General features: G+C 69.5%; 55 protein-coding genes, 1 tRNA gene, 1 other RNA gene and 3 pseudogenes (2 of these 60 running past the window's edge). 20 read left to right on the top strand and 40 right to left on the bottom strand.

Going from position 1 to position 55,471, the window contains the following annotated elements; translation table 11 throughout:
* Nucleotides 1–291 carry the 5' portion of an alpha/beta fold hydrolase gene (locus QM708_RS15670; protein WP_415110657.1) on the bottom strand. It extends 390 nt beyond the left edge of the window, so the window shows 291 of its 681 coding nt (coding positions 1–291); its start codon is at nt 289–291; the stop codon falls past the left edge of the window.
* Nucleotides 292–341: 50 nt separating this feature from the next.
* Between QM708_RS15670 and QM708_RS15665 the strand changes: the two genes are divergently transcribed.
* The gene (locus tag QM708_RS15665) at nt 342–1,037 is read left to right on the top strand and encodes a helix-turn-helix transcriptional regulator (protein WP_415110655.1); all 696 of its coding nucleotides are present in this window, start codon (nt 342–344) and stop codon (nt 1,035–1,037) included.
* A gap of 67 nt (nt 1,038–1,104) precedes the next feature.
* Here QM708_RS15665 and QM708_RS15660 read toward each other — a convergent pair.
* The 5 genes and pseudogenes from QM708_RS15660 to QM708_RS15640 all read right to left on the bottom strand — a co-directional run.
* A pseudogene (locus QM708_RS15660) lies at nt 1,105–1,209 on the bottom strand (excalibur calcium-binding domain-containing protein); the annotation flags it as partial.
* Between the two features lie 114 nt (nt 1,210–1,323).
* Nucleotides 1,324–1,635 (bottom strand): annotated as a pseudogene (locus QM708_RS15655) (choline-binding protein A); the annotation flags it as partial.
* 9 nt (nt 1,636–1,644) lie between these two features.
* Nucleotides 1,645–1,824 (bottom strand): annotated as a pseudogene (locus QM708_RS15650) (choline-binding protein D); the annotation flags it as partial.
* 1,163 nt (nt 1,825–2,987) lie between these two features.
* Nucleotides 2,988–3,357, bottom strand: a transfer-messenger RNA (tmRNA) gene (ssrA, locus tag QM708_RS15645).
* Between the two features lie 145 nt (nt 3,358–3,502).
* Nucleotides 3,503–4,087: a DUF1707 and DUF4870 domain-containing protein gene (locus QM708_RS15640; RefSeq protein ID WP_415110651.1), complete on the bottom strand. Its 585-nt coding sequence runs from the start codon at nt 4,085–4,087 to the stop codon at nt 3,503–3,505.
* 82 nt (nt 4,088–4,169) lie between these two features.
* Between QM708_RS15640 and QM708_RS15635 the strand changes: the two genes are divergently transcribed.
* Nucleotides 4,170–4,538, top strand: coding sequence for an FKBP-type peptidyl-prolyl cis-trans isomerase (locus tag QM708_RS15635; RefSeq protein WP_415110648.1), 369 nt, complete (start codon nt 4,170–4,172; stop codon nt 4,536–4,538).
* 56 nt (nt 4,539–4,594) lie between these two features.
* Here QM708_RS15635 and smpB read toward each other — a convergent pair whose 3' ends face one another.
* From smpB to map, 7 genes are all read right to left on the bottom strand, one after another.
* A complete protein-coding gene (gene smpB, locus QM708_RS15630) occupies nt 4,595–5,071 on the bottom strand; it encodes an SsrA-binding protein SmpB (protein WP_415110645.1) in 477 nt (158 codons plus the stop codon).
* Between the two features lie 83 nt (nt 5,072–5,154).
* Nucleotides 5,155–6,546: a peptidoglycan DD-metalloendopeptidase family protein gene (locus QM708_RS15625; RefSeq protein ID WP_415110642.1), complete on the bottom strand. Its 1,392-nt coding sequence runs from the start codon at nt 6,544–6,546 to the stop codon at nt 5,155–5,157.
* Between the two features lie 42 nt (nt 6,547–6,588).
* Nucleotides 6,589–7,491, bottom strand: a complete 903-nt coding sequence (gene ftsX, locus QM708_RS15620) for a permease-like cell division protein FtsX (RefSeq protein WP_415110639.1) — start codon at nt 7,489–7,491, stop codon at nt 6,589–6,591.
* A gap of 27 nt (nt 7,492–7,518) precedes the next feature.
* Nucleotides 7,519–8,205: a cell division ATP-binding protein FtsE gene (ftsE, locus tag QM708_RS15615; protein ID WP_415110636.1), complete on the bottom strand. Its 687-nt coding sequence runs from the start codon at nt 8,203–8,205 to the stop codon at nt 7,519–7,521.
* A 13-nt stretch (nt 8,206–8,218) separates the two neighbouring features.
* The gene (gene prfB / locus QM708_RS15610) at nt 8,219–9,337 is read right to left on the bottom strand and encodes a peptide chain release factor 2 (RefSeq protein ID WP_415110633.1); all 1,119 of its coding nucleotides are present in this window, start codon (nt 9,335–9,337) and stop codon (nt 8,219–8,221) included.
* A 123-nt stretch (nt 9,338–9,460) separates the two neighbouring features.
* Nucleotides 9,461–10,408 (bottom strand): cation diffusion facilitator family transporter, encoded by a 948-nt coding sequence (locus QM708_RS15605; protein ID WP_415110630.1) that lies wholly within the window; start codon nt 10,406–10,408, stop codon nt 9,461–9,463.
* A 189-nt stretch (nt 10,409–10,597) separates the two neighbouring features.
* The gene (gene map, locus QM708_RS15600) at nt 10,598–11,374 is read right to left on the bottom strand and encodes a type I methionyl aminopeptidase (protein WP_415110627.1); all 777 of its coding nucleotides are present in this window, start codon (nt 11,372–11,374) and stop codon (nt 10,598–10,600) included.
* Nucleotides 11,375–11,538: 164 nt separating this feature from the next.
* On the opposite strand from map, the gene QM708_RS15595 reads away from it, so the two are divergent.
* Entirely contained in the window at nt 11,539–12,489 is a 951-nt protein-coding gene (locus QM708_RS15595; RefSeq protein ID WP_415110625.1) for an alpha/beta hydrolase, read from the top strand.
* Between the two features lie 4 nt (nt 12,490–12,493).
* On the top strand, nt 12,494–13,423 hold the full coding sequence (locus tag QM708_RS15590; protein ID WP_415110622.1) for an ankyrin repeat domain-containing protein: 930 nt from the start codon (nt 12,494–12,496) through the stop codon (nt 13,421–13,423).
* Nucleotides 13,424–13,580: 157 nt separating this feature from the next.
* On the opposite strand, the gene QM708_RS15585 is transcribed toward QM708_RS15590, so the two are convergent.
* From QM708_RS15585 to QM708_RS15570, 4 genes are all read right to left on the bottom strand, one after another.
* Nucleotides 13,581–14,264, bottom strand: a complete 684-nt coding sequence (locus tag QM708_RS15585; RefSeq protein WP_415110619.1) for a response regulator — start codon at nt 14,262–14,264, stop codon at nt 13,581–13,583.
* A 40-nt stretch (nt 14,265–14,304) separates the two neighbouring features.
* On the bottom strand, nt 14,305–15,753 hold the full coding sequence (locus tag QM708_RS15580; protein WP_415110616.1) for an ATP-binding protein: 1,449 nt from the start codon (nt 15,751–15,753) through the stop codon (nt 14,305–14,307).
* A 167-nt stretch (nt 15,754–15,920) separates the two neighbouring features.
* Complete coding sequence (locus QM708_RS15575; protein WP_415110613.1) at nt 15,921–16,592, bottom strand: response regulator; 672 nt, start codon at nt 16,590–16,592, stop codon at nt 15,921–15,923.
* On the bottom strand, nt 16,589–17,788 hold the full coding sequence (locus tag QM708_RS15570) for a sensor histidine kinase (protein WP_415110610.1): 1,200 nt from the start codon (nt 17,786–17,788) through the stop codon (nt 16,589–16,591). Before QM708_RS15570 ends, QM708_RS15575 begins: the two co-directional genes overlap by 4 nt.
* A gap of 138 nt (nt 17,789–17,926) precedes the next feature.
* Between QM708_RS15570 and QM708_RS15565 the strand changes: the two genes are divergently transcribed.
* The 3 genes from QM708_RS15565 to QM708_RS15555 are packed head-to-tail and all read left to right on the top strand — an operon-like array spanning nt 17,927 to nt 20,470.
* On the top strand, nt 17,927–18,826 hold the full coding sequence (locus QM708_RS15565) for an ABC transporter ATP-binding protein (protein WP_415110607.1): 900 nt from the start codon (nt 17,927–17,929) through the stop codon (nt 18,824–18,826).
* A complete protein-coding gene (locus tag QM708_RS15560; protein WP_415110604.1) occupies nt 18,823–19,224 on the top strand; it encodes a hypothetical protein in 402 nt (133 codons plus the stop codon). Before QM708_RS15565 ends, QM708_RS15560 begins: the two co-directional genes overlap by 4 nt.
* Nucleotides 19,225–19,273: 49 nt before the next feature.
* On the top strand, nt 19,274–20,470 hold the full coding sequence (locus tag QM708_RS15555) for an aminotransferase class I/II-fold pyridoxal phosphate-dependent enzyme (protein WP_415110602.1): 1,197 nt from the start codon (nt 19,274–19,276) through the stop codon (nt 20,468–20,470).
* A gap of 52 nt (nt 20,471–20,522) precedes the next feature.
* Here QM708_RS15555 and QM708_RS15550 read toward each other — a convergent pair whose 3' ends face one another.
* Nucleotides 20,523–20,852 (bottom strand): nucleotidyltransferase family protein, encoded by a 330-nt coding sequence (locus tag QM708_RS15550; protein WP_415110599.1) that lies wholly within the window; start codon nt 20,850–20,852, stop codon nt 20,523–20,525.
* A gap of 86 nt (nt 20,853–20,938) precedes the next feature.
* Between QM708_RS15550 and QM708_RS15545 the strand changes: the two genes are divergently transcribed.
* From QM708_RS15545 to QM708_RS15535, 3 genes are read left to right on the top strand one after another with little or no spacing between them, the layout of a single operon-like run.
* Nucleotides 20,939–21,775 (top strand): SDR family NAD(P)-dependent oxidoreductase, encoded by an 837-nt coding sequence (locus QM708_RS15545; protein ID WP_415110596.1) that lies wholly within the window; start codon nt 20,939–20,941, stop codon nt 21,773–21,775.
* A gap of 40 nt (nt 21,776–21,815) precedes the next feature.
* Nucleotides 21,816–23,153, top strand: a complete 1,338-nt coding sequence (locus QM708_RS15540) for an amidohydrolase family protein (RefSeq protein ID WP_415110593.1) — start codon at nt 21,816–21,818, stop codon at nt 23,151–23,153.
* A gap of 42 nt (nt 23,154–23,195) precedes the next feature.
* Nucleotides 23,196–23,951, top strand: a complete 756-nt coding sequence (locus tag QM708_RS15535; protein ID WP_415110590.1) for a purine-nucleoside phosphorylase — start codon at nt 23,196–23,198, stop codon at nt 23,949–23,951.
* Between the two features lie 23 nt (nt 23,952–23,974).
* Here QM708_RS15535 and QM708_RS15530 read toward each other — a convergent pair whose 3' ends face one another.
* Nucleotides 23,975–24,898, bottom strand: a complete 924-nt coding sequence (locus QM708_RS15530; protein WP_415110588.1) for a DMT family transporter — start codon at nt 24,896–24,898, stop codon at nt 23,975–23,977.
* A 31-nt stretch (nt 24,899–24,929) separates the two neighbouring features.
* Here QM708_RS15530 and QM708_RS15525 point away from each other — a divergent pair, with 31 nt between their 5' ends.
* A complete protein-coding gene (locus QM708_RS15525) occupies nt 24,930–26,348 on the top strand; it encodes a PLP-dependent aminotransferase family protein (RefSeq protein WP_415110586.1) in 1,419 nt (472 codons plus the stop codon).
* Here the strand turns inward: QM708_RS15525 and QM708_RS15520 are convergent.
* The 6 genes from QM708_RS15520 to mtnA all read right to left on the bottom strand — a co-directional run bounded on the left by QM708_RS15520 (nt 26,338) and on the right by mtnA (nt 32,724).
* Complete coding sequence (locus tag QM708_RS15520) at nt 26,338–26,796, bottom strand: cupin domain-containing protein (protein WP_415110583.1); 459 nt, start codon at nt 26,794–26,796, stop codon at nt 26,338–26,340. The two genes, QM708_RS15525 and QM708_RS15520, sit on opposite strands and share 11 nt — an antisense overlap.
* Entirely contained in the window at nt 26,796–27,710 is a 915-nt protein-coding gene (locus QM708_RS15515; RefSeq protein ID WP_415110580.1) for an ABC transporter permease, read from the bottom strand. The genes QM708_RS15520 and QM708_RS15515 overlap by 1 nt, the downstream gene beginning before the upstream one ends.
* Nucleotides 27,707–28,912: an ABC transporter permease gene (locus tag QM708_RS15510; protein ID WP_415110577.1), complete on the bottom strand. Its 1,206-nt coding sequence runs from the start codon at nt 28,910–28,912 to the stop codon at nt 27,707–27,709. The genes QM708_RS15515 and QM708_RS15510 overlap by 4 nt, the downstream gene beginning before the upstream one ends.
* Nucleotides 28,909–30,465, bottom strand: coding sequence for an ABC transporter ATP-binding protein (locus tag QM708_RS15505; RefSeq protein ID WP_415110574.1), 1,557 nt, complete (start codon nt 30,463–30,465; stop codon nt 28,909–28,911). The genes QM708_RS15510 and QM708_RS15505 overlap by 4 nt, the downstream gene beginning before the upstream one ends.
* Before the next feature lie 127 nt (nt 30,466–30,592).
* Nucleotides 30,593–31,657: a BMP family ABC transporter substrate-binding protein gene (locus tag QM708_RS15500; RefSeq protein WP_415110571.1), complete on the bottom strand. Its 1,065-nt coding sequence runs from the start codon at nt 31,655–31,657 to the stop codon at nt 30,593–30,595.
* Nucleotides 31,658–31,680: 23 nt separating this feature from the next.
* The gene (mtnA, locus tag QM708_RS15495) at nt 31,681–32,724 is read right to left on the bottom strand and encodes an S-methyl-5-thioribose-1-phosphate isomerase (RefSeq protein WP_415110568.1); all 1,044 of its coding nucleotides are present in this window, start codon (nt 32,722–32,724) and stop codon (nt 31,681–31,683) included.
* Between the two features lie 542 nt (nt 32,725–33,266).
* Here mtnA and QM708_RS15490 point away from each other — a divergent pair.
* From QM708_RS15490 to QM708_RS15475, 4 genes are all read left to right on the top strand, one after another.
* On the top strand, nt 33,267–33,659 hold the full coding sequence (locus tag QM708_RS15490; protein WP_415110565.1) for an SDR family oxidoreductase: 393 nt from the start codon (nt 33,267–33,269) through the stop codon (nt 33,657–33,659).
* A gap of 352 nt (nt 33,660–34,011) precedes the next feature.
* Nucleotides 34,012–34,362 carry a VOC family protein gene (locus tag QM708_RS15485; protein ID WP_415110563.1) on the top strand — a complete coding sequence of 117 codons (351 nt, stop codon included), beginning with the start codon at nt 34,012–34,014 and terminating at the stop codon, nt 34,360–34,362.
* 23 nt (nt 34,363–34,385) lie between these two features.
* Entirely contained in the window at nt 34,386–35,213 is an 828-nt protein-coding gene (locus QM708_RS15480) for a hypothetical protein (protein ID WP_415110560.1), read from the top strand.
* 266 nt (nt 35,214–35,479) lie between these two features.
* Entirely contained in the window at nt 35,480–37,156 is a 1,677-nt protein-coding gene (locus QM708_RS15475; protein ID WP_415111479.1) for a tetratricopeptide repeat protein, read from the top strand.
* A 99-nt stretch (nt 37,157–37,255) separates the two neighbouring features.
* Here the strand turns inward: QM708_RS15475 and QM708_RS15470 are convergent.
* The 4 genes from QM708_RS15470 to QM708_RS15455 form a co-directional block, all read right to left on the bottom strand.
* Nucleotides 37,256–37,329, bottom strand: a tRNA-Val gene (locus tag QM708_RS15470).
* Between the two features lie 37 nt (nt 37,330–37,366).
* Nucleotides 37,367–37,744 carry a DUF3052 domain-containing protein gene (locus QM708_RS15465; RefSeq protein WP_415111476.1) on the bottom strand — a complete coding sequence of 126 codons (378 nt, stop codon included), beginning with the start codon at nt 37,742–37,744 and terminating at the stop codon, nt 37,367–37,369.
* A gap of 179 nt (nt 37,745–37,923) precedes the next feature.
* Entirely contained in the window at nt 37,924–40,686 is a 2,763-nt protein-coding gene (gene aceE, locus QM708_RS15460; protein WP_415110557.1) for a pyruvate dehydrogenase (acetyl-transferring), homodimeric type, read from the bottom strand.
* Between the two features lie 99 nt (nt 40,687–40,785).
* Nucleotides 40,786–41,817 (bottom strand): PHP domain-containing protein, encoded by a 1,032-nt coding sequence (locus tag QM708_RS15455; protein WP_415110554.1) that lies wholly within the window; start codon nt 41,815–41,817, stop codon nt 40,786–40,788.
* A gap of 53 nt (nt 41,818–41,870) precedes the next feature.
* Here QM708_RS15455 and QM708_RS15450 point away from each other — a divergent pair, with 53 nt between their 5' ends.
* From QM708_RS15450 to fabF, 5 genes are all read left to right on the top strand, one after another.
* Complete coding sequence (locus QM708_RS15450; RefSeq protein WP_415110551.1) at nt 41,871–43,052, top strand: PucR family transcriptional regulator; 1,182 nt, start codon at nt 41,871–41,873, stop codon at nt 43,050–43,052.
* A 98-nt stretch (nt 43,053–43,150) separates the two neighbouring features.
* Nucleotides 43,151–44,098 carry an ACP S-malonyltransferase gene (locus QM708_RS15445; protein WP_415110548.1) on the top strand — a complete coding sequence of 316 codons (948 nt, stop codon included), beginning with the start codon at nt 43,151–43,153 and terminating at the stop codon, nt 44,096–44,098.
* A 1-nt stretch (nt 44,099) separates the two neighbouring features.
* On the top strand, nt 44,100–45,092 hold the full coding sequence (locus QM708_RS15440; RefSeq protein WP_415110545.1) for a beta-ketoacyl-ACP synthase III: 993 nt from the start codon (nt 44,100–44,102) through the stop codon (nt 45,090–45,092).
* Between the two features lie 71 nt (nt 45,093–45,163).
* Complete coding sequence (locus tag QM708_RS15435) at nt 45,164–45,406, top strand: acyl carrier protein (protein ID WP_415110542.1); 243 nt, start codon at nt 45,164–45,166, stop codon at nt 45,404–45,406.
* Between the two features lie 103 nt (nt 45,407–45,509).
* Nucleotides 45,510–46,769, top strand: coding sequence for a beta-ketoacyl-ACP synthase II (gene fabF / locus QM708_RS15430; RefSeq protein WP_415110539.1), 1,260 nt, complete (start codon nt 45,510–45,512; stop codon nt 46,767–46,769).
* Between the two features lie 100 nt (nt 46,770–46,869).
* Here fabF and QM708_RS15425 read toward each other — a convergent pair whose 3' ends face one another.
* The 11 genes from QM708_RS15425 to QM708_RS15375 form a co-directional block, all read right to left on the bottom strand.
* The gene (locus QM708_RS15425; protein WP_415110536.1) at nt 46,870–47,694 is read right to left on the bottom strand and encodes a PfkB family carbohydrate kinase; all 825 of its coding nucleotides are present in this window, start codon (nt 47,692–47,694) and stop codon (nt 46,870–46,872) included.
* Between the two features lie 96 nt (nt 47,695–47,790).
* Nucleotides 47,791–48,288, bottom strand: coding sequence for a DUF3145 domain-containing protein (locus QM708_RS15420; protein ID WP_415110533.1), 498 nt, complete (start codon nt 48,286–48,288; stop codon nt 47,791–47,793).
* Nucleotides 48,289–48,403: 115 nt separating this feature from the next.
* Nucleotides 48,404–50,089, bottom strand: a complete 1,686-nt coding sequence (recN, locus tag QM708_RS15415) for a DNA repair protein RecN (RefSeq protein WP_415110531.1) — start codon at nt 50,087–50,089, stop codon at nt 48,404–48,406.
* Nucleotides 50,079–51,032, bottom strand: a complete 954-nt coding sequence (locus tag QM708_RS15410; protein ID WP_415110528.1) for an NAD kinase — start codon at nt 51,030–51,032, stop codon at nt 50,079–50,081. Before QM708_RS15410 ends, recN begins: the two co-directional genes overlap by 11 nt.
* Nucleotides 51,029–51,784 carry a TlyA family RNA methyltransferase gene (locus tag QM708_RS15405; protein WP_415110525.1) on the bottom strand — a complete coding sequence of 252 codons (756 nt, stop codon included), beginning with the start codon at nt 51,782–51,784 and terminating at the stop codon, nt 51,029–51,031. The genes QM708_RS15410 and QM708_RS15405 overlap by 4 nt, the downstream gene beginning before the upstream one ends.
* On the bottom strand, nt 51,781–51,993 hold the full coding sequence (locus QM708_RS15400; RefSeq protein ID WP_415110522.1) for a hypothetical protein: 213 nt from the start codon (nt 51,991–51,993) through the stop codon (nt 51,781–51,783). Before QM708_RS15400 ends, QM708_RS15405 begins: the two co-directional genes overlap by 4 nt.
* Nucleotides 51,994–52,020: 27 nt before the next feature.
* The gene (locus QM708_RS15395) at nt 52,021–52,644 is read right to left on the bottom strand and encodes an energy-coupling factor transporter transmembrane protein EcfT (protein ID WP_415110519.1); all 624 of its coding nucleotides are present in this window, start codon (nt 52,642–52,644) and stop codon (nt 52,021–52,023) included.
* Nucleotides 52,641–53,345 (bottom strand): energy-coupling factor ABC transporter ATP-binding protein, encoded by a 705-nt coding sequence (locus tag QM708_RS15390; protein WP_415110516.1) that lies wholly within the window; start codon nt 53,343–53,345, stop codon nt 52,641–52,643. The genes QM708_RS15395 and QM708_RS15390 overlap by 4 nt, the downstream gene beginning before the upstream one ends.
* Nucleotides 53,342–53,959: a biotin transporter BioY gene (locus QM708_RS15385; RefSeq protein ID WP_415110513.1), complete on the bottom strand. Its 618-nt coding sequence runs from the start codon at nt 53,957–53,959 to the stop codon at nt 53,342–53,344. Before QM708_RS15385 ends, QM708_RS15390 begins: the two co-directional genes overlap by 4 nt.
* A gap of 32 nt (nt 53,960–53,991) precedes the next feature.
* Nucleotides 53,992–54,984, bottom strand: coding sequence for an HAD-IIA family hydrolase (locus QM708_RS15380; RefSeq protein WP_415110510.1), 993 nt, complete (start codon nt 54,982–54,984; stop codon nt 53,992–53,994).
* Nucleotides 54,981–55,471, bottom strand: partial view of a hypothetical protein gene (locus QM708_RS15375; RefSeq protein WP_415110507.1) — the 3' end only. Its footprint extends 676 nt past the window's final position; 491 of the gene's 1,167 nt are visible here — the last part of the coding sequence; its start codon lies beyond the right edge, outside the window; its stop codon occupies nt 54,981–54,983. Before QM708_RS15375 ends, QM708_RS15380 begins: the two co-directional genes overlap by 4 nt.

Below are 55,471 nucleotides of genomic sequence, written 5' to 3'. Positions count from 1 at the left end.
CTTCGGGACGACCGCGCTCACAGCCAGGAACCCGGCCACCCTCCCGGCCGCCAGCCGGGCCACCTCGGCCCCGACCACACCGCCGCCGGAGTGGGCCACGATGGTGAAGCGCTCCGCGTCCACCGAGGCCAGCGCGGCGTCCGCATAGTCGCGTAGCCGCTGCCCGCCCGCGGGCCGGGCCGCCACCCGGGTGTCGTAGCCGTCGCCGAGTTCGCGGCGGGCCGCGTCCCAGATCCAGCCGGGCAGCCCGGCGCCGCCGATGAACAGAACAGTGGGTGACGAGGTACTCATGGTGCCGATCCTCACCCCCGCCGATGTCACCTGTATGTCACTATTTCTGGGTGAGTCGCACCGATCGCCTGTATGCCCTGCGCGAGGAACTGCGCCGGGCCGGGCCGGCGGGGCGCTCGGCCGAACGCCTGGCTGAGATCTTCGAGGTCAGCGTCCGCACCGTCAAGCGCGACATCTCGGCGCTGCAGCACGGCGGATTCCCGGTGCGCGCGCGGCCGGGCCCCGGGGGTGGCTATGTGGTGGACGCCGCCGCGACGCTGCCGCCGGTCAACTTCACCGATGCCGAGGCGTCCGGCCTGGCCGCCGCCGTGAACGCGCATCGCGGCCAGCCGTTCGACGGTCATGCCCGCGCCGCGCTCACCAAGGTGTTGGGTGTGATGGACGCCGCCGCGCGCGAGCGGGCCGACGATCTGGGCCGGCGGATCTGGATCGATCACACCGACAGCCCCGACGACGCGCGGATCCGGCGTGCGGTCGAGCAGGCCGTCCATGAGCGTCGCGTGCTGTCGGTGCATCATCGAACCGAGGACGGCGCCGAGGAGGCCACCCGGATCGATCCGGTGTTCCTGGGGCACACCCGGGGTTGCTGGTGGGTGGTCGGTCATTGCCGCAGCCTGGGGGCGATCCGCTGGTTCCGGCTCGACCGGATCACCGTCGCCCGGGCGCTTTCGGAAGCCGCCGACGACATTCCGGTGGATGCCGTCGGCATGCCACCGCCCACGGCGGCGTCCGTGTCCGACGGCTGACGCTCCCGTTCAGCAAGCGCAGGTCACGAGGCGATCCCCTGATGCGACGTTTCGGCGTCCGGTGGGGCTAACGCCGCTCACACGCGACGCCATCCCCGTCACGATCCAGATGCTCGCCGTAGCCCGGCTGCCCGCGGTAGAGGGGCGCCTTTCCAGCTCGACGAACCTCGCTACAGTTCTTGTAGAGGACGCCACCCCCTGAACCCGAGCCTGAACCCGACCCGGACGAGGCATAGCCGAGCCAGACACCGCTGCCGGCGAAATTGCTGAGACGACCATCGATCCGGTACTGACCGGTCACCATGGCACCATTCGGCTTCAGGTAGTACCAGGAGTTACCTTGCTGCAGCCACCCGGTGAGCATGCTGCCGTGGGCATTCAGGTAATACCAGGCTCCGCCGGCCTGCACCCAGCCGGTCACCATCTGTCCACCGGGCTCCAGGTAATACCAGGACCCGCCGACCTGAACCCAGCCCGTCGCCATGGCCCCGTCGGCCTTCAGGTAGTACCAGGACCCAGCGTCCTTGACCCAGCCGGTCTGCATCGAGCCATCGGTGTTCAGGTGGTACCAGGAGCCTCCGGCTTTGACCCATCCGGTCTGCATCATGCCGGTGGCATCAAGGTAATACCAGCTCGTTCCGCTCTTTACCCAGCCTGTTTGCATCGCGCCGTCAGTATTGAGGTAATACCACCCCTCAGCACGGTGAAGCCATCCGGTCTGCATCACGCCGGTGTCGGCGAAGTAATACCACTTACCCTGGTCGTTCAGCCACTCATCGAGTTTCATGAAACCTTGCGCGTTTGCGTGGAACCAGTATCCGAAGACCGAGAACCACCCTTTCTTGATGGATCCTCGGTCATAGAATCCAACACCGGCCTCATCGGCACCGAAGTCGAGCACCGCACCGAAATCGCTGAAGTCATAGCCGGTGAATCCGGTCACCGTAATCACCTCGGAGAGGTATTCGTACTCCACGCCGTCGTCATTCACCGCCAGGTAGACGAAGGCGCGATCACCGGCGGCCGGAACGGTCAGGGCGACCGTCCCGATCCTTCCTGCAGACAACTGGACAGGGTCGCTCCAGTCGGTGAAGAACATCTGGGCGCCGTCCGCGATCCCGGAGCCGACCCGGGCTTGCGTCACCGTCGGATTGACACCACCGTCGATGTTCCAGTTGGCGAAGATCGTCCGGCCCGCGACCACGGTCTCCACATCCACCGAGAGGAGGACATCCAGCGAGTCACTCGCGGCCGCCGTGTCCATCATCGGCGCGGCTGCAGCCTTTGCCGTCACGACGCCGCCGGGATCAAGGTGGGACGCCTCGCCTCCCGTTGCCATGGCAGTCGTCGCCGAGGTCACCATCAGCGCTGCGGTGCCAAGCAGAGCCAGCAACGCGCGGTAACGACTTTTCTTCATCGGCCTCATCTCGAGACCTCCCCCTCCGTTGAGGCTGTCGGCAGTTGACCGCCGAGGGCACCACGTCCATGTGGGCACCCGAACGCAACGATAGGGGCGCAAAGTCACCGCCACCTTCGGTAACGACAAACTCGTGCGCGAGTCGGCCGACAGGTTTGGGGCCCTCGCGCTCTTGCGCACGGGTTGCACGGTCGCGCACGAAATCTCGTCGGCAAGCGTGCAACTCGTGCGCGCGGAACACTGGGATGGGGCGAAGGCGGCGGGCTGCGGGGGCTCGTTCGTCGATCCCGCCCTCGCGGACCTGCGGCGTCGGCACCAAGCTCGCAAAAATCAACCACTCGACGCTGGCTGCAAGGGCCTTCGGCGCCGCCGAGTGGCTGATTCTCGCGAAAGATCCCACCGAACCCGAACCAAGCATCCGGGTGGTACCGAACGAGCCCTAGGCGTCGCTTACGACCGAGCACGGACGAAGGACACCATGAAACGCCAGAACCTCGCACAGCGGGTCGCTGCACGAGGTTCTGAGCACATCACAGTGGAGGTGGCGGGAGTCGAACCCGCGTCCTCAAGAGGCGAACCAGGCATTCTCCGGGCGCAGCCGATGGTGTCGTTCTACTCGGCCCCCACGCTCGTCATCGGCACGTCGTGGACAGGCCCAGCCCTAGTAAAGTCCCGTCCATCCGCCAAGGCGTCAGATAGACAGCAAGCCTCCTAAATGAGGCCAGACACCGGACGGAAGGCTACATCCGGGCTGACCCTTCGATCGCTGATCAGGCAGCGAGAGCGAAGTCTGCGCGATTGTTTTCGGCAGTTATTGTTTTTCCAGGCTCGTTTACGAGATGTCCTGGATCCTCGGCCCGCTTCTCCTGGAACTACCGTCCCAAGTCGAAACCAGTCACCCCCTGTTGAGTTGTTACCCGCGGAGCCGAAGCCCCGCGAGCACTTCAGCGTACACCACGCCGAGACTGAGCGCCCAACGTGCAAGGGTCCACCGCCAGCCGACCCGCCAGGCATGGTCTCAACACCCGCGGACGCCGGCGCATTCCCGTCAGCGCCCGGATTCGTCGATCACCTTCCAGGGGATGACCCTCATCACAGGGTTGGTCCACGGCTGCCCCGACAGGGCCCGCGCTCCCCCGGTGATGCTGAGCACCAGCCAGCCAACAAAGCCGATCGTCATGATCAAGCCGACGAGACCGCCCGGCAGGAACGGGCCCGTCAGAGCGCCGGTCAGGATGCAGGCGATGCCGGCGGTGAACTGGAAGTTGAACGCCTTGGCCGCCTCACGCCGCGCAGGCGTCCCCGGCGTGGCCAGCGCATAGAGAACCAGTGGGCCCAGGATCCAACTCACCAACCCCGAGAGGTGGGCGAACCCGCCGACGCCGGTCGCCTGCGGATTCCGTGCGGGCGCCGGCGCCATGAACGCGGCCGCCGGTGCCGGCGTCCGGGGAAGATCGACCACCACGGCGTTCAGTTCGCGCCGGGTTTGCGCCCTCATCACCAGGCCCAGGCGCCGATCCAGCTCGACTTCGTCGAGGCGGCCGGCGGCGTAGGCGTCCGACAACAGAGCTTCGGCACGGCCGCGCTCGGCATCGCTCACACGCAGGGACAGTGACGGATGTTCGGCAGGCATGCCACCATGGTGCTCCGGTTTCCCGGCACGCCCATCGGGTGATCCCCGGAGTGCGCCCGAGGCGCCCGTTAGGGTGGGGCTCATGGAGAAACCAATCGTCGAGATTCCCGCCGAAGATCCGCCCGCCACCCTCGTCCTGGATGACATCGAGGTCGGCACCGGCCCCGAGGCCGTCCCCGGTAAGCGGGTGGCCGTGCACTATGTGGGCGTGGCCTGGTCGAACGGTGCCGAGTTCGACAGCAGCTTCGACCGCGGCGAACCGCTGGTCTTCCACCTGGGCGCCGGTCAGGTCATCCAGGGCTGGGACACCGGCATCGCCGGCATGAAGGTGGGCGGACGCCGCACCATCACCATCCCGCCGCACCTCGGCTACGGCGCGCGCGGCGCCGGGGGCGTGATCAAGCCCAACGAGACGCTCGTGTTCGTCTGCGACCTCGTCGGCGTCGCCTGAGCGACACCACGACCGGCATCAAAGCGGCGGGGGCCCAAGGCTCCCGCCGCAGTGCGTTACCGGCGCGCCTTCCGGTTGCGCACCGCCATGGCGCGCTGGGCCTCGCGATTGGCATCCCGTTCGGCGATGGTCTGGCGCTTGTCCCAGTCCTTCTTGCCGGTCGCGACGGCGAGTTCGACCTTCGCGTAGCCGTCGGAGAAGTAGATCGACAGCGGCACCAGCGTGCGGCCCGAGTTCGACACCTCGCGCTCCAGCTTGGCGATCTCGCGGCCGTGCAGCAGCAGTTTACGGTTGCGGGTCGGCCCGTGGTGGTGGGTGCCGAACTTGTACTCGGGAATGTTGACCCCGCGCAGCCACACCTCACCGTCGTCGACGGTGGCGAAACCGTCGGTCAGCGACGCGCGCCCGGCGCGCAATGACTTGACCTCGGTGCCGAGCAGGACGATGCCTGCCTCGTAGCGGTCACCGATGTGATAGTCGTGACGGGCTTTCTTGTTCTGGGCGACGAGGACACGCCCCTGCGGTCGTGGCATGACCTTGTGCTCCTTCTCAGCGTGGGAGCGACATCATACTCGCCGTCGGCGCCGAGCGGTCAGCGTCGGCACGTCGCCGCCGGTCAGGGCACGTACAGCACCGGGTTGACCGGGGCGCCGTCGAGCCGGACCTCGAAGTGCAGATGTGGTGTCGTCGACAGGCCGGTGTTGCCCACGTATCCGATGAGTTGGCCCTGCTTGACCTGCTGCCCGGCCGACACGACGACGCGCGACTGGTGCGCATAGCCGGTGGTCGTGTAGCGGCCGTTGATCACATTGCCGTGACCGATCAGCACGAAGTTGCCGAATCCACCGTTCGGGCCGGCCTTGAGCACGACGCCATCGCGGGCGGCGTAGATCGGCGTCCCGGTCGGCGCGCCCATATCGACGCCGTTGTGCGAACGCCACACCTTGAGGATCGGGTGGAACCGCTGGCCGAACGCCGAGCCGTAGCGGGCGTTGACCGGGCGGATGAAGCCGTAGGAGGATGTCGCACCGCCCTGGCGCGCCGCGGGAACCTCGGCCGCGTCGTTGCCGCCGGACGGCGCACGCATGCCCCGGGACGCCGCCGCGCGCTTCGCCTGCGCCTCGGCGGCCTGGCGTCGAGCGTTGTCCGCCTCGATGCGGGCGACCTCGCCCTTGATCTCGGCCTGGAGCCGGTCTTCCTCCGACTGCAGGCTGCGATAGGCCGCCTCGTCGGCGTCCAGTTCCGCCTGCGCGGCGATCCGCGCCTTCTGGTTGGCCGCCACCAACGATGCCACCGCGTTGCGCTGGTCGCGCGCCAACGCTTCGAGGCCGGCGACCTGGGCGACCATGCGCTCCGCGGACGCCTTCTCCTCCGCGATCCGGGCCTCGAGCTCGGCCTGCACCCGGCGGGCCTCTTCCATCTCGGCGAGGACGGCGTCCAGGCGCGCCTTCTCGGCGGCTTGGGTGTCGAAGATGGTGGTGCTCCACTGCAGCCGCTGGCTGAGTTCGGCCGGGGTCTCCGCGCCGAATACGATGCTGAGCCCTTCCAGATCGCTCTGCTGCTGGAAGGCGGTGCGGGCCGCGGCTCCGATCATGGCGACCTGGGCGTCCACTTCGGCCTCGGCCTCGGTGACACGCTGCTTGGCGACCTCCAGATCGGCACGCGCTTGATCCAAAGACGCGGCAATACGACGGTCTTCGGCACGGGCGTCGGCCAATTGCGTGGTCAATTCCGCCAGCGCGGCCTGCGCATTGTCGAGTTCGGCCTGCGAATCGAGCAGCTGCTGGGTGGCGACGCCCACCTTCTGGTGCGATTCATTGAGGCCGTCGCGCGCATTCTTCTGGGACTGCTGGGCGCTCGCGACCTGACGGCGCAGATCCGACAGCGTGTCGGCCGAGGCGGCCGGGATCATCAGGGACAGCGAGACGCCCGCGACCACGCAGGCACCCGCCACGCGGACGCGCACGCGCCCGCGCGCCTTCTGGCTTCCAGAGGGCTGATCAATCACGTCGTCTCCCAACGATCGCACGCACGACTACCAAGACGCGGCTCATACCTTGAGGAACCGCCGGGTCGCCACCAACGTCGGGATCATAGAGAGCAGGACGCTGACCACCACAACCCAGAAGGCCGTGGTCCCGACATGAGGCCAGTCGACCCAGGCGAATCCCTGAAGGGCAGGTTTAGCCTTTTCGACGATGACGAAGCGGTAGATCGCCGCCAGCGAGCCGGACGCGAGCAGGGCGCCACCGAGCGCGACGAGCAGCGCCTCAAGCAGGAAGGGCGCCATGATGTAGGTCTGGGAGGCACCGACCAACCGCATGATCTCGATCTCCCGGCGGCGGGTGAAGGCGGCCACCCTGATGGTGTTGCCGATCTGCAGCGCGGCCGCCAGGAGCAGGACCCCGGAGGTGCCCACGGCCAACCAGCGCCCCCAGTTCAGCCATTCGAAAAGCGGATCCAAGAACTGCCGGAGATCCTGAACATTCTGAACCCCCGGCTGCGTGCCGATCTCGGCGGTGACGCGCTGGTATTGCTCAGGATTCACCAGCTTGACCCTGAAAAGATCCTGCATATCCTCAGCCTTCATGGAGGCGATAATGGGCGAATCGGCGTACGCCTGCTTGAACTCCTCGAAGACCTCGTCCTTGCCCTGGTAGAAGACCTCCTGCACCTCGGGGTTGGCCTGAAGCGCCCCTTGGATCGCCGTCCGCTGCTCGTCGGTCGTGCCGACGCCCGGCGTGCAGTGCTCACCCTGGGTCGCAGGGGTGCACAGGAACACGGTGATCTCGATGCGGTCGTACCAGCGTCCCTTGATCAGATCCACCTGCTGCGCGACCAGCGCGCCCAGGCCGAACAGGGTCAGCGACACCCACATGGTGACCAGGATCGCCAGGTTCATACTGGCGTTGCGGCGGAGACCGGACGCGACTTCGGTCAGTGCATGGCGCATGTTCGTTCTACTCCTGTCGTGCCCGGCTCACTGGTAGCCGTAGACACCCTGGGCCTGGTCGCGGACGAGGCGGCCCTCGCTGAGCTGGATCACCCGGCGGCGCATCTGGTCGACGATGGTCGAGTCGTGCGTGGCCATCACGATCGTGGTGCCGTCCTTGTTGATCTGGTCGAGCAGCTTCATGATGCCCACGCTGGTCGCGGGATCGAGGTTGCCGGTGGGCTCGTCGGCCAGCAGGATCGAGGGACGATTCACCACCGCGCGCGCCAGCGCGGCACGCTGCTGCTCGCCGCCGGACAGCTCATCGGGCAGCCGATCGGCCTTGTCGAGCAGCCCCACCCGCTCAAGGGTGGCGGGCACGATCTCACGGATCTCGCGCGTGGGGCGTCCGATCACCTGCAGCGCGAACGCGACGTTCTCAGAAACCGTCTTGCCGGGCAGCAGCCGGAAGTCCTGGAAGACGGTGCCGATCTCGCGGCGCAGTTTGGGGATGCCCCACGAGCGCAGGCGGCCGACATCGCGTCCGTTCACCGTGACCGACCCCGCGCTCGGGCGCATCTCACGCAGCACGAGCCGCAGGAAGGTCGACTTGCCGGAGCCGGACGGGCCGACCAGGAACGCGAACTCGCCGTCGCCGATCTCGGCGGTCACCTGGGACAGCGCAGGCGTGCGCTGACCCGGATAGGTCTTGTCGACGTGGTCGAAAGAGATCACCAAAGCTCCCTGGTCAGGCCTGCGCGTCGATCTCGGAACGCTTGCGCCAGCGGATGCCCGCATCGATGAAGCCATCGATGTCGCCGTCGAAGACCGCGTCGGGGTTGCCGACCTCGTGCTCGGTGCGCAGATCCTTGACCATCTGGTAGGGGTGCAGCACGTAGCTGCGCATCTGCGAACCCCACGAGTTGCCGCCGTCGCCCTTGAGCGCGTTCAGCTCGGCCTCGCGGTCGCGGCGCGCCTTCTCGAGCAGGCGCGACTGGAGCACCTTCATCGCCGCCACCTTGTTCTGCAGCTGGCTCTTCTCGTTCTGGCAGCTGACCACGATGCCGGTGGGAAGGTGGGTGAGACGGACGGCCGAGTCGGTCGTGTTGACGCTCTGGCCGCCGGGGCCTGAGCTGCGGAACACGTCGACGCGGATTTCGGCCTCGGGAATGTCGATGTGGTCGGCCTCCGCGGTCACCGGCAGCACCTCGACGCCGGCGAACGACGTCTGGCGGCGTCCCTGGTTGTCGAAGGGGCTGATCCGGACCAGGCGGTGCGTGCCCTGCTCGACCGACAGGGTGCCGTAGGCGAACGGCGCCTTCACCTGGAAGGTGGCCGACTTGATGCCCGCCTCCTCGGCGTAGCTGATGTCGTAGACCTCGGCCGAGTAGCCGTGCCGCTCCGACCAGCGCAGGTACATCCGCAGCAGCATCTCGGCGAAATCGGCGGCGTCCACACCGCCCGCCTCGGAGCGGACCGTCACGACCGCGTCGCGCTCGTCGTACTCACCCGACAGCAAGGTGCGCACCTCAAGGGCGTCGATCTCGGTGCGCAGCGAGGTCAGTTCACGGTGGGCTTCTTCGAGCGTGCCGGCGTCGGCCTCTTCTTCGGCCAGTTCGACGAGGACGCCGAGGTCGTCCAGCCGTGAACGCAGGCTGCCCACGCGGTCGAGTTCGGAGTTGAGCTGGGACAACCGGGAGGTGACCTTCTGCGCGTTGTCAGGGTCATCCCACAGGTCGGGGGCGGCCACCTTCTCGGAGAGGTCGGCGATCTCGGCGCGCTTGCGCTCGGGGTCGACGACGGACTCGATGCTCGAGAGGGAACGGTCGAGGTCGGCGATCTCGGCTCGGATGTCAATGGCTGCCACGAGGGGTCAGCTTACCTGCCGCGGCCCTCGGGTCGGTGAGGTGCCAGGGTGTGGCGGCGTCCGGGCGGCGGCAGCGGTGGTCGCAGTGCCGGTACGGACGCCTGCTGAACCCTGGCCTCGGGCTCAGGGGTGCTTGAGCCCGCGCGGCTCGTGCTCGCTGATGTGCGCGGTCTCGATCTGGAACGTCGAATGCTGGACCGACACCGGGAAATGCTCGGCGACGCACTCCTTGATCGTGTGCAGGATCTCGGCGGCGTGGCCGTCGGCGAAGCAGCCGTCGTCCACCACCACGTGGCCGGTGAGTGTGGGCAGGCCGGTGGCCACCGTGGAGGCATGCAGGTCGTGCACCTCACGGACATGGTCGATGGCGAGGATGTGGGTGCGGACGGCGTCCAGGTCGAGATCCTTCGGGGTGAACTCCATCAGGACGCCGATCGCCTCGCGCGCCAGCCCGAACGCCCGCGGGGCGATCAGGGCGGCGATGAACAGGCCCGCGAGGGCGTCGGCCTGTTGATAACCGGTGGTGGCGATCACGACGGCGGCCACGATCACGCCGAGCGAGCCGAGCGCATCGTTGAGCACTTCCAGGAAGGCCGCGCGCATGTTCAGGTTCGCGCCCCGGCTGGAGGCCAGCACCCCGATGGAGGCGACGTTGGCGATCAGGCCGAAGACGCCGAAGGCGAGCAGTTCGCCCGCCGGCACCTCGGGTGGGGCGAACAGCCGCCGGACGCCCTCGATCGCGGCGTAGGTGCCGACGCCGAGCAGGACGGTCGCCTGCGCGAGGGCGGCGATCACCTCGACGCGCCGGAACCCCCAGGTCCGCTTCGAATCGGCCGGACGCAGCATCAGCGTGGCGGCGATCAGCGCCATCAGCAGGCCGGAGGCGTCCACCAGCGCGTGCGCGGTGTCGGTGAGCAGCGCCAGGCTGCCGGTGATCACCGAGCCGACGAGCTGGGCCACCACGATGCTCGCGGTGATGCCGAAGGCGATCCACAGCGTGCGGCGATGGTCCCCGGGCCGGCCGAGTTCATCCGGGGATGGCCCGTGATGGTGGTCGTGCCCCGCTCCCATCGTGCTGCCTTTCGATTGATCGATTTTCTTCGATCATAGGCACTTCACGGTCATGCTGCCTGGGCGGGGAATCTATTTCGAGATTGCCTGGGAATGGATCTCGATATCGAGGTGGTAGTGCGGACGGCCCTACTGCCGGAACCAAATCCCGAACAGACTTGAGCTCGTGAGATGATTCTCTTTCTCGAATTAGAAACTCGGCGGCAGGGTCAGGATCTCGGCGCCGTCGGGGGTGATCGCGATGGTGTGCTCGCTGTGCGCGGTGCGGCACCCGGTGACGCTGCGCAGCGTCCAGCCATCGGCGTCCACCGTCAACTCGGCGGTGTCCTGCATCACCCACGGCTCCAGGGCGAGCAGCAGGCCCGGCCGCAGTTTGTAGCCGCGCCCGGGGCGTCCGTTGTTGGGGATGTGCGGGTCCTGGTGCATGGTCGAGCCGATGCCGTGCCCGCCAAACTCGGTGTTCACCGGGTAGCCGGCCGCGCCGAGGGAGGCGCCGATCACGTGCGAGAGGTCGCCGACCCGGACGCCGGGGCGCGCCGCCGCGATCGCGGCGGCCAGGGCTTGCTCGGTCGCTTCGATCATGGCCACGCTCTCGGCCGGGCGCGACTCGCCCACGATGAAGCTGATCGCCGCGTCCGCCGCGACACCGCGCACCAACACGGCCAGGTCGAGGGTGAGCAGGTCGCCGTCGGCCAGCGCGTAGTCGCGCGGGCGGGCGTGCAGTACCGCGTCGTTGACGCCGGTGCAGATGTAGTGGCCGAACGGTCCCCGCCCGAAGGAGGGCGCATAGTCGACGTAGCAGGATTCGGCGCCCGCGCCGAGGATCATCTCCTTGGTCCAGGCGTCGATGTCGAGCAGGTTCGTGCCGACCACGGCGCGCTGCTTCATCGTGTGCAGGATCTCGCCGACCAGCGCGCCTGCCTCTTTCGCGCGCGCCAGCTGGGACGGGTTCAGGATTTCGATCATCACGGCCTTTCTCGCAAGGCCTGTGACTATACGAGATCACGGACCAGCGACCCGGTGACGGACCTTCGCCGGGACACCGATCGCCCCGTGGCACTGTCTCCGAATCCGGCCTGGCGCGCGTTGTTGCGGTCTCACCGGGTGTTCCTGGCGCCTACGCTGACGAGATGGCAGCCAGCACCGGGAGCGATGCGCCGCAATCTCCCACGTCCCCGACGTCGCTCGACTATGCCGCGCTGGTGCCACCGCCTCATCGCCGGGCGGCGGGGGCGGAGCCGGTCTCCACCTGGTGGTCATGGCGGGGCTACCGGGTTCATGTCGCGCGGGCGCCGCGGCCGCAGGCGCCGGTGCGGGTGGTCGCCGTGCACGGTGTGGCCGGGCACAGCGCTGCGCTGTGGCCGCTGGCCGCATTGCTGGCCTCGCGAGGCCTGGAGGTGGCCGCCCTCGACCTGCCGCTGTATGGGGCGACGACCTGCCCCGAGCCGGGCGCCGTCCGCTATGGCGACTGGGTGGATCTGCTCGCCGATTTCGTCGCCACCGAGGACGATGGGCGTCCCGTGATTCTCTTCGGAGCAAGCATGGGTGGCCTGCTCGCCTACCAGGCCGCCCACCGTTCGGCGGCCGTGGACGCCGTGGCCGCGACCTGCCTGCTCGACCCGCGAGACCGGCGGGTTGCGACCCAGCTGACCCGTTTCGGGTCGCTCGGTTTGCTGGCCCTGCCGCTGTCCGTCCTGGTTCGGGGACGCCTCGGCGAGGTGATGATTCCGGTGCGCCGGGTCGCGGACCTCACCCGGATCAGCCGTGATCCGCGGATGGCGCGCCTGTGCGCGTCCGACCCTCGCGGAGGGGGCGCGCTGGTGCCGCTGGGGTTCCTCGCCTCCTATCTGCGCTATCGGCACACCGTTGCGGCCCGAACCCGGACGCCGCTGTTGCTCGTCCACCCCACCCACGACGCCTGGACTCCGGTGGAGCTCAGCATGCGTTTCCTGCGCCGGATCGCCGCGCCCAGCACCGTGGTGCTGTTGCGCGAATGCGGACATTTCCCGATCGAGGAACCTGGGATCACCGACCTTCTCGATGCGATCGACCGGTTGGCCGCCGGATTGCGGCCAGAATGAGGAGATGACGACCACCTGGCGCGACCTTCTGCTCGGCCAACTCGACTTCTACTGGCAGGCTCACCTGTGGCCCCGGCTGCGCGGGCTCAGCGATCACGAGTATCTGTGGGAGCCCGCCGACGGCGCCTGGACCCTGCACGAAGGCGAAGACGGCGTGGTGCGGATCGAGGCGGTCGTCCCCGAACCTCCGGTGGCCCCGGTCACCACTATCGCCTGGCGGATGGCTCATGTCGGACGCGACGTGCTCGGCAAGCGGGCGCGCGCCTTCTTCGGTGGTTCGGACGCCCCCGCCGACATGTACGACGACCGGCACTGGCCCGAACCGCTGCCGCTGACCGCCGACGGCGGTCTGGCCTTGCTCGAACGCGGCTACACCTGCTGGCGCGACGGTATCGCCGCACTCGATGACGAGGCCTTGCTGCGTCCGCTCGGCCCCCGAGGCGGACCGTTCGCGCACGACTCGATGGCCGCGCTGGCGATGCACCTGAACCGGGAAACGATGGCGCACGGCGCGGAGATCTGCCTGCTGCGCGACCTCTACCGTGCCCAGGTGACCCACGGTGATCCCCTGGTGCGCGCCGCTTACGCGGGCCGGGCTGGGGATGCCGAACGCCGCATCCGCCAGAGGGGAAGCCTGAACTCGGTCACGCGCTGGCATCCATCCCTGCTCGCGGACGTCGCCGCCTTGCACCACTGGAGCACCGTGCGCGTGCTGATCGACCAGGGCTTCCCGGTGAACAACGCCACCGACCACGGCACTACCGCCCTGCACTACGCGGCGTCCGCCGGTGAGTTGAGCATGGTCACCATGCTGATCGAACACGGAGCCGACCCCACCTTGGTGGACTCCACCTACGGCATGGACGCCGCCGGCTGGGCCGGCCACTTCGGCCACACCGAGGTCGCCGCCTACCTACGCACCATGCCTAGATGAGCACCCCGATCCGACAATGGAGGGACATCCGCCGGAATCGTCACACTCATCAGGGGTGGGAGCGCGCCCAGAGCAGATGACTGTGACGTTTTCGGCACTTCTCTTCACCGCGTCCGCCATGCGCGACGGTCAGGAACCCGCTTCGTCAGAAACCCGGTCATGGGCGGGGCCGATCCAAGCGGTAGCCGATGCCACGCACGGTACGAATCAGGGCCGGACGCCCCGGCTCCGGCTCGATCTTGGCGCGCAGGCGCTGCACCACGGCGTCCACCAAACGAGAATCGGCCGCGTAACCGTAGCCCCAGACTCGTTGCAGCAGTTGGTGCCGGCTGAGCACCTGCCCGGCATGGTCGGCCAACTCCAGCAGGAGCCGGAGTTCGGTGGGAGTCAGCGCGACCGGCTCGCCGCCCCGGGCCACCACCATCGCGGCTCGATTGATCGCGAGATCGCCGAACAGCGTCACCGGCTCGCCTTCGATCGGCGCGGCGCGGCGCAGCACGGCTTTGATCCGGGCGTCCAGGACACGAGGTTCGACGGGCTTGGTGACGTAGTCGTCGGCACCACACTCCAGGCCGGCGACGATGTCGACCGGATCCGACCGTGCGGTCAGCATGATGATCGGCAGCAAAGAGGACGCCCGCACCCGGCGTGCCGTCTCGAAACCGTCGATGCCGGGCATCATCACGTCCAGCAGCATCACGTCGAACGGGCGCTCTGCCATCGCAGCCAGTCCTGCTTCACCTGTCGCCGCCAAGACGACCCGGTGCCCCAGCGAAGTCAGCGCGAGACGGAGGGCGTCCGCCACACCCGCATCGTCCTCGACCAGCAGCAATGTGCTCACAGCGCCTCCAGAGGATCGTCCTGACCCAGCAGCAATGCGCTCACGACGCCTCCGGAAGGTCATCCGCTTCTGCATCCGGCTGGTGGGGCAGCGTCAGCCGGAACGTCGATCCGTCCGGCTCCAGTGTGAGCGAGCCGTCCAGCAGGCGAGCGTTCTCGGCCGCGATGGCCAAACCGAGTCCGGACGAGGCACCGTGCCGGGACTCGTCACCGCGCACGAACCGGTCGAACACACGGCCACGAAGGGCGTCGGGCACTCCCGCACCGCCGTCGTGAACCTCGACCGTCACCCTCGCATCGTCGCAGACCAACCCCACCACAACGGGTGGTTCGCCGTGCTGGACCGCATTCGCCACTAGATTCCGGACGACGGTGCGCGCCCGAACCGGGTCCGTGGTGAGCGGCAGTTCGGACGGTCCGGTATAGACGATCTCCACACCGGCGTCACCGATCACCTCCGCGATCAGGTCGACCAGGTCGATGCGACTCGTCACCACGGGCGCCCGCCCTGCGTCCATTCGGCTGATCTCCAGCAGGTCTTCGGTCAGCGCGGAAAGCCGGACAAGCTGGGGAGCCACCAGGGCCGCGGCCTCGTCTCTGGTTGCGGGATCACGCAGCGCTTCGGCCGACGCCAGCAGGGCTGCGGTCGGCGTCCGTAATTCATGGGCGACGTCGGAGACGAACCGCCGCTGAGCTTCGTTGACCCGCTCCAGTTCGGCGATCTGGCCGGTCAGCCGGTCGGCCATCGTGTTGACCGCGCGCGACATCGCCGCCACATCGTCGTCGCCGACCACCGGAATGCGGGCCGAGAGGCCGCCCGCCGCCACCGCCTCGGCCATCCGCCCAGCCCTGCTGATGGGGCGGATCACGCTCCCCGCCAGCGCGAAGGCCAGCATTGCGGACGCCACGACGATGAACGCCGACCGCACCTGCAGCGTCCGCTGCAGCGCGGGAACCGGATCAGCCTGCTCATCAAGGTTGAGGGTGCGCACCACCATCCAGGGGATCTCCTGATCCTGGCCAACGGCTGGCTGGAACACGCCCAAGGAGATCAAGAACCGGCCGCAAGGTTCGGTCCACCACCCCGTGCTCCCGGGCGATCCGAGTGTCACCCGCATCGGCCGTTGCAGACACTCAGGCCGGGTGCGGCTGACCGGACCCCAGTCGTTCACCAGCCGCGCCACGAGCGCGCGCTCGGGATCCGGCACCGGGAGCGACTGCCCGTGATTCGCCTCACCGGACTCCGGCGGAATCAGGAGCAGTTCGGACGGCAGCCGGTCATCGCCTTCGTATCCGCGCCACCCTGCCGCCTCCAAGGCGTCCAGTGTGCGAGCGGATGGATCGACCGCCAGCGCATTGCGCAGTTCGGCGACATCGCGCATCACCAACCCCTCGAGTTGCCGCCCCAGGTTCTGCCGATGCTGGTCAGCCGCCCACGCCGTCGTGGTGAGCGTGAGCGCGCCACACGCCGCGACAACCGCGGCGACCATCGCCAGAGCAGTCCGTCCTCGCAGCCCTGGGCCTCGCAACCATCGTCCCCGTCGCGGCAGCCTCCTCATCAGCAGCACCTCCTCGCCCCAGCGTTGCAGAGAAATGTCCGGGTTCTGTCACAGAATCGCGAGGATTCGCTCCTGGTCGAGCGATCCGTGCCGCCAGATCAGCCGAGGGCGGCGATACCCGCCCGCAAAGCAAACAGGACGAGCTGGACTCGGTCGCGGGCACCCGTCTTCGCGATCAGGTTGCCGATATGGGTCTTGACCGTCGGCATGCTGAGCCAGAGACGGTCGCAGATCTCCTGGTTGCTGAGACCGTGGGCGACGAGCGCGAGCACCTCGCGTTCGCGCGGAGTCAATGTCGCCGCCCTTCTCGCCTCGGACATCGTCACCTGATGAGTCCCGTTGACCCCCGCCACGGTCCGGTAGGTCGCGAACAGGCGGCGGGTCGGTCCGGGCGAGATGACCGCGTTGCCGTCGTGAACGGTGCGGATCGCGGCGAGAAGTTCGTCAGGCGGGGTGTTCTTGAGCAGGAACCCGGCGGCGCCGCGCTCGATGGCGGTGAGCACGGAGTCGTCGTCTTCGAAGGTGGTCAGGATGATGATCCGGGTCGAGGTTCCGCCCGCCACCAGCGCCTCGGTGGCGGCGAGGCCGTCCATACCCGGCATCTGGATGTCGCACAGGAGCACATCCGGCACCTCGCGACGGTGCTGGCGGAGGGCGTCCGCACCATCGATGGCCTGCCAGAGCACGCCCATGTCGGGTTGGGCGTCGAGGATCATGGCGAGTCCGGCGGTGAACAGCGGCTCGTCGTCGGCGAGGGCGACGGTGATCACGGACGGCTCCACGGCAGGGTCGCGGCAACGGTCCAGCCACCGGCGGTGGGATCGGGCCCGGCGTGGATGGTCCCGCCCAGGCAGCGTGCTCGTTCGCCCATGCCGACCAGCCCGTGCCCGCGACGCGCGGGCGGCGCGGCAGGACGCGTGGCCGGATTGGCGATCATCAGGTCGACGGCGCCGTCCATCACCGCGACGCGCACGGTCACCGGCGCGCCGGGCGCATGCTTGGCGGCGTTGGTGAGCGCTTCTTGGACGATCCGGTATCCGGCGCGGGCCACATGCGCCGGCACCTCGCCCAGGTCACCGGACGCCTGCAGGCGGATGCGCTCATTGCTGCCGCGGAACGTGCCGATCAACGCGGGCAGGTCGGTCAGCAGCGGTGCCGGACGCCGCAGGGCCGCCCCGTCCTCGGTGCGAAGGACGTCGATCAGGCCACGCACTTCGTCGACCGCACCCCGGCTCAACCGGCCGATGCCGGCCAAGGCCGCATCGGCGCGGTCAGGATCGGCGCGCAGCACATGCCGGGTGCCTTCGGCCTGCATGGCGATGGCGTTGAGCGAATGGCCGAGGATGTCGTGCATCTCCCGGGCGATCGTGGCGCGTTCGTCCGCCGCCGCCAAACGGCGCTCGACCTCTTGTTGGGCCTCCAACACCGCGGCGCGCTCGATCGCCGCTTCATAGCGGGCGCGCGCTTGCCGCCGCACGACCCCGATCAGGCCCGCGACGACGAGTTGGGCCAGCACGGCGACGACGCCGATCGACCATGCGCGCCAATCGTCGACGCGGGGTGCGGAGGCGACGTGCATCCCGCTGACGGCACCGGCCAGGACGAGCGCGGTGAAGATCCAGCGGGCCGGAGGCGCGGTGTGGGTCTGCGCGGTGTAGGCCGCAAGCAGGCACATCAACAAGGCGAAGAGCCCGGCCTGCGGAACCACCACCAGGTGCACCAGGAGGAACATCGCGAGCACCGACAACGACACGACCGGCCACAGCCGTCGCACGGCGACCGCGGCGCAACAGCCGGCCACGATCAGCACGTACACCGTCTGCGCGGGTGTCTCGAACGAGGCGCCCGGAAAACTGGCCACACCGATGATGCCCAGCACGACGGCGAGCGCCGCGTCGAGCACCCAGCGGTGGGCGTCCAGGAATCGCGGCGCGACGGCGGGGCGTCCGCGGGGCAACGATTCCATGATCACCGACGTTACCCAGCGGCACCTCATCCCGGCTCATGCCCCGGTATGAGGTGCAGATCCGTACCCGGGCACGATCTGTCGCGGCGGCGTCCTCGTCAAGGTGGAACCCATGACCATCACCGCCACCAGACGCCCATGAGCGCCGTCATCACCACCCACGGTTTGACCAAGATCTTCCGCCACCACACCGCCGTCGATTCGCTCGACCTGGTGGTGCCGCACGGGCAGGTCTACGGGTTCCTCGGCCCGAACGGGTCGGGCAAGTCCACCACGATGAAGATGCTGCTAGGCCTGACCCAGCCCACCAGCGGCTCCATCACCTTGTTCGGCGAACCGCTGACCCGCGCCTCGCGGATGAGGTTGCTGCCGTCGATCGGCTCGATGATCGAGGCGCCGCCCGGGTACGCGCACCTGACCGGGCGCGAGAATATGCGCATCGTGCAGGACATGCTCGACCTGACGACCGCGCAGATCGACCATGCGCTGGCCACCGTGCGGTTGACCGAGCAGCAGCACAAACTGGTGCGCCACTACTCCCTCGGCATGAAGCAGCGTCTCGGGATCGCGATGGCGCTCGCCCGCGATCCCTCCCTGCTAATTCTCGACGAGCCGACCAACGGTCTCGACCCGGCCGGCATCGAAGAGGTGCGAGGCTTGCTGATCCGGCTCGCGGGTGAGGGCATCACCGTGATGGTGTCCAGTCACCTGCTCGACGAGATCGACAAGATGGCCTCGGTGCTCGGCATTCTCGCCGGCGGCCGGATGATCTTCCAGGGCAGCCGCGACGACCTCTTCGCCCAGTCCGTTCCGGACCTCGTCATCGAGACCCCGGACCCAGCCGCCGCGCTCGCCCAGGCCGGCCACGCCACCCCGGTCGCAGGAGGCGTCCGGCTCAGTGGCCTCGACAAGGAAAAGACCGCGGCCGTGGTGCAGCGGATGGCCGTCGCCGGCGTCCCGATCTACCAGGTGCGCCGCGTCCAACAGAGCCTGGAAGACGTGTTCATGGACCTCACCGGACGCGGAGGCCTGCTGTGATCCGCGCCGTCGGTCTGGAGTTCCGCAAGATGCGGCGGTTGCGTTCGGTGCCGATCCTGGTCGTGCTCATCGTCGCCGTCGCCGCCTTGTCGAGCATGATGCTGTTCTCCGGGAGCGCCCGGCAGAGCTTCGACGATCCGTCCGCGATGCCGTGGACGTGGCTGCTGATGACCTACACGCTGATGGGCGCGATGACCTCGCCGATCCTGACCTCGGTGCTCGCCAGCCGCCAGACCGACCTGGAGCATGCCGGGTCCGGCTGGTTGCTCGCCGGGTCGGCCGGTCTCACGCCCGGCATGCTCTGCCGCGCCAAGCTCGCCGCGCTGAGTGCGCTGCTGCTGCCCGCCATTGCCGCCCAGACGCTGCTCATCATCGGTGCCGGACGCCGTCAGCGGTAATGTCGCGAGGACGACATCCCGCTCGTCGCAGAACCGTTCAGGAGTCCTGATGAAGCTCACCCACCGCGCCCAGCATGCCGAGCCGTTCCACGCGCTCGCGTTCGGTGAGCGCGCGGCCGCGCTGGAGGCGGACGGTCATCGCGTGGTGAAGCTATCGATCGGTGAACCCGATTTCGGCGCGCCGCCGGCGGTGCTCGAGGCGATGCGGGACGCAATGGATGGACGACCGCTCCCCTACACACCTGCGCTCGGGCTTCCGGCGTTGCGGGCGGCGATCGCCGGGTTCTATCGCGACAAGCACGGTGTCGAGGTCGATCCGGCGCGGATCGCGATCACCACCGGTGCCTCCTCCGCGCTTCTGCTGGCCACCGCCGCGACCACCGAAGCGGGTGACGAGGTGATCATCGCCGACCCCTCCTATCCCTGCAATCGCGAGATGGTGACGTCGTTCGGTGGCACGCTCGTCAGCGTTCCCACCACGGCGGACACGCGCTACCAACTCGATGTGGCGAGTGTCGAGGCGGCGTGGAGCGAGCGGACGAACGCGGTGATGATCGCGAGCCCGTCCAACCCGACCGGAACCACCATCCCGTTCGCGGAATTGGCGGCGATCTGCGACCTGGCCCGCACTCACGGCGCGTGGCGGATCGTGGATGAGATCTATCTCGACCTCGCCGATCCGGACGACAACGGCACTCCCGCGCCGACCGTGCTCGCTGCCGATCCCGAGGCGATCGTGATCGGCAGCTTCTCGAAGTATTTCGGGATGACCGGCTGGCGCCTGGGCTGGGCGGTTGTCCCCGAGGAACTCGTCGCCGCGGTCGAGAAGCTGGCGATGCACTACTTCCTGTCCGCCTCCACGCCCGCACAGCACGCCGCACTGGCGGCGTTCACCCCCGAGTCGCTGGCCGTCTGCGAGCAGCGCCGCCTCGAGTTGGTGGCCCGCCGCCACCTGGTGCTGGACGGCCTCGCCACCCTGGACCTGCCCGTGCCGGTCACACCCGACGGCGCGTTCTACGTCTACATCGACGTCTCCCGCACCGGCCTGGACGCCTGGACGTTCTGCGAACGAGCCCTCGACTCCGCGCACGTCGCCCTCACCCCAGGACGCGACTTCGCCACGGCGACCGCCAACACCCATGTGCGCTTGTCGTACGCGGCCTCCCGTGAGGACTTGGCCGAAGGCCTCGCACGCCTCGGCATGTTCCTCTCGCAACTGGCCGACCACACACCTTCGCCATCGTGACGGCGTCCGACGTGTGACCGGCGGGCTGGATCGGCTGGCGTGGTGCGCCGACTCACAGCTCAACCGCCTCCTCCAGCGCGGAACTGGAAACCGGCCGTTTGAGCAACTGCACCGGGAACACGTCGACGTCGTCACGTTCGAACAAGACCCGAGCCTCTTCCATGAGCCCGGACGCCCTCATCAGCAGGTTGCCGTCTGCGGGATCCATCTCGACGAGGATGTCGATGTCGCTGTCCGCGTGTGCCGTGCCGCGCGCAACCGAACCGAACAACCGGGGGTTGGTCGCCGCATACTTGGCCAGGAGTGCTTGGAACTCGTCACGCCGCGCTTCGAGGAGCTCGCGCAAGGCGCGAGTCTCGGGCGTCGTGGCGACCTTCGGCATGGCCCCACGATATCCGGGCTCCCAGCGATTCGGTATCACCGCTACGGTGGGGCCGGAATCGATACCTGCAGGAAATGAGGTGCGGGATGCGTGATGGCGGGCTCCCCGATCTGACCGGGCAGCGGGTGCTGATCACCGGGGCGAGTGGTCATATCGGCGCCGGGATCGCGCGCCGCTTCGCCGCCGCCGGGGCTGCGGTCGCCGTCCATGCCCGGCGTGAGGACGATCGCATCAACGGACTCGTGGACGAGCTGCGCAGCATCACCACGACGACCGCCGAGGGCGCACACCCCCACACCTCGACGACGGACAGGCCGGAGTTCCTCAAGGCCGGCGCCATGACCACGGCGGTGTTCGCCGATCTGGACGCCGCGGGCGCGGCGGACGATCTGGTCGCCCAGGCGGTCCGGGCGCTGGGCGGATTGGATGGGCTGGTCAACAACGCCGGCGTCCAACCGGTGACACCTCTCGCGGCGCTGACCCGCGCGGAGTGGGACGCGGTGCACCGCACGAACCTTTCCGCGGTGTTCGACCTGAGCCGCGCCGCGGCGTCGGTCATGGCTCGGGGATCCTGGATCACCCATATCGCCTCCGTCGAGGCGAGCCGCCCGGCGTCCGGGCACGCTCATTACGCCGCGGCCAAAGCGGGGGTCGTGATGCACGCCCGTGCCGCCGCGCTCGAGTACGGACCGCACGGAATCCGGGTGAACACGGTCTCCCCGGGGCTGATCGACCGGCCCGGACTGGCCGAGGACTGGCCGGCGGGGGTGGCCAGTTGGCTGGCCCAGGTGCCGCTCGGACGCCTCGGCTCAGCCGAGGACGTGGGGAACGCCTGCGTGCTGCTCGCCTCGCCCGCGGCGTCCTTCATCACTGGCCAGGACCTCGCGGTCGATGGCGGCATGCTGACCACCCCGGGCTGGTAACGTCCGGATCACCCCACGGCCGCGAGAAGAGGACGCCCTGATGACCCAGACCGCCACGCTCGGCGCCGTGTTGCGAGCCGACGCGATGCTCGTTCCCGGCGAGGACGGCTCCCCGTTCCGGGTGATCGCCCCAGCGGAGTGCGTGATCGACGACGAGGGCCGGATCGCCTACGCGGGCCCGCCCCGCGACACCTCGCGTCCGACGCATGAACTCACCGGCCAGGTGCTGATGCCGGGCCTGGTCAACGGGCACACCCATTCGGCGATGACGCTGATGCGCGGCGTCTCCGACGACGAGGGTTTCATGCCGTGGCTCGCGGCCGTGCAGGGCGTCGAGCAGGGCATGACCCGCGACGATGTCGTCGCCGGCGTGGAGCTCGCGATGCTGGAGATGATCGCGACCGGCACCACCGCGTTCGCCGACATGTACCACTGGGACGCCGGACTGCTGCGGTTGGTCAGCGACGCCGGCATGCGCGTGTTCGCCGCGCCCGCCTGCCTCGGTGCCGAGGTGGTCGGCTTTCCGGGGGTGAGTTTCTCGACCGGCACCGAGGTGCTGGACGAGACCGAGGCGCTCGCCGAACAGTTCGCCGGCGATCCCCGGATCCGTCTCGGCTACGGTCCGCACGCGCCCTACACCTGCGCGCCCGAACTGCTGCGTGACATCCGGGACCGCGCGCTGCGCACCGGCATCCCGGTCCAGATCCATGTCTCCGAGTCGGCCGCCGAGGTCGCCGACATCACCGATCGCTACGGCGCCACCCCCGGCCGTCACCTCGCTGCGCTCGGCCTGTTCGATGCCGAGGTGCTCGCCGCGCACTGCGTCCATCTGACCGCCGGCGAGATCACCACGTTCGCCGATCATGGTGCCGCGATCAGCCACAATCCGGTCTCGAACCTCAAGCTCGGCTGCGGTATCGCGCCGCTGCCGGCGTTCCTGGACGCCGGCGTCCGGCTCGCCCTCGGCACCGACTCGGTGGCCAGCAACAACTCCCTCGACCTGTTCGAGGAGATCAAGACCGCCACGATCCTGCACCGCGGTGTGCATCAGGACGCCGCGATCGTGCGCGGCAGCGACGTCCTCGACATCGCCACCCGCCGAGGCGCGGCCGCGATCGGATTCCCCGATGCGGGCGCCGTGGAGGTGGGCCGGTTCGCCGACGTGATCACCCTCGACATCTCGGGGGCAGCGCAGGCACCGTTCACCGCCGAGCGCCTGGTCTCGCATCTCGCGTTCGCCGCGTCCGGACGCGACGTGCGGCACGTCTTCATCGGCGGACGGCACGTCTACGCCGACGGCGACTACCTGACCTTGGACGCCGCAGGCATCCTCGCCCGGGCGCGAGCGTCCGCCGCACGCTTGCGGGCAACCGCCTGACCAGCAGACCCGACCATTCCCCACCAGAGAAGAGCGACGCTCATGCCTCCCGTGCGACTTCCCGATGACGCCGAACTGCCCCTGCTGCGCGCTCGCGTAAGCGATCTGCCCAAGCGCGCGCTCGTGGTCGGCGATCCGGCCCGCGCGGCGCGGGCGTCCGAGCGCCTGGACGATGTGCGGCAGCTCAGCGGCAACCGCGAGTACCACGTCTTCGCCGGAACCTATCGCGGCGTCCCGGTAACGATCGCCTCGCACGGCGTCGGCGCGGCCGGGGCGGCAGTGTGCTTCGAGGAGTTGTGCCGGGCCGGTGTCACCCGCCTGATCCGCTCGGGGACGGCCGGCGGCATGCAGCCCGACATCCTCGACGGCGCCGTCGTGGTCGCCACCGGCGCCATCCGCGCCGACGGGGTCAGCCATCAGCTGGTCCCGACCGAGTTTCCCGCGCTGGCCACGCCACGCCTGACGCTCGCGCTTGAGGACGCCGCCGCCCGCAGCGGCCTCACCGTGCGCAGCGGTGTGGTGGTCACCGGCGACATGTTCTATCCCAGCGACGTCATCGTCGGGGTTGACCTGCCGCTGTGGCAGCGCGCGGGAGCCGTCGCCGTCGAGATGGAGGCCGCCGCGCTCTTCGTCATCGCCGCCCTGCACGGAGCCGAGGCCGCCGCCCTGTTCGCGATCGACGGCAATCCGCTCGCCAAGAAAGACGAGTCGATGGACGGTTACGACCCCTACCGCGAGATCGTCACCCGCGCGGTGGACGCCGCCCTCGACGCGGCACTCGAGGTGCTCGTCTCCTGACTCCGTCCGTGAACAGGTGGGCATCATCCCGCTTCGACGGAAGTAGCGAGCGGTCGTGAGGCACCATTGCGGGCGCGAACGGCCAGTAGTGCGCAGCCGACGACCGCGATGCCGCCGACCATGGTCTGCCAGCCGATGTGCTCGCCCAGCAGCAGCGCCGCCCAGAGGAGCGTCATCACCGGCTGGGACAATTGCACCTGGCTGACCTGCGCCATCGGCCCGATGGCCAGGCCGCGGTACCAGGCGAAGAATCCGAGGAACATGCTCACCACGGCGAGATAGCCGAACGCGCCCCATTCGACCGGGGTGGCGGTGACCGGCTGCCGCGCCACCGCGACGCCGGCCAGCAGGATCATCACCGGCGAGGCGAGCACCAGCGCCCACGAGATCGTCTGCCAGGACCCGAGCGAACGAGAGAGCAGCCCGCCCTCGGCGTACCCGATCCCGCACACGATCACCGCGGCGAACAGCAGCAGGTCGGCGGCATGCAGCCCGCCGAAACCGCCGCCCTGCACGGTCGCGAAGACGATGGCCGCGAGCGCGCCGAAGGTGGCAGCGACCCAGAAGGAGCGCGCCGGGCGCTCACCGGTCCGCAGCACCGCACACACCGCGGTCGCCGCGGGGAGCAGCGCGATCACCACGGCTCCATGGCTCGCTGGCGTGGTGGTGAGCGCGAACGAGGTGAGCAGCGGGAACCCGGCCACCACGCCACCGGCGACGACGACGAGTTGAAGCCATTGCCGGCCGCGCGGCGGTCTCTGCCGGGTGAGCACAAGGGCGGCCGCAGCGAGCAGCGCCGCGATGACCGCGCGTCCGGAGCCGACGAACAGCGGCGACATGTGCCCGTTCCCGACCGCGATGCGCGTGAAGGGAACCGTGAAGGAGAAGGCGATGACGCCGAGCAGCCCCCACACCAGACCCGCACGAGCGCCTGGTAGCGGCCGCACCATTCGATGAGTAGCGGTATCATCTATCGACATGAATAACAGTAGCAGTGATCGGATCGTGACCGCGCTCCGCGACTGGATCGCGAGCGCGCCCGCGGGCGCGCAGCTACCGTCGACCCGGTCGCTGGTCGCCGAGCACGGCGCCAGCCCGGTCACCGTGCAGAAGGCGCTGCGCACGCTGATCGGTCAAGGCGTGGTGGAGTCCCGCCCCGGCGTGGGCACCTTCGTGTGCGCACCGCGCACGGCCCGTCCGCACGACTACGGCTGGCAGACGTCCGCGCTCGGCGCGCCACGACACCGGCTGCCGCACATCTCGCCGGCGATGCGCACCGCGCCCCAGGACGCGATCGCGCTGCATTCCGGCTACCCCGACAAGGAGTTGCTGCCCGAACGACTGGTCCGGACGGCGCTGGCCCGCGCCTCCCGCGGGGACGCCGCACTGAGCCGGTCGCCCGCGGCCGGGCTTCCCGAACTCCGGTCCTGGTTCGCCGCCGAACTCGGCGCGGCGGCGCCGGCCGGGGTGAGTTCGCCGGCCGCCAGCGACGTCATCGTTCTGCCCGGCAGCCAAAGCGGGCTGAGCAGCCTGTTCCGCACCCTCGTCGGTCCGGGAAATCCCGTTCTCATCGAGTCGCCGAGCTATTGGGGCGCGATCCTGGCCGCCGCGCAGGTCGGCGTCCGGCTCGTGCCCGTGCCGTCGGGACCGCACGGCCCCGATCCCGGCGATGTCGACCGCGCCTTCGCTCGCACCGGCGCGCGAGCGTTCTACGCCCAGCCGAGCTTCACCAACCCCACCGGCGCGCTCTGGCCGGCGGCGGTGGCCGAGCGGGTGCTCGCGGCCGTCCGTCGTCATGGTGCATTCCTGATCGAGGACGACTGGGCGCACGACTTCGGTATCGATGCGGACGCCGCTCCGCTCGCCGCGCGCGACGACAGCGGTCATGTGGTCTACCTCCGCTCGCTCACCAAGAGCGTGTCGCCCTCGATCCGGGTGGCGGGACTGATCGCGCGCGGCCCGGCCCGCGATCGCATCCTCGCCGATACCCAGGCCGAAGCGATGTACGTCAGCGGTCTGCTTCAGGCGGCCGCCCTCGATGTCGTCACGCATCCGGCCTGGCGGACCCATCTGCGTGCGCTCCGCGGCCAGCTCGCCTCCCGCCGCGATCTTCTCGCCGCCGCGATCGCAGAACATGCGCCCGCCGCGCACCTGGACGCGGTCCCGCGCGGTGGCCTCAACCTGTGGCTCCGGCTGCCCGATCACACCGATCTGCCCCGGCTCACCCGCGACTGCGAGGCCGAAGGCGTCATCATCGCCGCCGGCGACGACTGGTTCCCCGCCGAGCCCACCGGCCGGTATCTCCGCCTCAACTACTCCGGTCCCAACCCGGGGGCCTTCCCCGAGGCGGCGCGCATCATCGGGTCGGCGCTCAGCGGGTCGGCGCTCAGCGGGTGAGTTCGGCGATGCGGCCCGCGGCGTCCGGGTAGCGCTGCCGCAGCGCGTCCCGCTCACCGAGCACGAAGCCCTCCCACTCGAACGGGGGCGCCATCGTGGTGCCGACGAGGCACCACTCCCCGACCGGCGCGGAGCCGTGCATCACCCCGGCCGGCACCACGCACTGCGGCAGCTCACCGGCGTCCAGGTTCGGCCCGAGCAACGCCTCCTCGCTCCGGCCGTCGGGATGAAGCAGCAGCAACCGCAGCGCCGATCCGGCGTACCAGTGATAGACCTCGACCGACGACAAGGCGTGCAGCGCGGAGAAGTCGGGCTGCGCCAGCAGGTAGTAGATCGCGCTGGAATGCTCATCGATGTGCATCCGGCGGAACAGCCCGCCCTCGTACTCGAGAGGTGCGAGCCCGAGCCGCTCCGCCCAGCGCGCGGCCTCGGCCGGAAGCCCCGCCATCACGCCACCTGCGCGACGCGTGTCTGCCGGAAGCGGCGGCTCAGCAGAATCAGCACCAGCAGGGTGATCACGTAGGGTCCGGCGTCGGTCAGTTGCTGCGGCAGGCCGAAGGACTGCAACCGGAAGCCGAGGGCGTCCGCGAAGCCGAACAGCAGCGCGGCGCCGAGCACGCCGACCGGATGGGCCCGGGCGAGCATGACCGCGACGACGGCGATCCAGCCGCGCCCCGAGGACATGTTCTCGGTGAACTGCACCACATTGCCGAGCGCCAGTTGCGCACCACCGAGGCCCGAGAGCGCGCCCGAGGCGACGATCGCCCACAGCTGGTAGCGCCGCGGGCTCACCCCCAGCGTGGCAGCGGCCAGCGGACGTTCACCGACGCCGCGCAGCCGCAGGCCGAGCGGCGTCCGGAACAGCACCACCCAGGCGAGGGGCACCAGCAGCAGCGCGAGGTAGCCGAGCGGGGTGAGCGCGAACAGCCGGCCCAGCCACGGAATGTCGGCGAGCACCGGGATGCGCCAGACCGGAATGCCGGCGATCCTCGGGTCGGAGAACACACCTTGGACGCCGAAGATCGCCACCAGCAGGAAGCTGGTCGTCCCGATGGCAAGGATGTTCATCGCGATGGCGAGCACGATCGGGTCGCCGCCCCGGTACACCGCGCCCGCCGCCAGGATCAGCGAGAACACCGCACCCGCGGCCATTCCGGCCAACGCCCCGGCGATCCAGTTGCTGGTGAAGTAGGACGCCGCGACGGCGGAGAACGCCCCGACCAGGATCATTCCTTCCAGGCCGATGTTGAAGACGCCGACGCGCTCGCAGAGCATGCCGCCGAGCGCCGCGAGCAGGATCGGGATCAGCGCGCGCAGGATGGAGGAGATCATGTCCTGGTCGATCAGCGTGAGGATGTTCATCGCTCCCCCTCCTTCTCGGCGCCGGGTTGGGCGGACGGTTGCAGGACCGGTGCATCCGGTGGGCCGGCGTCCGCTCGCCGCTTGCGCGCCCGGATCGGCAATGCCACCCGGTAGGCCAGCAGGATGATGACGACCGCCTGGATCACGCCCGCGATCTGCGGGGACAGCCCGAGTTCGCGGCCCATCGCATCGCTGCCGACCATGATGGCCCCGAAGAACAGCCCGGCGATCGCGGTACCGATCGGGCGATACACGGCCAGCAAGGTGACCAGCAGCGCCGTCCAGGCATAGTTGGTGCCGACGAAATACCCCTCGATCAGGCGGGTGTTCGGCGCACCGACGATGAGCAGGGTGCCGAACAGTCCCGCCAGTCCGCCGGACAGCAGCATGGTGCGCGTGACCAGCGGCCCGGGCTTGACGCCGCCGTAACGGACGAACTCGGGATTCAGGCCCGAGAGCCCCGACTCGAAGCCGTACTTGGTGCGGCGGTTCATGAACATCACCGCGGCGATCACGAGGATGAGGACGACCAGCGACCAGTTCACACCGGTCAATACGGCGGTGATCGGATGCTGCGCGCCGAGGCTGTCGCGCAGCGAGGCGGCCACCCCGGAGTTGCGCGGCACCAGCACGCCCAGTTGCGCCTCGGGCCGGATCTGCTCGCTCGCGACCAGGTCGGAGGTCGGCTCATCGAGCCGGAACCGGATGAACCACGAGGAGAAGTAGCGGGCCGGATAGTTCAGCAGCAGCGTCGACAGCAGGATCGGGACGCCCAACAGGTTCTGCAGCAGGGCGGCCAGCAAGCCCCACAGCGCGCCCACCACCACACCGATGAGGACGCCGCACAGCAGCGCGAGCGGTCCGGGCAGGGGTGCGTAGATGGCGACGATGCCGCCGGCGAGCGCACCCAGTCCGGCCTGGCCTTCGGTGCCGAGGTTGAGGACGCCGGCCCGGAACGCGATCGCGATGGCGAGGCCGATGCCGATGATCGGGATGGCCCGGACCAGGGTGTTGGCGAATCCCGGGCCGGAGCCGAAGGATCCGCGCAGCATCGCCGCATAGCCGCTGAGCGGATCGACGCCTGCGATGAGCATGAAGCCGGCGCCGATGAACAGAGCGAGGACGACCGAGACGACGATGGGACCGGCGATGAAACGGCCGGCGGCGCCCAGCGCCGACCCGGCGCGTGAGGAGTCAGTCATGAGGTGGCCTCCAAGGCAGCGAAGGTTCCGGGCCGGTGCCGTGCTTCGGGTTCGTGCCCGGCCATGTAGAGGCCGAGCAGGGCTTCGCTCGCGTCGGCGCGCGGCACCTCGGCGACGATGCGGCCCTCGAACATGACCAGGATGCGCGCCGACAGCGACAGGATCTCGCTGAGTTCGGCCGAGATGAGCAGCAGAGCGCCGCCGCCGTCCCGGTAGGCGCACAGTTCGCGGTGGATCGACTCGATGGCGCCGATGTCGACACCGCGGGTGGGCTGCTCGGCGATCAGCACCGGTGAGCCGTAGTCGAGTTCGCGGGCGACGACGACCTTCTGCAGGTTGCCGCCCGACAGCGTGCCGACGGGTGTCTGCGGGCCGGCGATCTTCACCCCGAAGCGGGCGATGAGCCGCTTGGCGTGATCGAGCATCGCGCCGCGCGACAGCAGTCCCCGCACCAGGATGGGTGCGCTGCGGTGGTGGCCGAGCGCGAGATTGTCGATCGCGTCGGCGGCGCCCGCCGAACCGACCGAATGCCGGTCTTCGGGAACGTAGGCGATCCCGCCGTCGCGGCGCTGCGCGATCGAGGCGCGGCTGAGATCGACCCCGCGCACCGCCACCGTGCCCGCGCTGACCTTGCGCATCCCGATGACGGCTTCGGCGAGTTCGACCTGCCCGTTACCGGCCACGCCCGCGATCCCGACGATCTCGCCTTCCCGGACGAACAGGCTGGCATCCTCGACCGTTGGGCGTCCGCCGCTGCCGGCTACCGTCAGCCCGCGCACGTCGAACGCCGTCCCACCCGGGGCCCGCGCCGGTGGTGGTGTCGACAGGTCCACGTCGCGTCCGGTCATGTGCCGGGTGATCTCGGCCGGGCTGCTCTCGGCTGTGACGAGTTCGGCGACCTTGCGGCCGTCCCGCAGCACCGTGACACGGTCGGAGATCGCCATCACCTCGTTCAGCTTGTGGGTGATCAGGATGATCGTGCGGCCGTCCGCCTTCAGCGCGCGGAGCACCTCGAACAGTCGCTCGGTCTCTTGCGGGGTCAGCACCGCGGTGGGCTCATCGAGGATGAGTACGGACGCCTCGCGGTAGAGCGCCTTGACGATTTCGACGCGCTGCAGGACGCCGACCGGCACGCTGTCGACGCGCGCGGCCGGGTCGATCTGTAGGCCGTATTGTCCGGCAATCGCGGCGACCCGCGCGTTGGCCGCCTTGCGGTCGATGAGGCCCCGCTTGGTCGGTTCGCTGCGGAACACCACGTTCTCGGCGACGGTCAGCGAGGGGAAGAGTTTGAAGGACTGGAACACCATGCCGATGCCGGCATCGATCGCGTCCAGAGGTGAGGAGAAGCTGCGCCGCTCACCCCGGATCCAGATCTCGCCCTCGTCGGGTTGGTGCACGCCGGCGAGGATCGACATCAGGATCGACTTGCCTGCGCCGTTCTCGCCCATCAGGGCGTGCACCTCGCCGTGCTCGACGGTGAAATCGACGTTGTCGTCGGCGAGGACGCCCGGGAAGCGCTTGGTGATCCCGCGCATCTCGATCTCAGCGACCATGGTGCTCCTTGATATCTGGCGCCGGCGACCAGTCGCGACTGCTCTGGTCTGCCGGGCTCGGGCTGTCAGGGGGTGAAAAGGCGAAAGCGGCCCAGGTCATCCACCTGGGCCGCTTCCTGACCACGACTCAGGCGGTCGGTTCGGTGACGGTGACCTTGCCGCTGACGATGTCGTCGCGGACCTGCTTCACCTTGTCAAGCACCTCTTTATGCTCCATGACCACGCACTTGGAATCGGCGGCGCCGTCGGTGAGGCTGACGATGTTCATGCCCTGTTCCTTCAGGCCGAAGGACTTGGTCGCCTCGTTCACGCTCTTGTTAGCCACGATCTCATTGACGAGGGTCTCCACGACCTTGTCGACCGCCTTGACGGTGCCGTCCATCACCGAACCCGGCGCCATCGGGCACTGGTTGGCGTCCACCCCGTAGGCGAAGAAGCCCTTCTCGGACGCGGCCTCCATGATGCCGCCATTCGAGGCCGCACCCACCGCGAAGACGTGGTCGACGCCGGTCGCTGCGAAGGCGAGCGCCTGCTCCTTGCCGCGGGCCGGGTCGGCGAACGGATTGTCGCCACCGATCACCTGCGGGCCCTCGATGGCGATGCCCGCGTTCACGCTCTTCGCGCCCTCGGCGAAGCCCTCGGAGTACTTCGCGAGCAGCGGGATGTCGAGCGAGACGACCGAGCCCGCCTTGTTGGCCTTGGTGAGCAGGCCCGCCTCGACACCGAGCAGGTAGGACGGCTCCTGCTCGCGGAAGGTGGCCTGGTAGAGGTTGTCGGACGCCCCTTCGACGAAGGTGTCGATGAGCACGAACTTCTGCTGCGGGTTCTGCGCCGCGGCATCCTTGGCGACGTCGCCGAACTGGAATCCCAGCATCACGATCACCGCGGGCGCCTCGTCGATGGCGGCCTGCAGGTTGGAGCTGCGCGTCGCGTCGTCCTTCGACTCGAAGGTCTTCGAGGTGCCGCCCAACTGCTTGGCGACGTTCTCGATGCCGGTCTTGCCCGACTTGAGGAATTCGTTCTGGCCGATCGGATCGCTGGTGATGTAGATGAACGCCGGACCGCCGGTCTTGGGTGACGCGCTGCTTCCGCCGTTCGTGGCGGGGGCGCCCGAGCAGGCGGTGAGAAGGAGCGCGGTCGACATCGCGCCTGCGACGACTGCCGCGCGGACGCGGCGCTTCGTGACGAACATGGTGGGTTCCTTTCGGCGTGGGTTCAACCGCGCAACTCGCCCAGCGGGGTGTCCCGCAAGGTCTGGCCTGCTTGGAGCAGGATCACCCGGCGTTCGGTGACGATCGCCGTGATGAGTTCGTGAGGGGTGACATCGAAGGCCGGGTTGACCGCCTCGGTGCCCTCGGGTGCGGTGCGCGTGCCACCGAAACCCGTGACTTCGGCCGATCCGCGATCCTCGATCTCGATGTCCGCGCCGCCGGCGGTGGACATGTCGATGGTCGATTCGGGCGCGACCACGATGAAGGGGACGCCGGCGTGCCGGGCGGCCAGCGCGAGGGAGAAGGAGCCGATCTTGTTGGCCGAATCGCCGTTGGCCGCGATCCGGTCGGCACCGATGAACACCGCGTCCGCGATGCCCCGCGACAGCAAGAACGGACCCGCGGAGTCGGCAACCAGGCGGAACGGTGCGCCCATCCGCTGCAACTCCCACGCGGTGAGGCGGGCGCCTTGCAGGAGCGGCCGGGTCTCCAGCGGGAAGGCTTCTTCGAGGGATCCCTGCTCGAACAGGGTCTGGATGACGCCCAGCGCGGTGCCGCGCTCGACGGTGGCCAGGCCGCCGGTGTTGCAGATCGTCATGACGCGTACCGGATCCTTGCCGGTGAGCTCTTTGGTGAGTTCGGCACCGATCAGCCCCATCGAGACGCAGGCGGCGATGTCCTCGTCGCGGATGGTGAGGGCCTCGGCGAGCACCGCGTCGGCGCCCTCGTTCAGCGCCGTCAGGGCCCGGTCGACACCCCAGGACAGGTTGACCGCGGTCGGTCGGGCCTCGCGCAGAAGTGTCGCCTGCCTGCGCACCTCGTCGAGGTCGCCGACGCCGTCGCCGGCCGCGCGCTGGGCGTCCGCTGCGATGAGAGCAACCCCGAGCGCACCGGCCACCCCGAGCGCGGGCGCACCCCGCACGGCGAGACGCTGGATGTCGTTGATCAGATCAGGCAGTTGGGTGACCCGGCGCATCTCAAGCCGGTGCGGAAGCAGCGTCTGGTCAACAAGTTCGATGGCGCCATCGACCCAATCGATCGTTCGCATGCAGCCTCCCCACCGCGATGACCGTGCCGGCGCGCTCGCGCCGACGTCAGCAGACTACTGGAGAGAATATGAGCGGCAGGTTACGAGACGGTCCCACCTTCCGCGGCTCGTCAGGCCGCCCCACGTTGGCCCGGCACCGCGCGAATCACGACGTTCACCTCGAGAACGCACCTCCCGCTCATGATGCTGAGGACGCCCTCTGTGCCCGGCGGCCGGCCTCGCGCGCCACGTCGAACCCGCTTCACGACCGTCGCAGTCGGCGCCGGCAACCGTGACTGCCCCAGCAAGCGGCTCTCGAACCGCAAGGACCAACTAATTGTCGTTTTCAGACGAGTCCTCGGGGCGCTGAGCCCTTAGGGCCAAGATGTTGTCTTTATGAAGACCTCCACCCCCTCCCATAAAGACCACATCTTGGCCCTTACGTGAGATCGAGTCGGCGAGGCGCCTGAAAACGACATTATCCCAGCCCTTACAGGCTGGGATGCTCACGTGGCCATCAGCGTGGGTGACGAACAGATCGCCAGACCCGAAGATGCCGCAAGTTGTTGCTGGTCAACAACGTGGGCGGCGGAGCATGTCTGAGCCTGGCACCGTTCGCCCACCTCGACGACGCAGCTTGGGAGGACGCCTGGGCGACCAATCTCATGTCGGCGGTCCGGACGACCCGGGCAGCGCTGCCGCTGCTCGCGATCAACGGGGGCGCGATCGTCAACGTGTCATCGATCGGAGCGCGCAAGCCCGACGGTCCGCCTCTGGCCTACAACGTCGCCGAGGCCGTCGTCGCGGGAGCGCCCGCCCATGTCGGCATGCTCACCGGACGCCTCTCCGAGCCCGGCGAGGTCGCCGACCTGATCTGCTTCCTGCTCTCGGATCGCGCCGCAAACATCACCGGCGCCAACTACTTCATCGACGGCGGCGCCACACGTTCTGCCTGACCACGATGAAGGGACCTCCGCGTAAGAGAAGAATCGGGTTGGTAGTCGGACCCAATTCTTCTCATATCCGTGACGCGTCAGCCAGGTCCGAAGTAGGACACGAGTTCGGTGCCAATGCGGTGCAGTTCGGTTCGCAGTTCCGCAGGCGAGATGACCGCGATTCGCCCGCCCCAGCCGGCGAGTTGCTCCGCACAGTCCAGACTGGGCGCAACGGCGCTCACCCCGAAAGGCGGACGCCGCACACCGCGCCTGACATGGCACGGCGGAAGCTGAGGGACTCGACGTGGCGAGGCTCACGCCTCGCGAAGCACTTGCCGGTTGCCAGTCCAAGAACGTCGATAGACTCCGTGGCATGTCCACCGATGCGCAGATCTTTGCGGGACTTCCCGTCCGTGACCTTGCCGCGGCGCTCACCTGGTATGCGGTGTTCTTCGGTCGCCCGGCCGACGAGATCGTCGGGGATGAGGCGATGTGGCAGGTCAGCGCGAGCACGTGGCTGTTCATCGTGACCGATGACGAACGTGCCGGTGGTGGCCTGGTCACCCTGGGCCTGGACAGCATCGAACCGTACCTGCTCCGCTGGCGCGAGGCGGGACTCGAGCACGAGCCCGTCGAGACCTACGACAACGACGTACGACACGTCACGATCATCGACCCAAACGGAAACAGTCTGTCGCTGGCGGAAGCCCCGCCCCAGGCCTGAACACATCAGCAGGAGGTTCCTTCGTGGCCGTGATCAAGGTGGCCTACACGGCGCTCGCCGCGGGCAACTTCGTGCTTCAACTCGTCGGTGGCGCGGGACTTCCCGCTTTCGTAGGCACCGGTGTGCAGTTGTGGGACCGCCTCGCCGCACTGACCAAACCCGGCCGGCACCAGGCGACGCTGCAACGGGCGATCGAGGGCCGTCTCGCGCATCGCGAGTACGCCGCTGCGGACCAAGGCGATGTGTCGTCGGCCGATCAGGCCGTGGCCCGGGTTCTCCAAACAGCACCTGCTGGCGAGCAGCGTCGCGCGGCGATCCGAAACCAGGACCATCTACACGCGTTGCTGGCAGACATCGCGAGCCGCGAGCGGGCCTTGCTCCAGAACGAGCCAGCGCAGGCGGTGTTCGATGTCATCCTGAACGCGACGGTGGCTCACCTCGTGACGATGGCGGCGGAATCGGACGACTTCGCCAAGCTGGCTGCCTCGGTCCAGTTGGACGACCTGGCGAACCTGGCCGAGCAAGTCCGGAATGTGCAAGCGCGGTTGGAGCAGATCCCAGCCGAGACGGTGCAACTGCTGGCCGGTCCTGTGCTGGCCTTGAACAGGCCAGTGACCCCCACGGGGCGTGCAATTGAGCCATCGCGGTTGCTGCGACCGTCCTCGGGGCGTTCCCGTTCGTGGATCGTGGCGGCCTGCTTGAGAACCTCGTGGCGTGGGCCGACGCTCCGGACGCCTTCGATATCCGAATCATCGGTGGAAGCGGCGGCAGCGGCAAGAGCAGGCTCGCGGTCGAGTTGTGCCGCCAGCTGCTGGATACGCCGCACGGGTACTCACACGCTGGCTTCCTGAATTCCGACGCAGCCCTCCCTGCGCTGGCGAGTTCGCCGAGCGGACGGCTGGTGGTGCTCGACTACGCAGAAACCCGTGTGACAGACATCGAGGAGGTAGTGAAGCATCTCGTCGATGCCGGAACGTCCGTGGCGCCCGTGCGGGTGTTGTTGTTGGTACGCAACCCGGCTCGCAGCATCACCGGTGCGGAACCGACACGAGATGATCCCGAGCCGTGGCGTGGAGCCGTCCGGCCCCGCGACGAACGGGCGGCGGGACTCATCGACATGGCCGAGTGCGTACTGCTGAACGACGATCCCCTCAGCCTCGATGAGCGCCAGCAACTGTTCGATGATGCAGTCGCGACACTCCCCGCCTATCTCGGCCTCCGGCCGGCTGTTGATCCCTCGGCTGGCGCCCTCGTCTTGGAGAGCCCGGCCTATGCGCAGCCGTTGAACATCGCTATGGCTGCCTACTTGTCCGCGGTCGGACAACCCACCTTGGCCACGAGTCCTCAGGAGTTGTTCGAGGGCGTCTTGGAACACGAGGCCAACTACTGGGAGCGGACGGCGAAACTGTCAACGATCAATCTCGATTTGGACGCACCCGACCTAGAGCCACTTGTAGCACTGGCGACCCTGACCGACGCTGACGAGCCAGAAGCGATAACGCTACTCGACGGTGTGGATTACTTGAACGCATTGCAGCGTCGAAAGGCAGACCGTTGGCTGTGCCAGGTGTACCCCTCCGAGGAGGGCCGGTGGGGCCACCTGCTTCCTGACCGGCTGGGCGAGTACGTGGTGGCCAAACAGCTCACGTCGCTGCCGGATCTGGTCGGGGCTGTGATCTCACCGGAGCGGACGCCACAGATGCTGGTGCGCCCGCTGCGCGTCCTCAGCCGCGCCTGTGTCGATCACGAGGACCTGGCCCAGGTGGTCCAGAGTCTGCTTGAGGAGGTGCTATTGCCGCTCAGTGCGCAATGCCGATACCTAGCGGACTCCGAGTCTGAATCCTCGGCCGCGTTACCTTTCATTGAGGCTCTGGCCAGGCTGGTCGAAGCAATCGGGGTCTCGTGCCAGCCTGAGTTGCTCGTCAAAGTGTCCCGCGGGTTCGGTTTGGGGAACCGGGTGCTGTTGCCCCTCTGCCTAGTGGTCGACCGCGCCGCCGTCGACGCCACCAAGGAGAGAACGAACCCAGCACTCAGAGCGGAAGCCGTGCACAACTACGCCATCTCGTTGGCTGACGTCGGCCGACGCGACGAAGCACTCGCCCCCGCAAAGGAAGCCCTCGATTTGCGCCGGCTGCTGGCCGAGGCGAACCCCGCCGCCTACCTCCCCGACCTCGCCGGGTCGTTGCACAACTACGCCATCCGGCTGGCTGACGTCGGCCGACGCGACGAAGCACTCGCCCCCGCAAAGGAAGCCCTCGATTTGCGCCGGCTGCTGGCCGAGGCGAACCCCGCCGCCTACCTCCCCCGCCTCGCCGGGTCGTTGAACAACTACGCCATCTCGTTGGCTGAGGTCGGCCGACGCGACGAAGCACTCGCCCCCGCAAAGGAAGCCCTCGACTTGCGCCGGCTGCTGGCCGAGGCGAACCCCGCCGCCTACCTCCCCGACCTCGCCATGTCGTTGAACAACTACGCCATCTCGTTGGCTGAGGTCGGCCGGCGCGACGAAGCACTCGCCCCCGCAAAGGAAGCCCTCGACTTGCGCCGGCTGCTGGCCGAGGCGAACCCCGCCGCCTACCTCCCCGACCTCGCCATGTCGTTGAACAACTACGCCATCCGGCTGGGTGAGGTCGGCCGGCGCGACGAAGCACTCGCCCCCGCAAAGGAAGCCCTCGACTTGCGCCGGCTGCTGGCCGAGGCGAACCCCGCCGCCTATGGCCGTCAATTGGAGAAAGCGCGGGAGACTCTTTCGTACATTCTGCGGGCCCTCGGACGGGATGACGATACGGAAGACTGAGCGTAGGGTGACCGTTCGCGCCTCTGCCCGAGGTCTTTCGCGACTTCCGTCAGCTGTCGGATCGCCGTGACGGCGTCCGGAAATGTGCTCTGACTACGGTGGGCGCAGAGGGGCTCGAACCCCCGACCCCCTCCTTGTAAGGGAGGTGCTCTGACCAACTGAGCTATGCGCCCCGGCGGACCATGGTAGCGGCCGGGCGGAGGGGATGTCTCAGCGGCGTCCGGCGCGCGGGCGGACGATCTTGAGCGCCTGCCAGTCGGCACACACGGGCACGGGGCTGGCGACCACGAGACCGGCGGTGACGGCGCCCTCGTTGATGTCGGCGGGGTCGACGTAACCGTCGCGTCCGACCTTGGGGGTCATCAGCCAGATGTGGCCGGTGCTGGACAGGTCGCGCAGCGAATCGACCAGGCCGTCACCGACGTCACCGTCGTCGGAACGCCACCACAGCAGCACCGCGTCCACGGCTTCGAGGGGGTCTTCGACCAGGTCGGCATCGATGACGTCCATGAGGGCTTCGCGGAAGTCCTCGTCGACGTCGGTGTCCCAGCCGAGTTCCTGCACCACGTGGCCGGGCTCCAAGCCCATGCCTGCCACGCTCGGCCCTGCGCCCCGCTTACCGGGCACCGGCGTGCTGCCCACTGTCGACACCTCCTGTGCTGTTTCGTCGCTCATCAGGCACAAGCGTGCCAGAAAGACGCCGAGGCGCGCGAGAATCCACGTGACATTCGTGGTCTCGCGCGCCCCGGCGTTCAGACATCCGTGGCTCAGTCGTCGCCCCCGGCGCTGCCCGAGGCACCGGCGGCGACGTCCAGCAGGCGGTACTTCTCGGCCGCCTGGCGGGGCCAGGTCGGGTCGATCTCGCCGCGTCCGGCCAGCATCTGCAGCGCACGCACCACCATCGACGGGCCGTCGATGTGGAAGAACCGGCGCGCGGCCGCGCGGGTGTCGGAGAAGCCGAAGCCGTCCGCACCGAGCGAGGCGAAGTCTCCGGGCACCCACTGGGCGATCTGGTCGGGCACCTGGCGCATGTAGTCCGAGGTGGCGATCACGGGCCCGGGGGCGTCCTTGAGCTTCTGCACGATCCACGGGTCGCCGTGATCCTGCTCGGGATGCAGGAACTTGGCCTCGTCGTTGGCCAGGGCGTCGCGGCGCAGCTCGGTCCACGAGGTGACCGACCACACGTCGGCGACCACGCCCCAGTCGTCGTGCAGCAGGCGCTGCGCTTCCAGCGCCCACGGGACGCCGACGCCGGAGGCCAGCAGCTGGACGCGGCGGGCGTCCGGGTTGACCCCTTCGTAGCTGCCGGAGGCGAGCAGGTACAGGCCCTTCTTGATGCCTTCGACGTCCACGTTCTCGGGCTGGCGGGGCTGCACGTAGGGCTCGTTGTAGACCGTCAGGTAGTAGATGACGTCCTCGGGGTTCGCGCCGTACATGCGCTCCAGGCCGTCCTGCATGATGTGGGCGATCTCGTAGCCGTAGGCCGGGTCGTACTGGACGACCGCCGGGTTGGTGGCCGCCAGGACCGGGCTGTGCCCGTCCATGTGCTGGGTGCCCTCACCGGTCAGCGTGGTACGGCCCGCGGTGGCGCCGATCATGAAGCCGCGGCACAGCTGGTCGGCGGCCGCCCAGATCGCGTCGGCCGTCCGCTGGAAACCGAACATCGAGTAGAAGATGTAGACCGGGATCATCGGAATGCCGTGCGTGGCGTACGACGAACCGACCGCGGTGAAGGACGCCACCGAGCCGGCCTCGTTGATGCCGGTGTGGATGATCTGGCCCTGCTTCGACTCGCGGTAGGACAGCATCAGGTCGTGGTCCACCGGCGTGTAGTTCTGGCCGTGCGGGCTGTAGATCTTGATGGTCGGGAACAGCGAGTCCATGCCGAAGGTGCGTGCCTCGTCGGGAATGATCGGCACCACGTGGGCGCCGAACTCCTTGTCGCGCAGCAGATCCTTCAGCAGGCGCACCCAGGCCATCGTGGTGGCGACCTGCTGGTTGCCCGAGCCCTTCTTGACCGAGGCGTAGGCCTTCTCGCCGGGCAGGTTCAGCGGCGCGGGATTGTTGCGGCGCGACGGGATGCCGCCACCGAGGTTGCGGCGGCGCTCCAGCGCGTAGGCGATCCGGTCGTCGGAGGCGTCCGGGCGGATGTACGGCGGCTGGTACGGGTTCGCTTCCAGCTGGGCGTCCGAGACCGGCATGTCGAGGCGATCGCGGAACTGCTTGAGATCATCCAGCGCCAGCTTCTTCATCTGGTGGGTCGCGTTGCGGCCGGCGAAGTGCTGGCCGAGGAAGTAACCCTTGATGGTGTGGGCCAGGATGACCGTCGGCGCGCCGGTGAACTTCATCGCCGCGTCATAGGCGGCGTGCACCTTGCGGTAGTCGTGGCCGCCGCGGGTGAGCTGCCAGATCTTGTCGGCATCCCAGTCCTCGACCATCTTCGCGGTGCGCGGGTCGCGCTGGAAGAAGTGGTCGCGCACGTAGGCGCCGTCGTTCGCGCGGAACGTCTGGTAGTCGCCATCCGGGGTGGAGTTCATCAGGTTGACCAGGGCGCCGTCCTTGTCGGCGGCCAGCAGCGGATCCCAGCCGCTGCCCCAGACGACCTTGATCACGTTCCAGCCGGCGCCGCGGAAGAACGACTCCAGCTCCTGCATGATCTTGCCGTTGCCACGCACCGGGCCGTCCAGGCGCTGCAGGTTGCAGTTGACCACGAAGGTGAGGTTGTCGAGCTCCTCGAAGGCGGCCAGCTGCAGCGCGCCGCGGCTTTCCACCTCGTCCATCTCGCCGTCGCCGAGGAAGGCCCACACGTGCTGCTGGCTGGTGTCCTTCAGGCCGCGGTTGTGCAGGTACTTGTTGTAGTGCGCCTGCCAGATCGCGTTGATCGGGCCCAGGCCCATCGACACGGTCGGGAACTCCCAGAAGTCCGGCATCTGGCGCGGGTGCGGGTAGCTCGGGATGCCGCGCAGCTGGCCGTCGACGGAATAGCTCTTCTCCTGGCGGAAGCCGTCGAGGTCGTTCTCGTCGAGGCGTCCCTCCAGGAAGGCGCGGGCGTACATGCCGGGGCTGGTGTGGCCCTGGTAGAAGATCTGGTCACCGCCGCCGGCGTGATCCTTGCCGCGGAAGAAGTGGTTGAAGCCCACCTCGTACAGCGTCGCCGAGGAGGCGTACGACGAGATGTGGCCGCCGACACCGATGCCGGGACGCTGCGCCCGGTGCACCATCACCGCGGCGTTCCAGCGCACTAGGCGGCGGAACTTGCGCTCGAGGTCGCGATCGCCGGGGTACCACGGCTCGTCCTCGGCAGGGATCGTGTTGACGTAGTCGGTGGCCGTCAGCGACGGGACGCCCAGGTGCCGCTCACGCGAACGCTCCAGCAGCTTGAGCATGATGTAGCGGGCCCGGTTGCGGCCTTGCTGGTCGATCATCCCGTCCAGCGAATCCAGCCACTCCGCTGTCTCCTCGGAATCGATGTCGGGCAGGTTCGTCGGGAGGCCGTTCAAAATGGGGCCTGCGGTGTCGCGAGGTGCCACGGAGTGTCCTTTCTCAAGACCGGGTGCTCGGCAGGCGCGAGGTACTGCGCGCCGGGGACTCACGGCGATACTAGCCCCCCGCCCGCTCGGCGGTATACGTCAGCGCCCACGGCGCGCCCAGTCACGCACCCATCCGGCATCCCAGCAGGTCACGATCCGCTCCGCGGTCAGCCCCACGGACGCCGCCCGCGCGGCCCCGTACTCGCTGAAGCCGAGCTGGCCGGGAGCATGCGCGTCGGTGTCGATCGCGAACAGGCAGCCCATCTCGGCGGCCAGGCGCAGCAGGTCGTCGGGCGGGTCGCACCGCTCGGGACGGGAGTTGATCTCGACCGCGACGCCGAACTGGCGGCAGGCCTCGAAGACCACCTCGGCGTCGAAGCAGCTCTGCGCGCGGGTGCCGCGATCCCCGGCGACCAGACGTCCGGTGCAGTGGCCGAGCACGTTCGTGCGCGGGTTCGCGATCGCGGTCACCATCCGCACCGTCATCGCGTCGGGCTCCATCGCCAGCTTGGAGTGCACGCTGGCCACCACCACGTCCAGCGGGTCGAGCGCGGACGCCTCACCGTCGAGCGCGCCGTCGTCGAGGATGTCGACCTCGGCCCCGGCCAGCAGGGTGAACCCGTCCAGGGCGGCGTCCACCGCGCGGATGCGGGCCAGCTGCGCCAGCCGCCGCGTGGTGTCGAGCCCGTTGGCGATGCGCAGCCGCGGGCTGTGGTCGGTGATCGCGAGCCATTCGCGGCCGAGCCTGACCGCCTCCAGCGCCATCTCCTCGATCGGGCTGGACCCATCCGACCAGTGCGTGTGGGTGTGCAGGTCTCCGCGGATCCGGGCCAGCAGCGGGGTGGGCCCGGGCACCAGCGGGCCGTCCGCGGCCTGGAGTTCGGCGAGATAGCCGGGCAGCCGGCCGTCGTGCGCCTCGGCGATCACCCGCGCCGTGGTGGCGCCGATCCCGGGCAAGTCCCGCCAAGCCCGGCGGGCATCGATGCCGGCCCGCTCCGCGGCGTCCAACCCCGCCAGTGTGTCGGCGGCGCGCCGGAACGCCTGCGCTCGCCGGGTCTGGCCGCCGTGGCGTTCCAGCAGCCGGGCGACTTCGCGCAGGGCAGCGATCGGGCCCAAGGGCTGGTCGTTCATCGGCCCAGGCTAATCGGCAACCTCGCTAGAGTGCGCAGAACAAGGAGGTTCGCATGCGCGATCAGACGCCGGACTGGCTGCCGGGGGCCCGGGCCCACGCCGCAATGACCAAACGGCTGGCGGCGGCGTCCGCGTCGATCACCACCGCCGCGCTCGCCCAGATCACTCAGCGTCACCCCTGGTTCTCCGACCTGGACGCCGACAACCGCGCCTCGGTCACCCTGGTCGTGCGCGCCGGCGTGGACGGCTTCGTGTCCTGGTTCCGCGACGGCGCAGGCGGGGTCGAGCAGCCCAATATCTTCGCCTCCGCACCGCGCTCGCTGATGCGCCAGCTGGCACTGCAGCAGACCGTCGACCTGATCCGCACCACCGTCGAGACCGTCGAGCAGCAGATCCACACCGTGCTGCCCCGCAACGACCGGCCGGTGCTGACCATGGCCGTGCTGCAGTACAGCCGCGAGATCGCCTTCGACGCGGCCGAGGTGTACGCCCGCGCCGCCGAGACCCGCGGCGCCTGGGACGCCCGCCTGGAGGCCCTGGTGATGGACGCCGTGGTGCGCGGCGACGCCGACGAGTCGGTGGTCTCCCGGGCGTCCACGCTGGGCTGGCATCATCCGGCCGGCCTGTGCGTGGTGATCGGCGACCTGCCGCCCAACGAGGCCGCGCTGCGCGACCTGCGCAACGAGGCCTCCCGCGCCGGGCTCGATGTGCTCGCCGCGGCGCAGGGACCGCGCCTGGTGGTGCTGATGGGCGGCGATTTCACCGGTGAGGATCAAGCGCTCGCCCTCGTCGCGGGCTTGGCGGACGCCTTCGGCACCGGCCCGATCGTGGTCGGCCCGGTGGTCGGCGATCTGGTCGAAGCCGTGGTGAGCGCCCGCGCGGCCACCTCGGGCCGCCGAGCCGCCGTCGCCTGGGCGGACGCCCCCCGCCCAGTTGCGGCCCGCGCGCTGCTGCCCGAACGCGCCCTCGCTGGCGACGGTCACGCCCGGCGCGAACTCGCCCACCAGATCTACGGGCCACTGGCCGCTCATTCCGGCGACCTGATCCAGACCCTGGAGGCCTATTGGGCCTCGGGCACCTCCATCGAGGCGACCGCGCGCCGTTTGTTCATCCACGCCAATACGGTGCGCTACCGGCTGAGCCGGATCGAGGACATCACCGGCTACTCCCCCGCCGATCCACGCGGCGGATACGTGCTCCGGCTGGCCGGAACCCTCGGGCGCCTGCTCGACTAGCGACCACCAGCGTTTGTAGGACTCGCACAAACCGCGTCCGGAAACACTGTGAGCAGTGAAGGCGCGCCCACCCACCGGCCACCGCCAGTATTGAAGGCGTGCTAGCGATCGTCGCGCCCGGGCAGGGCGCCCAGACTCCCGGATTCCTCACCCCTTGGCTGGAGGACGCCCAGTTCGCGTCCCGGCTGAAGGAGCTCTCCGAGGTGGTGGGCATCGACCTGGTCCACTACGGCACCCAAGCCGACGCCGAGACCATCCGCGACACCGCGATCGCGCAGCCGCTGCTGGTCGCCGCCGGCCTGCTGGCCGCCGAGGCGCTCACCGGCCCCGAGGTTCCCTTCGCGGGCGCCGACGTGGCCGCCGGCCACTCGGTGGGTGAGATCACCGCCGCCGCCGGCGTGGGCGTGCTGAGCAGCGCCGACGCGATGGTCTTCGTCCGCGAGCGCGCCCAGGGCATGGCCGAGGCGTCCGCCCTCACCCCGACCACGATGGCCGCCGTGCTGCGCGGCGAGCCCGACGAGGTGCTGGCCGCCATCGAGGCCGTCGGCGCCACCGCCGCCAACAACAACGGCAAGGGCCAGGTCGTCGCCGCCGGCACCGTCGAGCAGATCGAGGCGCTCAAAGCCAACCCGCCCGCCAAGGCGCGGATCATCCCGCTGTCGGTGGCCGGCGCCTTCCACACCCATCACATGGAACCGGGCCGGCGCCGGGTCGCCGCGGCGGCGTCCGGGATGACCGCGCACGATCCGGCGATCACGCTGCTGTCCAACCGCGACGGGCAGGCCGTGGCGTCCGGCGCCGAATACGTCGAGCGCCTGATCGCCCAGGTGACCTCGCCGGTCCGCTGGGATCTGTGCCTGCAGGCGCTGGCCGATCTCGGCGTGACCGGCCTGCTCGAGCTGCCGCCGGCCGGCACCCTGACCGGCATCGCCAAGCGCAACCTCGCCGGTATCGAGGTGTTCAACCTCAATACCCCCGACCAACTGGACGATGCTCGCGAGTTCTGCGCGAAGCACTCCTCGACCGACCAGACCCAGGAGGCCTGACATGGCACTCACCCCGAGCAAGGGCGCGGCCTACGCGCGTGTGATGGGCATCGGCGCCGCGATCCCTTCTCGCGTCGTCGACAACGCCGAGATGTGCACCTACATCGAGTCCTCCGACGAGTGGATCCAGCAGCGCACGGGCATCGTCGAGCGCCGCTGGGTGGGTGAGGGCGAGACCGTCGAGTCGCTGTCGCTGGACGCCGCCCGCAAGGCCATCGACGCCGCCGGACTCACCCCGGCCGACATCGACGCGGTGATCATCTCGACCGTCAGTCACATGGTGCAGACCCCGTCGCTGGCCGCGATCGTGGCCGCCAAGCTGGGCTGCGCCGACGCCGCGGCGTTCGACATCGCCGCCGCCTGCGCCGGCTTCTGTTACGGGCTGGGCCAGGCCGAATCCCTGGTCCGCTCGGGTGCGGCGACTCATGTCGTCGTCATCGGCGCCGAGACGCTCAGCGAGATCACCGACGTGCACGATCGCAGCACCGCTTTCCTGTTCGCCGACGGCGCGGGGGCCGCGGTGGTCGGTCCCTCCGAGACCCCCGCGATGGGCCCGGTGGTGTGGGGCTCCGACGGCGATCAGGCCGAGGTGATCAGCATGACCCGCCCGTGGCCGCAGGCCGTCGAAGAGGGCAAGCCGTCGCACATCACCATGGCCGGCCAGCAGGTGTTCCGCTGGGCGACCGGCTTCATCGCCGACGCCACCCGGCGCACGCTGGAGGTGTCCGGCCTCACCGCGGACGAACTCGACCTGTTCGTGCCCCACCAGGCCAACAACCGGATCACCGACGCCATGCTGCGGCACCTGAAGCTGCCCGAGACCGTCACGGTCGCGCGGTCGATCAAGAAGTACGGCAACAACTCGGCCGCGTCCATCCCGATCGCGCTCGCCGAGCTGATCGAGACGGGCGAGGCCAAGAGCGGCGACACCTGCCTGATGATCGGCTTCGGCGCCGGTCTGGTGTACGCCGGCCAGGTCATCATCGTCCCCTGACCCACACCCCTAAGACATCCGGCCCACCCGTGGCCGGCATGGACCAAGACCCATCCACAAAGGAGCAAGAAATGGCCACCACCGAAGAGATCCGCGCTCAGCTCGCCGAGCTCGTCAACGACGTCGCCGGCGTGCCGGTCGAGGACGTCCAGCTCGACAAGTCCTTCGTCGACGACCTCGACGTCGACAGCCTCGCCATGGTCGAGATCATCGTCGGCTGCGAGGACAAGTTCGGCGTCACCATCCCCGACGAGGAGAGCAAGAACCTCAAGACCGTCGGCGACGCCGTCGCCTACATCGAACAGCACGCCTGATTCGTTGCGGGACGCCCGGGTCAGCACCCGGGCGTCCTCACCCGCTGTCTTTCCTGGGCGAATCCATCGCTCGCACCGATCCACACACCGAAGGAACGTCTCGATGAAGCAAATCGTCATCACCGGCATGGGCGCGACCACGCCCCTGGGCGGTGACCTGTCCAGCACCTGGTCGGCGATGCTCGCCGGGGAGTCCGGTGTGATCTCGATCCCCGAAGCATGGGCCCAAGACCTCGCCGTGCGCATCGCCGGCTACGTGAAGGTCGACCCGTCGGAGAAGATCGACCGGGTCAAGGCCCGCCGCCTCGACCGCAACGCGCAGCTGGCGCTGATCGCGGCCGAAGAGGCCTGGACGGACGCCGGTCTCGGCCTGGGCGCCGACAACACCATCGATCCCGAACGCCTGGCCGTGTGCATCGGCACCGGCATCGGCGGCCTGCACACGCTGCTGGGCAACTGGGACGTCTACAAGGAGCGTGGCCCGCGCCGGGTCACCCCGTTCACCATCCCGATGCTGATGGCCAACGCCTCGGCCGCCAACGTCGGCCTGCTCGTCAACGCGGCCGCCGCGGTGCACGCGCCGGTCTCGGCCTGCGCGTCGTCGAACGAGGCCATCTCGCTGGCCGTCGACCAGCTGCGCCTGGGGCGTGCCGACATCGTCGTGGCCGGTGGCGCCGAGGCGACCATCCACCCGCTGCCGATCGCCGCGTTCGCGCAGATGCAGGCGCTGTCCAAGCGCAACGACGATCCGGCTGCCGCGTCCCGTCCGTGGGACAAGGGCCGCGACGGCTTCGTGCTGTCGGAGGGCTCGGCGCTGCTGGTGCTGGAGACCCTGGAGCATGCCCAGGCGCGCGGTGCGCGTATCTACGGCACCATCGCCGGCGCGGGCATCTCCGACGACAACCATGACATCGTGCAGCCTGCTCCCTCAGGTCATGGCCAGTCCCAGGCGATGCTGAAGGCGCTGCGCGAGAGCGGCCTGTCGGCCTCCGACATCGTGCACGTCAACGCGCACGGCACCTCGACCCCGCAGGGCGACATGACCGAGGCTGGCTCGATCCGCCGCGCGCTCGGCTCGGCCGCCGACAATGTGATCGTCACCTCGACCAAGTCGATGACCGGTCACCTGCTGGGTGCCGCCGGCGCCCTGGAGACCATCGCCACCGTGATGGCGCTCAAGGAGCGGATCATCCCGCCGACGATCAACCTGGTCGATCCTTCCGACGGTCTCGACATCGACGTGGCCGCCAACAAGCCGCGCCCGCTGCCGGCCACCGGCGATCTCGCCGCGCTGAACAACTCGTTCGGCTTCGGCGGGCACAATGTCGCGGTCGCGGTGACGACGGCGAACACCACCGCCTGACCCATCCCTGGCAGACAGGCGCCCGGTCCCCACGTGGGGGGCCGGGCGCTGTGCGTTGCCCGCGGCCCAGCTGCGTGGCGGACGCCTGCGGTGCGGACGCCTACAGGCGCGGGTCGGGCTGGGAACCGGAGCGGGTGACGTTCTCGGCGGCGGCCTCCAGCCCCAGGCGCGCGGCCGCGGAGCGGCTCGAACCCTGGACGAGCGCGGCGACCAAGGTGCCGATCAGCGCATCGCTGGCACCGACGGTGTCGACGACGTCGGCGTCCGGCACGATCGGGCCCGGGTGCAGCACGCCGTCCCATTCGACGCCCGCCTTGCCGCGCAGCACGACCAGCGAGGCCGGCGTCGAGCCGGTCTGCCGGAAGGCGTCCAGGTCGGCCTCGGGCACGATCAGCGGATCGGCCATCTCGATCACGTCCGAGGGCAACACCGCGTACGGGGCCAGGTTGATCACCACGCGGGCGCCGTAGCGGTGCGCGTAGCGGGCGGCCTCGGCGACCGTCTCGGCGGGGGTCTCCAGCTGGGTGAGCAGGATGTCGCCCGAAACCAGCCCGCGGATCGCGCGCAGCGCACGGGCATCGACCAGCGCGTTCGCGCCGGGGACCACCGCGATGGCGTTGGAATGACCGTCGGCGAGCACGATCGCATGCCCGGTCGGCGTGCGGGGCACCCGATCCACCTCAAGCTTGATCCCGCGCGCGTGCAGCCGGTTCAACGACGCCTTGCCGGCCTCGTCGTCGCCCACCGCACCGACCATGATCACCTCGGCGCCCTGCGCCCGCGCGGCGACGGCCTGGTTCGCACCCTTGCCACCCGCGTGACGGGCCAGCGAGCGCGCAATGACCTTCTCGCCCGGCTGCGGATAGGCGTCGACTCGGGTTTCCAGATCGACGTTGATCGAACCCAGGACGATGACGCGGCCCATGATGAATGCCTCTCGTGTGTGGTGGGCTCATCACACCACGAAACCCGTGGCCGCGTCGGCGTTTCGGGCACAATCGCCCGGGGTGATCCTCCCGGCTCAGCCGACCTCGTGCAGCCAGCGCACCGGTTCACCCTCGGCGGCCTGGCGGAACACGTCGAGTTCGGCGTCCCAGTCGGCGCCGAGCAGACCGTCCAGCGCGGCGCGCAACGCCCGCTCGTCGCCGCGGGTGCAGGCCAGCGCGTGCCGGATCCGGTCCTCGGGCACGAGCACGTCGCCGTGCAGCCCCATGGTGGCGTGGAAAACGCCGAGGCTGGGCGTGAAGGAGTACCGCTCGCCTTCGGAGGTGGCGGTGGCCTGTTCGGTCACCTCGAAGCGCAGCCGCGGCCACCGTTTCAGGGCACTGGCCACCGCGGTCGCGGTGCCGGGCCGCCCGCGCCAGGCGTACTCGGCGCGGTAGCTGGCGCGCTCGGCGGGCTGGGGTTTCCAGGCCAGCTGCACGGGCGCGCCGAATGCCGCGCCGAGTGCCCATTCGATGTGCGGGCACATCGCGGACGGCGCGGACAGAATCTGCACAACCCCCTGCGTCGCGTTCATCGGCGTTCTCCCCTCCGGCTCGGTGCTGCCTTCCCCTGCATCACCTGGTCGGCCTGGAATCACGCCTGTGTGATTCATCGTGCCACACGCGTCAAGAGCGCTTCAGGCCAGCCCGTCAAGAACCGGACGCCTCCGCGAGCAGTTCGGCGGCATGCGCGCGGGCAGCGTCCGTGCCGACCAGGCCGGCCATCATCCGGGCCAACTCCTCGACCCGCTCAGAGCCGGTCACCTCGCGGACGCCGGAGGTGGTCACCTGGCCGTCGTCGGTCTTGTGCACGACGTAGTGCCGGTCGGCGAAGGCGGCCACCTGGGCCAGGTGGGTGACCACGATCACCTGGGCGTGCCGGGCCAGCCGGGCCAGCCGCCGCCCGATCTCGAGGGCGACGGCGCCGCCGACGCCGGCGTCCACCTCGTCGAAGACGAAGGTGTGCCCGTCGGCGCCGTCGGCGAGCACCACCTCCAGCGCGAGCCGGACGCGGGACAGTTCGCCGCCCGAGGCGACCTTGGCCAGCGGGGCCGGCGAGGATCCCGGGTTCGCCGAGAACAGCAGTGCCACCTGGTCGGCGCCGTGCGGGCCCAGATCGTTCAGCGCGCTGACCTCGAAGACCAGGCGGGCCTGCGGCATCGCGAGCGCGGCGAGTTCGGCCTCGACCAGGCGGGCCAACTCGGCCGCGGCGGCGGTGCGGGCGGCGGTGATCCGGGCGGCGAGCGCTTCGAGCGCCGTCCGTCCTTCGGCGAGCGCGGTGTGCAGGGCGGCGATCCGGTCGTCGGCGCCGGTCAGCTGCCCGGCTTCGGACGCCGCCCGCTCGGCCCAGGCCAGCACCTCGTCGACGTTGGCGCCGTACTTGCGGGTCAGGTTCTGCAGCGAGGCGAGCCGTTCGGCGATCCATTCCAGCCGGGCCGGATCGGCGTCCAGGCCGACCAGGTAGGACGCCAGGTCGCCGGCGGCGTCCGCGAGCAGGAAGGACGCCTCATCCACCCGGCGGGCCAACTCGGCCGCCTGCTCGTCGGCATCCGCGATGCCGGCCAGCGCCTTGCGGGCCGTGGTGATCAGGCCGAGCGCGGCCGGGTCGTCGGTGTAGGCCTCGTCGTCGCCGGCCAGCGCGACCAGCGCCTGCCGGGCGGCGAGCCGCAGGTCGTCGACGGCCTGTAGCCGGCGCTGCTCGGCGAGCAGGGCGGCGTCCTCGCCGGGTTGCGGGTCGGTCTTCTCGATCTCGGACAGGCCGAATTCGAGCAGCGCCAGCTCGCGCGCCCGCGCCTGCGCGGCGGCGGTCAGTTCGGCGAGTTCGGCGCTCCAGGCGCGCTGGCGGGCCCAGCGTTCGCGGTATTCGGCCAGGTCGGTGGCCAGCGCGTCGCCGGCGAAGGCGTCCAGCACCTCGCGCTGACGCTCGGCGGTGCCGAGGCGCAACTGCTCGCTCTGGCCGTGAATGGTGATGCGTTCGCCGACGACGGCGTCCAGGCCCGCGAGCGTGACCTGGGCTCCGCCGACCAGGGCCCGGGAGCGAGTGCTGGTCAGGATGCGGGCGAGCAGCACCTCGCCGTCCTCGACGCTGCCGCCGACCTCGTCGACCGCCGCCGCGAGGGCGGCGTCCGCACTCAACCGGCCCTCGACCAGCGCCCGGGTGGCGCCGTGCCGGATCAGGCGTCCCTCGGCCTTGCCCGCGGTCAGCAGGCCCAGGCCGGAGACCACCATCGTCTTGCCCGCGCCGGTTTCGCCGGTGACCGCGGTGAACCCCGGCCCGAACTCGACCGCGGCATCGCCGATGACGCCCAGACCCGCGATGCGCAGCTCAGTCAGCATCCCCGTCACCCCGCGCGGCCCGCGCCTCGGCGTCCCGCTCGGCCTGGCCGCGCCAGCCGTGCACGGGCAGGTCGAATTTGCGCACCAGGCGTTCCACGAACGGCTGCTCCACCATCCGGGCCAGCCGCAGCCGGTACTCGCTGCGGCGCACGGTCAACTCGTTCATCGGCTCGACGTCGGTGCTGCGGCGTCCGTCACACCACACCACGCCGGCGGTCTGCGGCGCGGGCAGCATGGTGACCGCCACCGCCGAGGCGGGGCTGAGCACCAGCGGACGCGCGAACAGGGCGTGCGCCAGCAACGGCACCACCAGCAGCGCGTCCAGGTCGGGCCACAGCACCGGGCCCTTCGCCGAGAACGCGTAGGCCGTCGACCCGGTCGGGGTGGCTACCAGCACACCATCGGTGCCCCAGCGCGACAGCGGGCGACCGTCCACATCGACCAGCACGTCGATCATCAGTTTGCGGGACGCCTTCTCCAGCGAGACCTCATTGATCGCGAAGCTGGACCAGATCACCTCGCCGCCAGGGCGGTCGCGCAGTTCGACGTCGAGACACAGCCGCTCCTCGACCCGGTAGTCGCGGGCGAGCACCGAACTGATCAGGGTGGACAGCTCGCTCGGCTCCAGTTCGGCGAGGAAGCCGACGTGGCCCAGGTTGACGCCGAGCATCGGATAGCCCAGCGGCACCGCCCATTCGGCGGCGCGCAGGATGGTGCCGTCACCGCCGAAGACCACCACCAGTTCGACCTCGACGCCGGGAGACTCCACGAACTCGCGGACGTCGACCCCTTCGGGCGTGCCGCCGGCCAGGACCTCATAAGAAGTGCCGCGCGCCCAGAACACGATGTCGTGCCCCACCATGGCCTGCAGGAAGTGCTTGGCCGCATCGACCGCCTCCGCGCGGTGCGGATGGACCCCCAGCGCGATGTGTCGTTGCGTCATGGCGCCAGCCTAACCGCGCCCGCCGACGATTCCGTGATCGCGACCAGGGTCAGGACGTACTCCTGGTTGCCCGATTCGCCCGCTAGGGTGCTCGGCCCGCGCCAGCGTTCGGCCCAGCCGGCCTCGGACGCCGCCTGCGCCACCAGGTCGACCGCGGACGCCGCCAGCGCCCGGTCGGCGACCACGCCGCGGGAGTCGAGGGCGGCCCGGCCCAGCTCGAACTGCGGTTTGACCAGCAGGATCGCGGTGGCTCCCTCTCGTGCGACGGCGCGCAGCGGCACCACCAGCAGGGTGAGCGAGATGAACGACAGGTCGGCGACGATGACGTCGACCGGTTCGCCGCCCACGTCGGCGAGGGTGAGATCGCGCACGTTGAGTCCTTCGCGGGCGATCACCCGCGGGTCGGACGCCACCGCCGGCGCCAGCTGCCCGTGCCCGACATCGACGGCGTAGACCGGCGCGCAGCCGCGGTCGAGCAGCACCTGGGTGAACCCGCCGGTCGAGGCGCCGGCGTCCAGGGCGCGGCCGGTGACGGTGGTGCCGCAGGCGTCCAGGGCGCCGAGCAGTTTGTGCGCGGCCCGCGACACCCACGGGTCGGTCTCGGCGTCGATCCGGTCGGCCTCGGTGACCGGGGCGGACGCCTTGCGCGCCGGTTGCCCGTTCACCTGCACCTTGCCCGCCGTGATCAGGTCGGACGCCTGCCCGCGCGACCGGGCCAGGCCGCGCGCGACCAGCGCGGCGTCCAGTCTCACGGGCGCGGCAGCGGCGGTTGCCGCGGCGGATTGAGCGCGTGCTGGACGGCCTCGAGTGCCGTGGCGAGCACGTCATGGTGGGTGTGCACGTCGTCGCCGAGTTCGACCGCGGCCAGCGCCGCGTCGATGCCGGCGTGCCCGGTGACGGGCGGGGTGGGGCCGTCCGGTGCGGTCTCGCCGTGGCCGGGCTCTGCGGGGGTGGAGCTCACCTGAGCGATCCTACCGGCGTGGGTGGTTCACTCGTCGTCCTCGCCGAGCCCGCGCGCGACCAGGGCGTCCCCGGTGGTGCGTGCGAACGCGACCGCCTGGATCACCACGGGGGTGACGGCCAGCAGCGGGTTGCGGTCGATGCCGCGGGCGCGGGTGGCGTCCCGCACCTCACCGAAGGACGCCGCCACGAACGGAATGGAGCGGATCAGCACCGCGATCGCCAGACCGAAGCGTTCGGGGCGGGCACCGAGGAACCGGAACGGACCCGCCGCCGCGACCAGGGCGTCGATCAGCACCGGCATCGGCGTGGTCAGCAGCAGGATCCGCCCGGCGTAGAGCGCGATCAAGATGGTGGCGGTCACGGTGACGGCCAGCCGGGGATCGCCGAAGAAGACCTGATAGCCGGCCAGCACGCCCAGCAGCAGGATCAGCATCGGCGGCAATCCCCAGGCCAGCCGCAGCGGGGCGCGGGTGGTGGCGACCAGCGCCAGCGTGAGCGCCAGCAGGCCGGTGGCCAGCCAGGGATCGCGCACGATCATCACCGGCAGGGTGAGCGCCAGGAAGACCAGGTATTTGCGGCCCACCCCCATCCGGTGCCAGGACGTGGTGCCGGGAACGTAGATGCCGAGCAGGGCGCGGGCGGCGTTCACACCATCATCCGCTCGTAGTGGGCCAGGGTTTCGGACGCCGTGCCGTCGGCGACCACCCGCCCCTGATCGACGATGAGGACGCGGTCGGCGTCCGCGGCCAGATCGAGGTCGTGGGTGGCGATCACCATCTGCTGGGGCAACTCGGCGATCAGCCGCCGGAACGCGATCCGGTTGCGCAGGTCGAGCAGCGTGGTCGGCTCATCGGCGACCAGCACCGACGGTTCGACCGCGAGCACCGCGGTCAGCGCGACCAGCTGCCGTTCGCCGCCGGACAGGTCATAGATGCTCTGCTCGGCTACCTGGGCCAGCCCGCGGGCGGCGAGCAGGCCGAGCGCAGCCCGGCGCCGCTCGGTTCGGTCGCGGATCTTGGCGCGCAGGCTGAGCTCGACATCCTCCAGCGGGGTGGGCATCACCAGCTGGCTGAGCGGATCGGTGAACACGAACCCGACCCGGCGCCGGGCCTGCTTGCCGTCGCGAGCCGGATCGATGCCGTCCACCTCGACGCGTCCGGCGGTCGCGGTGGACAGGCCGTTGATCAGCCGCAGCAGCGTCGACTTGCCAGAGCCGTTGGCGCCGACGAGGGCGACGCGGCGCTCGGGCAGGTCGAGGGTGATGCCGTCGAGCAACGTCTTGGTGCCCCACGGCTGCCCGGGTGGGCCGGGAACCGGGACGCTGAGCGTGACATCGTCGAACCGGATCATCCGACCGAGACCGTCTCCCGCTGCGGGGCGTGACGCACCGCGGACTCGACCAGCAGGCTGGGGAAGGCGCGATGGACGGCGACCGCGACCGCCGCGGCGGCGGCGTTCTTGACCAGGTCGCCGGGCCAGTAGGCGATGTCGGCGAAGAAGGCCTTGTCCAGCGGCAGTCCGCCGTTGATGCTCATCCCGGCGATGCCCATCGGGTGGATCAGCAGGATCGAGCCGGCCAGTCCGGCGACGAACAACCAGCCCCAACGGGCGCGACCCTGGCGGGCGATGACCCAGCGGGCCAGGAAGCCGATCAGCAGTGCGGCGAGCGCGAAGGCGAGCAGGTAGCCGGCCGACGGGCGGGCCAGCGAGCCGAGGCCCGAGCCGCCGCCGGCCAGCACCGGCAGCCCGGCCAGGCCGGCGATCACGTAGAGGGCGGTGGCGGCGAAGCCGCGCCACGGGCCGAGGATCATCGCGGTGATCCCGATCGCAAGGGTCTGCAGGGTGATCGGCACGCCCAGCGGACCCACCGGGATCGCCGGGGTCAGGGTGAAGGCCGCGATCAGGCCGGCGAAGACGGCGACGAGCGCCAGATCGGTAACGGGGGACGTGCGACGGGACGCCATGTTCATCTCCTCTTGAACGGTGTTCAACCAGTCTAGGGGAGGAGATCGAATCGAGCGAGAACATCCGCACCGGCGGTCGCCTTGCCCGCCCAGACCAGGTTCGCCAGCGCCCACGCGGCGTCCAGTTGCACCTCGCGATCGGTCAGGTCGCCCTCGATCACCGGCGTGCGGCCGTCGAGTGTGACGCAGGCCCGGCCACAACTGGCACCATCGGCGTCCAGCTCGGCCACCCGGGCCGGCTCGAGCAGTGCGGCGAAGTTCCAGCCGATCGCGGTCGGGCGGCCTTCGCGGGGTGCCTCGCACAGCGCGCGGACGCCGTGCGACCCGGTGAATACGAAGAACGAATCGATGCCGACCGCATAAGCACCCATGATGTCGGTGTCGATACGGTCACCGACGAACACCGGACGCCGGGCGTCCAGGCGTTCGATGGCCGCATCCAGCAGCGGACGGTACGGCTTGCCGGCGATCTGCGGGCGCTGATCGGTGGTGACCGCGATCGCATAGATCATCGCACCCATCCCCGGCACCAGGCCGTCCTCGGTCGGGCGGGTCAGATCGGGATTGGTGGCGAACCAGCGCGCACCATGCTGCACGGCGAGTGCCGCCTGGTAGAGCCGCGGCCAGGTCATCTCGGGGTCGTAGCCCTGCAGCACGGCGTCCGGCTTGTCGGTGTACGACGCCACCGGGATCATCCCCGCCTGGCGCACCTCATCAGCCAGATTCTCAGTGCCGCAGACGAGCACCGTCGAGCCCGCGGGCAGTTCGTGGCGCAGCATCTCGCCACCGACCTGCGCCGAGGTGATCACGTCGCCCGGGGTGACGTCGAAGCCGAGCCGGACCAGTTTGGCCGCCACGCTCGCCCGGCTGGGCGCGGCATTGTTGGTGACATACCCGAGCCGGACGCCGCGCTGCTGCAACACCCGCGCCGCCTCCGCCGACCCTTCGACGGCAAGCTCTCCCCGGTAGTGAACGCCGTCCAGATCACTCAGCGCCACATCATAGGCGTCGATGAACGCGGTCATGCCTGGTCGTCGGCTCCCCGCTCGTCATCGTCGGTGCCGTCGGACGCCTCGGCTTCACTCACGTCGGCCGCTGGCTCCCGCTCGTCGTGCGCCGCCTCGGCATCCTCGACGGATGCGTCCGCCTCGCCCTGCTCGGCACCATCGGGTTCGGCGTCCTGGGCAGCGTCTTCGGGCTCGGCGTCCTCGTCTGCCTCATCTTCAGCGTCGTCGGACTCGATGGCGTCGACAGCGTCCTCGTTCGCCTCATCTTCGGCGTCGTCGCTGGACGCGATCGCATCGGCGACATCCGCGCTCGACTCGGATTCGCCCTCAGCAGCGTCGACAGAGTCCTCCTTCGGCCCCTCTTCGGCGTCGTCGCTGGACGCGACCGCATCGGCGGCGTCCGTGCTCGACTCGGATTCGTCGTCAGCAGGGTCGGCTTCGTCCTCGGCAACGTCCGCTTCATCCTCGGCAGCGTCGGATTCGTCCTCGATGACCGGGTCATCTC

The sequence above is a fragment of the Propioniciclava sp. genome (assembly GCF_047602245.1).
In the GTDB taxonomy this organism is placed as follows: Bacteria; Actinomycetota; Actinomycetes; order Propionibacteriales; family Propionibacteriaceae; genus Propioniciclava.
The sequence above is the reverse complement of the archived record's forward strand: the minus strand, read 5'-3'. Positions and strand labels throughout refer to the sequence as shown.

What these genes read in the sequence shown, in the direction of transcription:
- ftsX (WP_415110639.1), bottom strand. Translation starts at nt 7,491, where the DNA reads ATGCGCCATGCACTGACCGAAGTCGCGTCCGGTCTCCGCCGCAACGCC.
- QM708_RS15590 (WP_415110622.1), top strand. Translation starts at nt 12,494, where the DNA reads ATGACGACCACCTGGCGCGACCTTCTGCTCGGCCAACTCGACTTCTAC.
- QM708_RS15545 (WP_415110596.1), top strand. Translation starts at nt 20,939, where the DNA reads ATGCGTGATGGCGGGCTCCCCGATCTGACCGGGCAGCGGGTGCTGATC.
- map (WP_415110627.1), bottom strand. Translation starts at nt 11,374, where the DNA reads ATGATCGAAATCCTGAACCCGTCCCAGCTGGCGCGCGCGAAAGAGGCA.
- QM708_RS15580 (WP_415110616.1), bottom strand. Translation starts at nt 15,753, where the DNA reads ATGGTCGCCGCGGTTGTCGCGGCGTGTGGCGCGCTCACGCTCACCACG.
- QM708_RS15570 (WP_415110610.1), bottom strand. Translation starts at nt 17,788, where the DNA reads ATGGAATCGTTGCCCCGCGGACGCCCCGCCGTCGCGCCGCGATTCCTG.
- QM708_RS15440 (WP_415110545.1), top strand. Translation starts at nt 44,100, where the DNA reads ATGGCACTCACCCCGAGCAAGGGCGCGGCCTACGCGCGTGTGATGGGC.
- QM708_RS15515 (WP_415110580.1), bottom strand. Translation starts at nt 27,710, where the DNA reads ATGAACATCCTCACGCTGATCGACCAGGACATGATCTCCTCCATCCTG.
- QM708_RS15565 (WP_415110607.1), top strand. Translation starts at nt 17,927, where the DNA reads ATGAGCGCCGTCATCACCACCCACGGTTTGACCAAGATCTTCCGCCAC.
- QM708_RS15525 (WP_415110586.1), top strand. Translation starts at nt 24,930, where the DNA reads ATGAATAACAGTAGCAGTGATCGGATCGTGACCGCGCTCCGCGACTGG.
- QM708_RS15535 (WP_415110590.1), top strand. Translation starts at nt 23,196, where the DNA reads ATGCCTCCCGTGCGACTTCCCGATGACGCCGAACTGCCCCTGCTGCGC.
- QM708_RS15380 (WP_415110510.1), bottom strand. Translation starts at nt 54,984, where the DNA reads ATGACCGCGTTCATCGACGCCTATGATGTGGCGCTGAGTGATCTGGAC.
- QM708_RS15635 (WP_415110648.1), top strand. Translation starts at nt 4,170, where the DNA reads ATGGAGAAACCAATCGTCGAGATTCCCGCCGAAGATCCGCCCGCCACC.
- QM708_RS15640 (WP_415110651.1), bottom strand. Translation starts at nt 4,087, where the DNA reads ATGCCTGCCGAACATCCGTCACTGTCCCTGCGTGTGAGCGATGCCGAG.
- QM708_RS15425 (WP_415110536.1), bottom strand. Translation starts at nt 47,694, where the DNA reads ATGGGCCGCGTCATCGTCCTGGGTTCGATCAACGTCGATCTGGAAACC.
- fabF (WP_415110539.1), top strand. Translation starts at nt 45,510, where the DNA reads ATGAAGCAAATCGTCATCACCGGCATGGGCGCGACCACGCCCCTGGGC.
- QM708_RS15485 (WP_415110563.1), top strand. Translation starts at nt 34,012, where the DNA reads ATGTCCACCGATGCGCAGATCTTTGCGGGACTTCCCGTCCGTGACCTT.
- QM708_RS15435 (WP_415110542.1), top strand. Translation starts at nt 45,164, where the DNA reads ATGGCCACCACCGAAGAGATCCGCGCTCAGCTCGCCGAGCTCGTCAAC.
- recN (WP_415110531.1), bottom strand. Translation starts at nt 50,089, where the DNA reads ATGCTGACTGAGCTGCGCATCGCGGGTCTGGGCGTCATCGGCGATGCC.
- QM708_RS15500 (WP_415110571.1), bottom strand. Translation starts at nt 31,657, where the DNA reads ATGTTCGTCACGAAGCGCCGCGTCCGCGCGGCAGTCGTCGCAGGCGCG.
- mtnA (WP_415110568.1), bottom strand. Translation starts at nt 32,724, where the DNA reads ATGCGAACGATCGATTGGGTCGATGGCGCCATCGAACTTGTTGACCAG.
- QM708_RS15595 (WP_415110625.1), top strand. Translation starts at nt 11,539, where the DNA reads ATGGCAGCCAGCACCGGGAGCGATGCGCCGCAATCTCCCACGTCCCCG.
- QM708_RS15520 (WP_415110583.1), bottom strand. Translation starts at nt 26,796, where the DNA reads ATGGCGGGGCTTCCGGCCGAGGCCGCGCGCTGGGCGGAGCGGCTCGGG.
- QM708_RS15605 (WP_415110630.1), bottom strand. Translation starts at nt 10,408, where the DNA reads ATGGGAGCGGGGCACGACCACCATCACGGGCCATCCCCGGATGAACTC.
- QM708_RS15410 (WP_415110528.1), bottom strand. Translation starts at nt 51,032, where the DNA reads ATGACGCAACGACACATCGCGCTGGGGGTCCATCCGCACCGCGCGGAG.
- QM708_RS15390 (WP_415110516.1), bottom strand. Translation starts at nt 53,345, where the DNA reads ATGATCCGGTTCGACGATGTCACGCTCAGCGTCCCGGTTCCCGGCCCA.
- QM708_RS15420 (WP_415110533.1), bottom strand. Translation starts at nt 48,288, where the DNA reads ATGAACGCGACGCAGGGGGTTGTGCAGATTCTGTCCGCGCCGTCCGCG.
- QM708_RS15465 (WP_415111476.1), bottom strand. Translation starts at nt 37,744, where the DNA reads ATGGGCTTGGAGCCCGGCCACGTGGTGCAGGAACTCGGCTGGGACACC.
- QM708_RS15550 (WP_415110599.1), bottom strand. Translation starts at nt 20,852, where the DNA reads ATGCCGAAGGTCGCCACGACGCCCGAGACTCGCGCCTTGCGCGAGCTC.
- QM708_RS15450 (WP_415110551.1), top strand. Translation starts at nt 41,871, where the DNA reads ATGCGCGATCAGACGCCGGACTGGCTGCCGGGGGCCCGGGCCCACGCC.
- QM708_RS15510 (WP_415110577.1), bottom strand. Translation starts at nt 28,912, where the DNA reads ATGACTGACTCCTCACGCGCCGGGTCGGCGCTGGGCGCCGCCGGCCGT.
- smpB (WP_415110645.1), bottom strand. Translation starts at nt 5,071, where the DNA reads ATGCCACGACCGCAGGGGCGTGTCCTCGTCGCCCAGAACAAGAAAGCC.
- QM708_RS15385 (WP_415110513.1), bottom strand. Translation starts at nt 53,959, where the DNA reads ATGGCGTCCCGTCGCACGTCCCCCGTTACCGATCTGGCGCTCGTCGCC.
- QM708_RS15455 (WP_415110554.1), bottom strand. Translation starts at nt 41,817, where the DNA reads ATGAACGACCAGCCCTTGGGCCCGATCGCTGCCCTGCGCGAAGTCGCC.
- QM708_RS15540 (WP_415110593.1), top strand. Translation starts at nt 21,816, where the DNA reads ATGACCCAGACCGCCACGCTCGGCGCCGTGTTGCGAGCCGACGCGATG.
- QM708_RS15555 (WP_415110602.1), top strand. Translation starts at nt 19,274, where the DNA reads ATGAAGCTCACCCACCGCGCCCAGCATGCCGAGCCGTTCCACGCGCTC.
- QM708_RS15505 (WP_415110574.1), bottom strand. Translation starts at nt 30,465, where the DNA reads ATGGTCGCTGAGATCGAGATGCGCGGGATCACCAAGCGCTTCCCGGGC.
- QM708_RS15475 (WP_415111479.1), top strand. Translation starts at nt 35,480, where the DNA reads ATGGCCGAGTGCGTACTGCTGAACGACGATCCCCTCAGCCTCGATGAG.